The sequence below is a fragment of the Streptomyces sp. NPDC058678 genome (assembly GCF_042714835.1).
Lineage (GTDB): Bacteria > Actinomycetota > Actinomycetes > Streptomycetales > Streptomycetaceae > Streptomyces.
Genome location: NZ_JBHXSG010000027.1, coordinates 56955 through 114112, shown reverse-complemented (window position 1 = coordinate 114112; position 57158 = coordinate 56955). Strand labels below are relative to the sequence as shown.

At 71.4% G+C, this 57158-nt stretch carries 49 protein-coding genes and 1 pseudogene (2 of these 50 cut by a window edge); 23 read left to right on the top strand and 27 right to left on the bottom strand.

Annotated features, from left to right (window positions below; all coding sequences use genetic code 11):
• A protein-coding gene (gene allB, locus ACFWWR_RS24285; RefSeq protein ID WP_383861823.1) for an allantoinase AllB crosses the window boundary here: on the bottom strand, positions 1-1127 show its 5' portion. Its footprint begins 211 nt before the window's first position; only the first 1127 of its 1338 coding nucleotides appear in the window; the start codon lies at positions 1125-1127; its stop codon lies off the left edge, out of view.
• Positions 1128-1407: 280 nt separating this feature from the next.
• On the opposite strand from allB, the gene ACFWWR_RS24280 reads away from it, so the two are divergent.
• Complete coding sequence (locus ACFWWR_RS24280; RefSeq protein ID WP_384305256.1) at positions 1408-2208, top strand: IclR family transcriptional regulator; 801 nt, start codon at positions 1408-1410, stop codon at positions 2206-2208.
• A 572-nt stretch (positions 2209-2780) separates the two neighbouring features.
• On the opposite strand, the gene ACFWWR_RS24275 is transcribed toward ACFWWR_RS24280, so the two are convergent.
• Complete coding sequence (locus tag ACFWWR_RS24275) at positions 2781-3068, bottom strand: DUF5955 family protein (protein ID WP_383861817.1); 288 nt, start codon at positions 3066-3068, stop codon at positions 2781-2783.
• A 216-nt stretch (positions 3069-3284) separates the two neighbouring features.
• Here ACFWWR_RS24275 and ACFWWR_RS24270 point away from each other — a divergent pair, with 216 nt between their 5' ends.
• Positions 3285-3884: an NTP transferase domain-containing protein gene (locus ACFWWR_RS24270; RefSeq protein WP_384305254.1), complete on the top strand. Its 600-nt coding sequence runs from the start codon at positions 3285-3287 to the stop codon at positions 3882-3884.
• Positions 3885-4071: 187 nt separating this feature from the next.
• Entirely contained in the window at positions 4072-5706 is a 1635-nt protein-coding gene (aceB, locus tag ACFWWR_RS24265; RefSeq protein WP_383861812.1) for a malate synthase A, read from the top strand.
• 4 nt (positions 5707-5710) lie between these two features.
• On the opposite strand, the gene ACFWWR_RS24260 is transcribed toward aceB, so the two are convergent.
• The 3 genes from ACFWWR_RS24260 to ACFWWR_RS24250 are packed head-to-tail and all read right to left on the bottom strand — an operon-like array spanning position 5711 to position 8449.
• Positions 5711-5986, bottom strand: a complete 276-nt coding sequence (locus tag ACFWWR_RS24260; RefSeq protein ID WP_383861810.1) for a SelT/SelW/SelH family protein — start codon at positions 5984-5986, stop codon at positions 5711-5713.
• The gene (locus ACFWWR_RS24255) at positions 5983-6897 is read right to left on the bottom strand and encodes a HipA family kinase (RefSeq protein ID WP_384305252.1); all 915 of its coding nucleotides are present in this window, start codon (positions 6895-6897) and stop codon (positions 5983-5985) included. Before ACFWWR_RS24255 ends, ACFWWR_RS24260 begins: the two co-directional genes overlap by 4 nt.
• Before the next feature lie 22 nt (positions 6898-6919).
• A complete protein-coding gene (locus ACFWWR_RS24250; RefSeq protein ID WP_384305249.1) occupies positions 6920-8449 on the bottom strand; it encodes an IucA/IucC family protein in 1530 nt (509 codons plus the stop codon).
• Positions 8450-8541: 92 nt separating this feature from the next.
• Here ACFWWR_RS24250 and ACFWWR_RS24245 point away from each other — a divergent pair, with 92 nt between their 5' ends.
• The 3 genes from ACFWWR_RS24245 to ACFWWR_RS24235 are packed head-to-tail and all read left to right on the top strand — an operon-like array spanning position 8542 to position 12173.
• Positions 8542-10098 (top strand): IucA/IucC family protein, encoded by a 1557-nt coding sequence (locus ACFWWR_RS24245; RefSeq protein WP_384305245.1) that lies wholly within the window; start codon positions 8542-8544, stop codon positions 10096-10098.
• A gap of 9 nt (positions 10099-10107) precedes the next feature.
• Positions 10108-11370 carry a VWA domain-containing protein gene (locus ACFWWR_RS24240; RefSeq protein ID WP_383861798.1) on the top strand — a complete coding sequence of 421 codons (1263 nt, stop codon included), beginning with the start codon at positions 10108-10110 and terminating at the stop codon, positions 11368-11370.
• Positions 11370-12173, top strand: a complete 804-nt coding sequence (locus tag ACFWWR_RS24235) for a hypothetical protein (RefSeq protein ID WP_384305242.1) — start codon at positions 11370-11372, stop codon at positions 12171-12173. Before ACFWWR_RS24240 ends, ACFWWR_RS24235 begins: the two co-directional genes overlap by 1 nt.
• Positions 12174-12222: 49 nt before the next feature.
• On the opposite strand, the gene ACFWWR_RS24230 is transcribed toward ACFWWR_RS24235, so the two are convergent.
• The gene (locus tag ACFWWR_RS24230; protein WP_383861792.1) at positions 12223-12849 is read right to left on the bottom strand and encodes a winged helix-turn-helix transcriptional regulator; all 627 of its coding nucleotides are present in this window, start codon (positions 12847-12849) and stop codon (positions 12223-12225) included.
• Positions 12850-12935: 86 nt separating this feature from the next.
• On the opposite strand from ACFWWR_RS24230, the gene ACFWWR_RS24225 reads away from it, so the two are divergent.
• The 6 genes from ACFWWR_RS24225 (at position 12936) to ACFWWR_RS24200 (ending at position 19768) form a co-directional block, all read left to right on the top strand.
• The gene (locus ACFWWR_RS24225; protein ID WP_383861789.1) at positions 12936-14144 is read left to right on the top strand and encodes a pyridoxal phosphate-dependent aminotransferase; all 1209 of its coding nucleotides are present in this window, start codon (positions 12936-12938) and stop codon (positions 14142-14144) included.
• 184 nt (positions 14145-14328) lie between these two features.
• Complete coding sequence (locus ACFWWR_RS24220) at positions 14329-15516, top strand: glycosyltransferase (protein WP_384305239.1); 1188 nt, start codon at positions 14329-14331, stop codon at positions 15514-15516.
• Positions 15517-15704: 188 nt separating this feature from the next.
• Positions 15705-17855: an RNA polymerase recycling motor ATPase HelR gene (helR, locus tag ACFWWR_RS24215; RefSeq protein WP_384305236.1), complete on the top strand. Its 2151-nt coding sequence runs from the start codon at positions 15705-15707 to the stop codon at positions 17853-17855.
• Between the two features lie 95 nt (positions 17856-17950).
• Positions 17951-18550 carry a histidine phosphatase family protein gene (locus ACFWWR_RS24210; RefSeq protein WP_384305233.1) on the top strand — a complete coding sequence of 200 codons (600 nt, stop codon included), beginning with the start codon at positions 17951-17953 and terminating at the stop codon, positions 18548-18550.
• An 82-nt stretch (positions 18551-18632) separates the two neighbouring features.
• A complete protein-coding gene (locus ACFWWR_RS24205) occupies positions 18633-19265 on the top strand; it encodes a hypothetical protein (RefSeq protein WP_383861777.1) in 633 nt (210 codons plus the stop codon).
• Positions 19266-19345: 80 nt separating this feature from the next.
• A complete protein-coding gene (locus ACFWWR_RS24200; RefSeq protein ID WP_384305230.1) occupies positions 19346-19768 on the top strand; it encodes an acyl-CoA thioesterase in 423 nt (140 codons plus the stop codon).
• A gap of 207 nt (positions 19769-19975) precedes the next feature.
• Here the strand turns inward: ACFWWR_RS24200 and ACFWWR_RS24195 are convergent, their stop codons facing one another.
• Positions 19976-20830, bottom strand: a complete 855-nt coding sequence (locus ACFWWR_RS24195) for an NAD(P)H-binding protein (RefSeq protein WP_384305227.1) — start codon at positions 20828-20830, stop codon at positions 19976-19978.
• Positions 20831-20926: 96 nt separating this feature from the next.
• Between ACFWWR_RS24195 and ACFWWR_RS24190 the strand changes: the two genes are divergently transcribed.
• Positions 20927-21724: a helix-turn-helix domain-containing protein gene (locus ACFWWR_RS24190; protein WP_384305224.1), complete on the top strand. Its 798-nt coding sequence runs from the start codon at positions 20927-20929 to the stop codon at positions 21722-21724.
• A gap of 348 nt (positions 21725-22072) precedes the next feature.
• Here the strand turns inward: ACFWWR_RS24190 and ACFWWR_RS24185 are convergent, their stop codons facing one another.
• The 6 genes from ACFWWR_RS24185 to ACFWWR_RS24160 form a co-directional block, all read right to left on the bottom strand.
• Positions 22073-23452, bottom strand: coding sequence for an 8-oxoguanine deaminase (locus ACFWWR_RS24185; RefSeq protein WP_384305221.1), 1380 nt, complete (start codon positions 23450-23452; stop codon positions 22073-22075).
• Positions 23453-23552: 100 nt separating this feature from the next.
• Positions 23553-24482 carry a factor-independent urate hydroxylase gene (pucL, locus tag ACFWWR_RS24180; RefSeq protein ID WP_383861763.1) on the bottom strand — a complete coding sequence of 310 codons (930 nt, stop codon included), beginning with the start codon at positions 24480-24482 and terminating at the stop codon, positions 23553-23555.
• 6 nt (positions 24483-24488) lie between these two features.
• A complete protein-coding gene (gene uraH / locus ACFWWR_RS24175) occupies positions 24489-24896 on the bottom strand; it encodes a hydroxyisourate hydrolase (RefSeq protein ID WP_383861760.1) in 408 nt (135 codons plus the stop codon).
• A gap of 26 nt (positions 24897-24922) precedes the next feature.
• Complete coding sequence (uraD, locus tag ACFWWR_RS24170; protein WP_384305219.1) at positions 24923-25432, bottom strand: 2-oxo-4-hydroxy-4-carboxy-5-ureidoimidazoline decarboxylase; 510 nt, start codon at positions 25430-25432, stop codon at positions 24923-24925.
• Between the two features lie 154 nt (positions 25433-25586).
• Positions 25587-25955, bottom strand: a complete 369-nt coding sequence (locus tag ACFWWR_RS24165; protein WP_217238936.1) for a helix-turn-helix domain-containing protein — start codon at positions 25953-25955, stop codon at positions 25587-25589.
• On the bottom strand, positions 25952-26233 hold the full coding sequence (locus ACFWWR_RS24160) for a hypothetical protein (protein ID WP_384305216.1): 282 nt from the start codon (positions 26231-26233) through the stop codon (positions 25952-25954). Before ACFWWR_RS24160 ends, ACFWWR_RS24165 begins: the two co-directional genes overlap by 4 nt.
• A gap of 311 nt (positions 26234-26544) precedes the next feature.
• Here ACFWWR_RS24160 and ACFWWR_RS24155 point away from each other — a divergent pair, with 311 nt between their 5' ends.
• From ACFWWR_RS24155 to ACFWWR_RS24145, 3 genes are all read left to right on the top strand, one after another.
• The gene (locus tag ACFWWR_RS24155) at positions 26545-27384 is read left to right on the top strand and encodes a TIM barrel protein (RefSeq protein ID WP_383861751.1); all 840 of its coding nucleotides are present in this window, start codon (positions 26545-26547) and stop codon (positions 27382-27384) included.
• 43 nt (positions 27385-27427) lie between these two features.
• The gene (locus tag ACFWWR_RS24150; RefSeq protein ID WP_383861748.1) at positions 27428-28321 is read left to right on the top strand and encodes a 2-hydroxy-3-oxopropionate reductase; all 894 of its coding nucleotides are present in this window, start codon (positions 27428-27430) and stop codon (positions 28319-28321) included.
• A 402-nt stretch (positions 28322-28723) separates the two neighbouring features.
• On the top strand, positions 28724-28969 hold the full coding sequence (locus ACFWWR_RS24145) for a hypothetical protein (RefSeq protein ID WP_217238932.1): 246 nt from the start codon (positions 28724-28726) through the stop codon (positions 28967-28969).
• 74 nt (positions 28970-29043) lie between these two features.
• On the opposite strand, the gene ACFWWR_RS24140 is transcribed toward ACFWWR_RS24145, so the two are convergent.
• The gene (locus tag ACFWWR_RS24140; RefSeq protein ID WP_383878439.1) at positions 29044-31881 is read right to left on the bottom strand and encodes a helix-turn-helix transcriptional regulator; all 2838 of its coding nucleotides are present in this window, start codon (positions 31879-31881) and stop codon (positions 29044-29046) included.
• A gap of 455 nt (positions 31882-32336) precedes the next feature.
• On the opposite strand from ACFWWR_RS24140, the gene ACFWWR_RS24135 reads away from it, so the two are divergent.
• On the top strand, positions 32337-32822 hold the full coding sequence (locus tag ACFWWR_RS24135) for a MarR family winged helix-turn-helix transcriptional regulator (RefSeq protein WP_384305213.1): 486 nt from the start codon (positions 32337-32339) through the stop codon (positions 32820-32822).
• A gap of 232 nt (positions 32823-33054) precedes the next feature.
• On the opposite strand, the pseudogene ACFWWR_RS24130 reads toward ACFWWR_RS24135, so the two are convergent.
• From ACFWWR_RS24130 to gcl, 4 genes and pseudogenes are all read right to left on the bottom strand, one after another.
• Positions 33055-34275 (bottom strand): annotated as a pseudogene (locus ACFWWR_RS24130) (RNA-guided endonuclease InsQ/TnpB family protein).
• Positions 34276-34703: 428 nt separating this feature from the next.
• Positions 34704-35129, bottom strand: coding sequence for a hypothetical protein (locus ACFWWR_RS24125; protein WP_383871940.1), 426 nt, complete (start codon positions 35127-35129; stop codon positions 34704-34706).
• A gap of 161 nt (positions 35130-35290) precedes the next feature.
• Positions 35291-36208 (bottom strand): hypothetical protein, encoded by a 918-nt coding sequence (locus tag ACFWWR_RS24120; RefSeq protein WP_384305211.1) that lies wholly within the window; start codon positions 36206-36208, stop codon positions 35291-35293.
• A 211-nt stretch (positions 36209-36419) separates the two neighbouring features.
• A complete protein-coding gene (gene gcl / locus ACFWWR_RS24115) occupies positions 36420-38204 on the bottom strand; it encodes a glyoxylate carboligase (protein ID WP_384305209.1) in 1785 nt (594 codons plus the stop codon).
• Between the two features lie 172 nt (positions 38205-38376).
• Between gcl and ACFWWR_RS24110 the strand changes: the two genes are divergently transcribed.
• Together ACFWWR_RS24110 and ACFWWR_RS24105 are read left to right on the top strand one after the other, a co-directional pair.
• The gene (locus ACFWWR_RS24110) at positions 38377-39066 is read left to right on the top strand and encodes a hypothetical protein (RefSeq protein ID WP_383871932.1); all 690 of its coding nucleotides are present in this window, start codon (positions 38377-38379) and stop codon (positions 39064-39066) included.
• Between the two features lie 66 nt (positions 39067-39132).
• Positions 39133-39648, top strand: a complete 516-nt coding sequence (locus ACFWWR_RS24105) for a GNAT family N-acetyltransferase (RefSeq protein WP_384305206.1) — start codon at positions 39133-39135, stop codon at positions 39646-39648.
• Here ACFWWR_RS24105 and ACFWWR_RS24100 read toward each other — a convergent pair.
• The 3 genes from ACFWWR_RS24100 to ACFWWR_RS24090 are packed head-to-tail and all read right to left on the bottom strand — an operon-like array spanning position 39645 to position 44053.
• Positions 39645-40772: an NADAR family protein gene (locus tag ACFWWR_RS24100; RefSeq protein ID WP_384305204.1), complete on the bottom strand. Its 1128-nt coding sequence runs from the start codon at positions 40770-40772 to the stop codon at positions 39645-39647. The genes ACFWWR_RS24105 and ACFWWR_RS24100 overlap by 4 nt on opposite strands.
• A 21-nt stretch (positions 40773-40793) precedes the next feature.
• Positions 40794-42386, bottom strand: a complete 1593-nt coding sequence (locus ACFWWR_RS24095; protein ID WP_384305202.1) for an AMP-binding protein — start codon at positions 42384-42386, stop codon at positions 40794-40796.
• On the bottom strand, positions 42383-44053 hold the full coding sequence (locus ACFWWR_RS24090; RefSeq protein WP_383871920.1) for an AMP-binding protein: 1671 nt from the start codon (positions 44051-44053) through the stop codon (positions 42383-42385). Before ACFWWR_RS24090 ends, ACFWWR_RS24095 begins: the two co-directional genes overlap by 4 nt.
• A 115-nt stretch (positions 44054-44168) precedes the next feature.
• On the opposite strand from ACFWWR_RS24090, the gene ACFWWR_RS24085 reads away from it, so the two are divergent.
• The 3 genes from ACFWWR_RS24085 (at position 44169) to ACFWWR_RS24075 (ending at position 49007) form a co-directional block, all read left to right on the top strand.
• Positions 44169-45005, top strand: a complete 837-nt coding sequence (locus ACFWWR_RS24085; protein WP_383871919.1) for a response regulator transcription factor — start codon at positions 44169-44171, stop codon at positions 45003-45005.
• A gap of 141 nt (positions 45006-45146) precedes the next feature.
• Positions 45147-47957: an AAA family ATPase gene (locus ACFWWR_RS24080; RefSeq protein WP_384305199.1), complete on the top strand. Its 2811-nt coding sequence runs from the start codon at positions 45147-45149 to the stop codon at positions 47955-47957.
• A gap of 261 nt (positions 47958-48218) precedes the next feature.
• Complete coding sequence (locus tag ACFWWR_RS24075; RefSeq protein ID WP_384305196.1) at positions 48219-49007, top strand: S1 family peptidase; 789 nt, start codon at positions 48219-48221, stop codon at positions 49005-49007.
• 117 nt (positions 49008-49124) lie between these two features.
• Here ACFWWR_RS24075 and ACFWWR_RS24070 read toward each other — a convergent pair whose 3' ends face one another.
• From ACFWWR_RS24070 to ACFWWR_RS24050, 5 genes are all read right to left on the bottom strand, one after another.
• Positions 49125-50231, bottom strand: coding sequence for a winged helix DNA-binding domain-containing protein (locus ACFWWR_RS24070; protein WP_383871910.1), 1107 nt, complete (start codon positions 50229-50231; stop codon positions 49125-49127).
• Positions 50232-50452: 221 nt separating this feature from the next.
• Positions 50453-52132, bottom strand: a complete 1680-nt coding sequence (locus ACFWWR_RS24065; RefSeq protein ID WP_384305193.1) for a CocE/NonD family hydrolase — start codon at positions 52130-52132, stop codon at positions 50453-50455.
• A 185-nt stretch (positions 52133-52317) separates the two neighbouring features.
• Entirely contained in the window at positions 52318-53517 is a 1200-nt protein-coding gene (locus ACFWWR_RS24060; protein WP_384305191.1) for a hypothetical protein, read from the bottom strand.
• The gene (locus tag ACFWWR_RS24055; protein ID WP_383871902.1) at positions 53510-53998 is read right to left on the bottom strand and encodes a DUF6114 domain-containing protein; all 489 of its coding nucleotides are present in this window, start codon (positions 53996-53998) and stop codon (positions 53510-53512) included. The genes ACFWWR_RS24060 and ACFWWR_RS24055 overlap by 8 nt, the downstream gene beginning before the upstream one ends.
• A 116-nt stretch (positions 53999-54114) precedes the next feature.
• Positions 54115-54729 carry a DUF6230 family protein gene (locus ACFWWR_RS24050; protein WP_383871899.1) on the bottom strand — a complete coding sequence of 205 codons (615 nt, stop codon included), beginning with the start codon at positions 54727-54729 and terminating at the stop codon, positions 54115-54117.
• A 310-nt stretch (positions 54730-55039) separates the two neighbouring features.
• On the opposite strand from ACFWWR_RS24050, the gene ACFWWR_RS24045 reads away from it, so the two are divergent.
• Positions 55040-55750: a MerR family transcriptional regulator gene (locus ACFWWR_RS24045; protein WP_384305189.1), complete on the top strand. Its 711-nt coding sequence runs from the start codon at positions 55040-55042 to the stop codon at positions 55748-55750.
• A gap of 60 nt (positions 55751-55810) precedes the next feature.
• On the opposite strand, the gene ACFWWR_RS24040 is transcribed toward ACFWWR_RS24045, so the two are convergent.
• Positions 55811-57158: the 3' portion of an MMPL family transporter gene (locus tag ACFWWR_RS24040; protein ID WP_384305186.1), read on the bottom strand. The gene runs 827 nt beyond the window's last position; the window shows 1348 of its 2175 coding nt (coding positions 828-2175); its start codon lies beyond the right edge, outside the window; the stop codon is at positions 55811-55813.

Genomic DNA, 57158 nt, shown 5'->3' with positions numbered 1-57158 from the left:
TCGATGGCGCCTTTCCGATCGAGGCCGACCAGAGCGGCCGTCCTCGTCGACATCCAGCGGACCACGTCCTCCAGGCCGTGGCCGCGCCTGCGCGCCTCCGTCCACACCGCGGCCAGGCTCAGCTGGAGACCGGAGATGCCGCCCCACGCCGTCGCGAAGTCGTCCGTCTTCAGGTCCGCCGTCGACGGCGAGTGGTCGGTGACCACGCAGTCGATGGTGCCGTCCGCCAGCGCCTGCCAGAGCAGGTCCTGGTTGGCGGACTCGCGGATCGGCGGGCAGCACTTGAACTCGCTGGCGCCGTCCGGGACTTCCTCGGCGGTGAGGGTGAGGTAGTGCGGGCAGGTCTCGACCGTGACGCGGACGCCCTCCGCCTTGGCCGCCGCGATCAGCGGCAGCGCGTCGGACGAGGACAGGTGGAGCACGTGCACGCGCGCGTCGAGACGCTTCGCCTGGGCGATGAGCTGGGCGATCGCGGTGTCCTCCGCGTCCCGCGGGCGGGAGGCCAGGAAGTCGGCGTACTTGGGCCCGCCCCGCTGCGGGGCGGCGCCCAGGTGGTGCGGGTCCTCGGCGTGCACGATCAGCAGGCCGCCGAAGGAGGCGATCTCGGCGAGGGACCGGGCGAGCCGGTCCTGGTCGAGGTGCGGGAACTCGTCCACGCCGGAGGGCGACAGGAATGCCTTGAAGCCGAAGACGCCGGCCTCGTGCAGCGGGCGCAGGTCCTTGACGTTGTCGGGCAGGGCGCCGCCCCAGAAGCCGACGTCGATGTGGGCCTTGTCGGCGGCGACGTCCTTCTTCGTACGGAGGTGGTCGACGGTCGTGGTGGGCGGGAGGGAGTTGAGCGGCATGTCGACGAGGGTGGTGATGCCACCGGCGGCTGCGGCGCGGGTGGCGGTCCAGAAGCCCTCCCACTCGGTGCGGCCGGGGTCGTTGACGTGCACGTGGGTGTCGACCAGACCGGGCAGCAGGACGTGGTCGCCGACGTCCTCCAGGCGGGCACCGGCCGGCACCTCGGCGTCGTACGGCAGGACGGCCGTGATCGTTCCGGCGGAGACCGCGACCGAGGCGGCGCGGATCCCTTCCGGGGTGATGACGCGCGTCGAGCGCAGCACCAGTTCTACGTCGGACACGCGGACCCCTCTCACGCTGCCTGGGTGCCGTTTTACTTCCGGGAAACGGGATTTACTTCCACGTAACGGAATTCAACGTTCTGTTGAAGGAGTCTTCACTCCCGCCCTCATGCCGTCAAGGGCGCACTTCCCCAGGGGACCACAAAGGCGCATACTCTGGACGTTTCCACAAGACGGAATTATCCTTCCGACAGGCAGAACGTAGCTACGCATCAACAGGGAGTCAACCGACCGACGGGTAGGCTTCTGCTCTTCCCGCCTGTCCCGAAAGGAACGCGCCGTGCCGACGTCCAGCGCCAGCACCACCGACTCCGCGAAGTCCGCCAGCGGCGGAGTCCAGTCCCTCGAGCGCGCCTTCGATCTGCTGGAACGAATGGCGGACGCGGGCGGCGAAGTCGGTCTCAGCGAGCTCTCCGCGAGCAGCGGGCTGCCCCTGCCCACCATCCACCGCCTGATGCGCACCCTGGTGGTCTGCGGCTACGTACGCCAGCAGGCCAACCGCCGCTATGCGCTCGGCCCGCGGCTGATCCGCCTCGGCGAGTCCGCCTCCCGTCTGCTCGGCACCTGGGCGCGCCCCCATCTCGCCCGGCTGGTCGAGGAGACCGGCGAGACGGCGAACATGGCACTGCTGGACGGCGACGAGATCGTCTACGTGGCGCAGGTGCCGTCGAAGCACACGATGCGCATGTTCACCGAGGTCGGCCGGCGCGTCCTGCCGCACTCGACGGGCGTCGGCAAGGCCCTGCTCGCCAACACCCCGGACGGCGAGGTGCGCGCCCTGCTGGCCCGCACCGGCATGCCGGCCGCGACGGAGAAGACGATCACCACACCGGAGGGCTTCCTCGCGGCACTGGAGGACGTGCGGCGCCGGGGCTACGCGGTCGACGACAACGAACAGGAGATCGGCGTCCGCTGCCTCGCGGTGTCCGTCCCCAACTCCCCCACCCTGGCGGCCATTTCCATCTCGGGTCCGGCGGGCCGGGTCACGGAGGCGGCGACGGAGAAGATCGTGCCGGTGCTCCAGCAGGTGGCGGCGGAGCTGTCGGAGGTGCTGGCGAGTTCGGGCGGCCCGGCTGCCTGACCGTCCACCGGCTGCCTGACGCTCCACCGGCGGCATCGGCCGGGCGACGCGGCTGCCGCGCCCGATGGGCCGGGCCCCCGGGGCGTCGAGCGGCGGGCGCCCATCAGCGCTTCGAGGACCTGACCGTCGACCCGCTCCTGACCTCGGCACTCGGGCGGAGGCCGGAGCGACACTCCTACCCCACGTGGCCGGCCCTCGCGAACGGCGGCCGGGCGCGGCCGACACACGGCTGTACGAAATTGCCGCCGGAGCGGGCTCGCACCGAAGACGGGCACCGTCCGCAGGACGGCGGCCGGGTCCGGCCACAGGTCCACGACCAAGTCCGCGACCGCTCCCGCACCCACACCCGCACCCGCAGGGGATGCGCGGACACGGTCCCGCCCCTGCTCGACCGCGGACTTCCCGCGGCCCGCGCTGCTCGCACTCCCGCTCGGGAAGAGCACGGCGAGGGCGATGCAGCCGCGCCTCGTCGGGGGACGCGCCGCCCCATGACCGCGGCCGACGGAGGCACCCGCTCCGCCCGAGGTCCACCGCGACCTCGACGCACATCCCACCCGGCCGCCCGAGGGCCCTCAGCGCCGCGGCGGTTCCCCGAACCCCTCCACCGCGTCGCGCACCTCCGACAGCCCCCGGGACAGTGCGCTCACCGACCCGATCGCCCCCGCGATCACCAGCAGGGACCGCCGCAGCCGCGGAATCTCGGGCGCCCCCTCGATCGTCATCGCGGCCAACGCGGCGAGTTCGTCCTCGGCGATGCCACGGTCGGGGAACTCGGCGGGGTGCGCTGCGAGTTGGCGGCGCAGCCGGGACACCGCGGTCCGCAGCTCCGCCACTCTCAGGTCCTCGTCGCTGCCGCTCACCGGTCTCTGCCCCAAGCTCCGCAACACAGCTCTCCCCCTCGCACGCCGTCGCGCGCCCGCACGTTCTCCGATCCCGCCGCGCCTCCCCGCGCGCTGGTCGGGCGCCGGGGGACGCGGGTCAGTAAACGCCACCCCGCACCGGATGCGCCACTGCGCGGACCGAAATTCAGCCCATGGGAACCGGGCGCCTGCCGGAGCGTCAGGTATGCAGGACACATGACTGACAACGCACAGCAGGTGGCCGGGCTGCTCCTCGCCGCGGGTGGCGGGCGCCGGCTCGGCGGACGCCCCAAGGCGCTGCTCGAACACCGAGGGCGGCCGCTGGTCGAGTACGCGGTCGGCGTGCTGCGCGCGGCCGGCTGTACCCGGGTCCACGTGGTCCTGGGGGCCGGGGCCGCCGCCGTCCGGGAGCGGGCGGAGCTCGGTGACTGCGTGCTCGTGGAGAACCCCGACTGGGCCGACGGCATGGGTTCGTCCCTGCGCGCCGGGCTCGACTCGCTCACGGGTACGGGCGCGGGGGCCGCGCTCGTCTCGCTCGTCGACCAGCCCGGCATCGGGGCGGAGGCGGTCGGCCGCGTGCTCGCCGCGTACGAGTCCCGGGAGTCGCTGGTCTCCGCCGCCTACGACGGCGTACGCGGCCACCCGGTCCTCTTCGGTGTCTCGCACTGGGCGGGCATCACGGCGACTGCGACCGGCGACCGGGGGGCACGCGCCTACCTGAGGGCGCACGAGGAGGCGATCACGCTCGTCGAGTGCGGGGACGTGGCTCAGCCGTACGACATCGACACCGCCGCGGACCTGAAGCACCTTGAGTGAGCGTGGTGGCACCGAGCGCCACCTTGCCTCGACCCGGAGAATCTCGACATCAACAAACCATTGAAGTTCCACGATGAGGAAACTAGTATCCACTGTTCAGAAGCGCCCGCCCTGCTCCCGGGCGTCCACCGCCGTACCGTGGTCGACTGGCACCCGGTGCCACGCTCGCTGAAGGAAGTGACCGCTCATGTCCGCACCAGCGCCGTCCCCGCTGGCCATCGTCGACGCCGAGCCCCTGCCCCGGCAGGAGGAGGTCCTCACCGGCGCGGCCCTCGCCTTCGTGGCCGAGCTGCACCGCCGGTTCACGCCCCGGCGTGACGAGCTCCTCGCCCGCCGTGCGGAGCGCCGCGCCGATATCGCCCGCACCTCCACGCTCGACTTCCTGCCGGAGACCGCCGCGATCCGCGCGGACGACTCCTGGAAGGTGGCCCCCTCCCCCGCGGCCCTGGACGACCGCCGGGTCGAGATCACCGGCCCCACCGACCGCAAGATGACCATCAACGCCCTCAACTCGGGCGCCAAGGTCTGGCTCGCGGACTTCGAGGACGCCTCGGCGCCGACCTGGGAGAACGTCGTCCTCGGTCAGATCAACCTGACCGACGCCTACACCCGGAACATCGACTTCACCGACCCGAGGTCCGGCAAGTCGTACGCCCTCAAGGACGACGCCGAACTCGCCACCGTCGTCATGCGCCCGCGCGGCTGGCACCTGAGCGAGCGGCACCTCGTCGCCGCCGACGGCAGCCAGGTCCCCGGCGCCCTCGTCGACTTCGGCCTGTACTTCTTCCACAACGCCCAGCGGCTGCTCGACCTCGGCAAGGGCCCGTACTTCTACCTCCCGAAGACCGAGTCCCATCTCGAAGCCCGCCTCTGGAACGACGTGTTCGTCTTCGCGCAGGACTACGTCGGCATCCCGCAGGGCACCGTCCGCGCCACCGTGCTCATCGAGACGATCACGGCCGCGTACGAGATGGAGGAGATCCTCTACGAACTCCGGGACCACGCCTCCGGGTTGAACGCCGGCCGCTGGGACTACCTGTTCTCCATCGTCAAGAACTTCCGTGACGGCGGCGCCAAGTTCGTCCTGCCGGACCGCAACGCCGTGACGATGACGGCCCCGTTCATGCGCGCGTACACCGAACTCCTCGTCCGTACCTGCCACAAGCGTGGCGCGCACGCGATCGGCGGCATGGCGGCGTTCATCCCCTCCCGCCGCGACGAGGAGGTCAACAAGGTCGCGTTCGAGAAGGTGAAGGCCGACAAGGACCGCGAGGCGCACGACGGTTTCGACGGGTCGTGGGTGGCCCACCCGGACCTGGTGCCGATCGCCATGGCCTCCTTCGACGCGGTCCTCGGCGACAAGCCGAACCAGAAGGACCGGCTGCGCGAGGACGTCGACGTCAAGGCGGCCGACCTGATCGCCGTCGACTCCCTCGACGCCAGGCCGACGTACGACGGTCTCGTCAACGCCGTCCAGGTCGGCATCCGTTACATCGAGGCCTGGCTGCGCGGTCTCGGCGCGGTCGCCATCTTCAACCTGATGGAGGACGCGGCGACCGCAGAGATCTCCCGCTCCCAGATCTGGCAGTGGATCAACGCGGGCGTCGAGTTCGAGCACGCGGGGAACACCGTGAAGGCGACGCCGGAGCTGGCCCGCGAGGTCGCCGCCGAGGAACTCCGGAACATCAGGAGCGAACTCGGCGAGGAGGCCTTCGCCGCCGGTCACTGGCAGCAGGCCCACGACCTGCTCCTGGAGGTCGCCCTCGACGAGGACTACGCGGACTTCCTGACACTGCCGGCGTACGAGCAGCTGCGAGGCTAGAGCCTCACTTGTCCGAGTGGCCCAGGGACTTTCCCGGGGCCACTCGGTCGCGTACGGCCTGCTTCACGGCGGTCGGCTCGGGGAAGCCCTGCTCACGGCGGTCCCAGACGACCTCGTCGTTGACCCTGACCACGAAGATCCCGCCCTTGCCGGGCTTCAGGGACAGCTCCGTGAGCTCGGTCTCGAAGGTCGTCAGCAGCTCCTGCGCCAGCCAGGCGGCACGCGGCAGCCAGCGGCACTGGGTGCAGTACTCGATCTCGACCCGCTGAACATCCGTCATCCGAGGTGCACCGACCAATCCTGTTCCGCCGCCGGTTTGCCGTGCAGGTCGGGGACCCGCTTGAGCCAGTTCGGCCGGCCTCGCTGTGTCTTCGCCGCCCGGAGGGCCTCCTCGGCGGCGAGTTCCTCCCGGGTGGGAAAGTGAGTGGGGAGCCAGGCCGCGGACGCCCGCACGCGCGCGTGGAGGTAGTCGACGTACGCCTCGCGGACGTCGTCCGGGGTCGCGAAACCCTCCTCGGCGGCCAGCCAGGCGTCCGGGACCGCCTTAGTGACCGCGCGCAGCAGGTCGAGCGTCACCCGGGGTGCCAGCTCGGCGTCGGCCGCCCGCACGTCCGGCGCGTAGTGGCCGAGCGCGTGGTGCCGGAAGTCGTACGCCTTCTCGGGATCCGACCCGTCCCAGCGGTGGTGGAAGACGAGCGCGGCCCCGTGATCGATGAGCCACAGGCGCGGCGGTACGGTCCCGAAGGTGGGCCAGATCATGAGGTTGGAGCTGTGGACCGTGCGGTCCACGTTGACCGTCAGGGCGTCCAGCCAGACGACCTTGCCGGCCTCCAGCGGGTCGACGGGGAAGGTCTTGGCGATCTCCGGCGTGAAGTCCTTCGCACCCGGCAGGTAGTCCATGCCGAGATTGAGTCCCGCGCTCGAGCCGTGGAGCTCTCGCACCTCCTGGTGCGGCTCGTGGTCGGCGATCGCGGGGTCGAAGTGGACGAGGACCAGCTCGGGGAAGCGCAGTCCGAGGGCGCGGGCCAGCTCGCCCACGATCACCTCGGCGACCAGCGCCTTGCGGCCCTGAGCGGAGCCGGTGAACTTGACGACGTACGTCCCCAGGTCGTCGGCCTCGACGACTCCGGGCACGGAGCCGCCGGACCGCAACGGGTTCACGTATCGAACAGCAGTCACATCGCGCAGCACACCGGCCAGGGTATGCCAGCTCTCACCCCGCCAGGGGGTTGGGCAGCGGCAGGTAGCGGGCGTCGGCGCCGTCCGCGCCGGTCCAGCGCAGCAGGAGGTTGGTCTTGCCGGGCAGGGTGGGCGAGGCGAGCAGGGCGGCGATCTCGGGGAGGTCGTGCCGGGACAGTTCGCGGCGGGCGGCGGGCCAGGGGTCGAGGCCGGGGTGGTGTTCGGCCAGCGCCCGGGCGACCTCGCAGAGGTGGTTGACGACCAGGCAGTACACCAGCCGCTCCCAGCCGACCGCCCGGGACACCTCCGGCAGCAGCTTCACGCCCTCGGAGTCCCGGAACAGCGCCTGCACGGGTGTTCCGTCGGCGTCGACGGCGACCAGCGTGTTCTGCAGGTGCGCTTCGAGTACGACGCCGTGGTCGGCGAAGGCCGCCAGGGCCGGGGGCACGACATGGGCGAGATAGGCCTGCCACCAGGCCGCCGGGTCCGCGGCGGCGACGAGCGGGTTGCCGTCGAAGCCCTCCACCAGCGCGGCGGCCAGCAGCGGGGTCGCGCCGGGCACCACCCGGTCGCGCAGTCCGTCGCGGACCAGGACGGCGAGTTCCTCGAAGGCGAAGTCCGCGGTGCGGTAGCCGTTGTCGCCGAGCCAGGCCGCCGGGCCGTCGACCGCCGCGAACGCCTCGCGCGCCGCCGTGTCGGTGCGGCGCATTCTCCGCAGGTCGTGGCACCACAGCCGGCGGATGTCGTTCGTGATGCGCACATCGAGGCTGAACTTCAGGAAGAGGTCGCGTTCGGGCGCGTACAGCGTGCGGATCGCGGCAGTCGGCCAAACCGTGAAGGCGGTCGTGCCCAGGTGGACCAGGCGGCCGTCGGCGAAGGCCGGGGCGAGGTCGCGGGCGACGAGGTCGAGCTGCCAGGGGTGGGCCGGCAGCAGCCGGTAGCCGGGCGGGGCCTCGCCGAGCGCGTCGAGGGGCGAGGTGTCGCCCTCCTCGACGACCGTGTCCGCGCGCAGCCCGAGCAGCGTCAGCGGGAAGCGGGCGTGTGCCTCGGGGGCGTACGGCAGCCAGCCTGCGGCGGGGCCGCCGCCGCGGGCCTTGGGCGCCGGGTGGTGGGGGTGGCCGGTGATGAGGGCCTGCTCGGAGAGCAGGTACGGGTCCTCGGGTGCCGTCGCCCGGGCGCGGGCGGTGAGGAGCGCGGCCACCGCGTCCCGACTGTCGATCATCTCGGCGGGCAGTTCGTGGTTGGACAGGCCGGTGTGACGGACCAGTTCCTCGGCGACGAGTTTGACGAGTTCGGGGTGGCTGACGGGCTGCCAGCCGTCCGCCGTGCACACCTCGGGTGCGGCGGGGCGCCGCTCCCCGCGTACGCGCAGCAGTCTGCCCCCCGGCAGTCGGTGCACCCGGTGTTCGCCGGGTTCGCAGGTTCGCGGGAGGGGTTCGGCCACCTCCCGCAGCAGGCAGTTCAGAAGGGGCGCCGCCGCGTACGCGTCGGCGCGGTCCGCCAGGTCGTCGCGCGGTGCGGCGTCGTCGGCGGCGGGCGGGGGGATGAGATCCACGCGTTCCACTCGTTCTCTACGGTCCGTTCGGGCGGAGACGATCAGTATGTCTGTCGTCACCGCCTGTCGTGACATCCCTTTCGTACCCGAGGAGCTGGCCCGTGCACCGTCCCTTCACCGCCGAGGCCGAGGTCGCCGGCGAGCTGGCCGCCGTACGTCCCGACCTCGTGCCGCGGTACGCGGCCGAGCTGCCGGGCGCCCGGGCGGCCGTGCTGACCCGGCTGTGGCGGGCGCTCGCCCATGAGCCGCTGCCGTGGGTCGCGGGCCGCGCGGCCGGCCGGCAGGGGCTCGCCGTGCGCCTCTGTGACGGCCGCCGGCTGCGCGGCCCGCACCCGGACCCGTACGCCACCGCCGCGTACGTCACCGAGGTGCGGCTCGGCGACCTGTCGTACGACGATCCTGCGCGGCTGATGAGCGACCTCGCCGTGGCGCACGGCGGGGAGTTCGCCGCCGAACTCGGCCACAGCGTGGCGTCGTTGGCGCTGTCGCGGGCCGGTCGGCCGGCCCACTCGGAAGAGTGGCCGGCGCGCGACTGGGAGTGGGAGCAGCGGGTGGTCGACGGGCATCCGTTCCATCCGGGCTGCCGTTCCCGGCCCGGCTTCTCGGTGGCCGAGCAGCTCGCCTACGGACCCGAACACGGGCCGGTGGTCCGGCTGGGGCTGGTGCCCGTTCCGGCGGGCGAGTGCCTGGTGACGGGTGACTGGCCGGACGACATGCGGGACGGGGTGCGGCTGCTGGTGCCGGTGCATCCGTGGCAGGCGGAGCATGTGCTCAAGCGTCCGTGCGAGGAGGGGCTCTCGGCTCACCCCCTGATGGCCCTGCGCACCCTCGCGCTGCCGGACGGGCCGCACGTCAAGACCGCGCTGAGCGCCCGGCTGACCTCCTCGGTGCGGGACATCTCCGTCTACTCGATCACCCTGTCGGCGACCTTGTCGGCGTTCGCGCAGGCGCTGGCGGCGCGCATGGACGGCCTGTTGCACGTCACCCGCACCCTGGGCGCGGTCACGGCCAACACCCCTGACCTGGCGGCGGTGCTGCGCGAGTCGCCGCAGGATTACGCGGCGACGGACCTCGGCGAGCGAGTCCTGCCGGTGGCCGCTCTCGCCACCACCCGACTGCCCGACTCCCCCGCCTGGCTGGCCGACTTCACCCGCCTCGCCCTCACGGTGGGCCTGCGCCTCCTCGAGCTGGGCGTGGCCCTGGAGGCGCACGGGCAGAACCTCCTCGTGGTCCTGTCCGCGACCGGCGCCCCGCTGCGCCTGGTCTACCGCGACCTCGCCGACATCCGCGTCAGCCCGGCCCGGCTGGCCCGGCACGGCATCCCGGTCCCCGAACTGACCGGACGGATCGTCACGGACGACGAAACGGCCCTGCGCCGCAAGCTGTTCGGTTCACTGGTGGCCGGGGCACTGGCCGGTACGGCGGGCTCGGGTGCGGCGTTGCGGGGCGCACTGGAGACGGCCGTACGCGACCTTCCGCGCACGCCCGATCTCGCCGCACTGCTCGAAGAGCCGCTGCCGGCCAAGGCGTTGACGCTGATGCGGCTGTCCCCCGGCACGCCCGGCGATCAGTGGACCGGTCTGCCGAACCCCTGCTCCGAGGTGCCGGATCCCCTTCTCCGAGCGGCCGTTTTGGAGCGCGGCACCCCTGATCAATAGGATCCGCCGATGATCACAAGTAAACGGCTGGCGGCAGGAGTGTGCGCCCTGCTCGCCGCCCTGACGGCCGGGATCGCCTTCCCGGTCGCGGCCCTCGCCGGCGAACCGACCGGCGAGACCACGCCCCAGGTCGACCTCGTCCTCGACGTCAGCGGCTCCATGCGGACCCGGGACATCGACGGCGGGACGCGGATGGCGGCCGCGAAGCAGGCGTTCAACGAGGTGCTGGACGCCACGCCCGAGGACGTCGACCTGGGCATCCGGACCCTCGGCGCCAACTACCCCGGCGACAACCAGAAGACGGGCTGCAAGGACACCGCGCAGCTCTACCCGGTCGGTCCGCTGGACCGTACCGAGGCCAAGACCGCGGTGGCGACCCTCGCCCCCACCGGCTGGACGCCGATCGGCCCCGCCCTCCTCAAGGCGGCCGGCGACTTCGACGGCGACGGCTCCAAGCGGATCGTGCTGATCAGTGACGGCGAGGACACCTGCGCCCCGCTCGACCCGTGCGAGGTGGCCCGCGAGATCGCCGCCAAGGGCATCGGGCTGACCATCGACACCCTCGGTCTGGTCCCGAACGCCAAGATGCGGCAGCAGCTCAGCTGCATCGCGGAGGCGACCGGCGGGACGTACACCTCGGTGGAGCACACCGACGAACTCACCGACCGTGTCAACCAGTTGGTGGACCGCGCCGCCGATCCGGTGGTGACGCCGGTGGCGGTGGACGGTGCCGCCGAGTGCGCCGAGGCACCGACCGTGAAGTCCGGCCTGTACACCGACCGCGAGGAGTTCGGGCAGCAGCGCTGGTACCGGGTGGACGTCGAGCCCGGCCAGGAGCTGCGCGCCTCGGTGAGCGTGGGGGCCGACCGGGCCGTGAACCCCTCCTACGGGGTGCTGTTGCGGGCGGTCACGGTGCACGGCCGGGAGATCGTGCGCGGCGAGGCCGCGGGCGACGGCCGCACCGACGTGGTCTCGACGGGGCTGCGGTACCCCGAGGCGGAGAGCGACGACGAGGACGCGCCGGCCGAGACGGTGTGCCTCCAGGTCACCAACTCCTTCTCCGCCGCCTCCGGTGTGAAGACCACGCCGGGTCTGCCGCTGGAGCTGACCGTGGACGTGGTGGACGGGCCGTCGTCGGCGAGCGACGTGGCCTCGTTCGGCCTCGGGCGCGGCTGGTGGCTGCTCGGCGCGCTGATCCTCACCGGCTTCCTCGCCGGTCTGGTCTGGGGCTGGCTGTCACGCTGGCGGCTCGCGGTCTGGAGGACCAACTGATGCGCATCACCCGCGCGTTGAGCGCTTCCCTGCTGATGCTCGGCCTCGCGGTCGCCCCGGCCGCGGCCGACTCCTCACCGTCTCCCTCGGCTTCTACGGACGGCGGGGCGCCCACCGAGGCGGGCACCTCCTTCCGGACGGCCACCGAGATCGAGCAGGGGCAGACGGCCACCGCGAACGGTTCCGCGGGCGACTACCTGTACTGGTCGTTCCCCGCGGACGCCGGACAGCGCCCCACCGTCAAGGCGACGGTGAAGCTGCCCGAGACGCACGCCGCCGAGACCTGGCAGATCGACGTGTACGACGGTCTGCGGCGCCGCCAGGCCTGCCAGTACGGGGCGCAGACGCGTACCGCGGCGGCGGACACGGCCTCCGTGGAGCTGGCCTGCGTCCTGCGCACGGTCCGCGCCTGGTCGGAGCCGTGGGCGAACGACCCGCTGCCCGGGACGTACTACGTGCGCCTCACGGCCGTCGGCCTGACGACGGCCGACCTGGGCCTGCCGGTCGAGACCGAGCTCCGGGTCGACTCCAAGGACATCGGCGGTTCGGCCGCGGTGGACGGCTCGCTCGCCGAGCCCCTGGTGCCGGGAGTCGCGGTCACCTCCGAGGCCGGCGAGGACGGCGCGTCCGGCTCCGCCGTGCTGTCCAGCATCGAGCCGGACGACGGCTGGTCCTCCGGCTGGTGGTCCGACCGGTGGGTGTGGACCGCACTCGGCGGCGTGCTGGCCGCGCTCGCGGGGGTCGGCGGGTACTCGCTGACGCGCGGGTCGGGGCGGCCGTCGCGGGTTCCGCCAGGCGCCTGACGGACGTCAAGAGGCCCGTTGTGCTTCGGCACGGCGGGTCTCTTCGCGTTCAGGCCTCGCGCAGTGCCTTCGCGAGAGTGCTCTCGCCCGTCACCTCGATACGACCGGCGCGCACCGCGTCCGGCACGCTCACCTCGCCGCGGCCGACCGCCAGGCAGGTGCCGGTGTCCAGGACCAGCCGCGCGTCGGGCTCCGCGGGAGCGGGCCCGTCGCCGTACACGGGACCGTCCTCGGCACCGACGTACAGATGGAACTCACCCTCCTCGAGCCGCACTTCGACGAGACCTTCGCCGTCCAGCGCCCGGAGAAGCGGCAGCGCGAACCAGTGCGCCCGTACGGCGTCCGTGGACCGCCGCTCGCCCAGCTCGGCCTGCCCCCAGCGGCCCAGGGCCTGGAGCACCGGCAGCAACTCGCGGCCCCGTCCGGTCAGTTCGTACACGTACGCCGCACCGGGCGGCGGCAGCCTGCGCCGGGTCGTGAGGCCGTCCCGTTCCATGTCCTTCAGCCGCGAGGCGAGTACGTCCGTGCTGACGCCCGGCAGGTCGGCGTGCAGGTCGGTGTAGCGGCGCGGACCGGCGAGCAGCTCCCGGACGATCAGGAGCGTCCAGCGGTCGCCGACGACATCGAGCGCCCGGGCGGCGGAACAGTACTGGTCGTAGCTGCGGCGAGGTGACATGCGACGCAGTGTAGACATGTTGTTGGACTTTCCAAGCTCGAACTTGGTAAAACCAAGCAACACCACAACCGGAGGGGCGTAAGCGCATGGAGTTCCGGCAGTCGAGCAAGCTGAGCGAGGTCTGTTACGAGATCCGCGGTCCGGTGATCGAGCACGCCGACGCGCTGGAGGAGGCGGGCCACAGCGTGCTGCGGCTGAACACCGGCAACCCCGCGCTGTTCGGCTTCGAGGCGCCGGAGGAGATCGTCCAGGACATGATCCGGATGCTGCCCCAGGCGCACGGCTACACCGACTCGCGCGGTGTCCTCTCCGCCCGCCGGGCGGTCGCCCAGCGCTACCAGACGCTCGGCCTGGAGGTCGGCGTCGACGACGTCTTCCTCGGCAACGGCGTCTCCGAGCTGGTCTCGATGGCCGTACAGGCGCTGCTCGAGGACGGCGACGAAGTCCTCATCCCCGCCCCGGACTTCCCCCTGTGGACGGCGGTGACCACCCTCGCCGGCGGCAAGGCCGTCCACTACCTGTGCGACGAACAGGCCGACTGGTACCCGGACCTGGCCGACATGGCGTCGAAGATCACGGACCGCACCAAGGCCGTGGTCATCATCAACCCGAACAACCCGACCGGCGCGGTCTACCCGAAGGAGATCGTCGAGGGCATCCTCGACCTGGCCCGCCGGCACGGCCTGCTGGTCTTCGCCGACGAGATCTACGACCAGATCCTGTACGACGACGCCGTGCACCACTCGGCCGCGGCCCTCGCCCCCGACCTCGTCGTCCTGACCTTCTGCGGCCTGTCGAAGACGTACCGGGTGGCCGGCTTCCGCTCGGGCTGGATGGTCGTCACCGGTCCCCGGCAGCACGCCCGCGACTACCTGGAGGGCCTGACGATGCTGGCCTCCATGCGGCTGTGCGCCAACGCTCCCGCGCAGTACGCCATCCAGGCCGCGCTCGGCGGCCGGCAGTCCATCCGCGAGCTGACCACGCCGGGCGGGCGCCTGCACGAGCAGCGGACCGTGGCCTGGGAGAAGCTCAACGAGATCCCCGGTGTGTCGTGCGTGAAGCCGAAGGGCGCGCTGTACGCCTTCCCGCGTCTCGACCCCAAGGTGCACAAGATCCACGACGACGAGAGGTTCGTCCTCGACCTGCTGCTGCGGGAGAAGATCCAGGTGGTGCAGGGCACCGGCTTCAACTGGCCGACCCCCGACCACTTCCGCATCCTGACCCTCCCCTACGCGGACGACCTGGAGGCGGCCATCGGGCGGATCGGGCGGTTCCTGAGTGGGTACCGGCAGTAGCGCTGAGGGCGGTGGCGTCACGCACTCCCCACCACTCTCAACGTATAGCGCACCGGGGGGCTTGCGGCAAGGCCCCGGTCATGCCGCAGAATCGCCGACCTGAGCTGGAAATCCACGGAGAACTGGGAGCCGCGAAGTGCGCGTGTTGTTGTCGACGTACGGGTCGCGCGGGGACGTCCAACCGATGGCGGGACTCGCGGTGCGGTTGCGGGAACTCGGCGCGGAGGTTCGGGTGTGCGCGCCGGCGGACGAGGAGTTCGCGAAGCTGCTGGCCGGTGTCGGCGTGCCGCTGCTGCCCGTCGGTCCGTCGGCGCGCGCGCTGACGAAGGCGGCGCCGCCGCCGTCGTCCCTCCCTCAGCGCGCCGCCGAAGTGATCGCCGCCCAGTTGGACGCGGTCACCGCGGCGGCCGAGGGATGCGACGTGCTGGTGTCGACCGGCATGATCTCGGCGGCGGCCGGAGCGCGGTCGGTGGCCGAGAAACTGGGCATCCCCTCCGTGTCCGTGACCTTCCAGCAGCTCACCCTGCCGTCGCCACGGCGCCGGCCGCTGGCGTATCCGGGCCGGCCGCTCCCGCCGGAGGTGACCGACACCAGGGTGCTGTGGGACCTGGACGCCCGGAGCATCAACACCCTGTTCGGTGAGGCGCTCAACACCAACCGGGCGTCGATCGGCCTGCCCCCGGTGGCCGACGTCCGCGACTACGTCATCGGGGACCGGCCGTGGCTGGCGACGGACCCGACCCTGGACCCCTGGCAGGAGACGCCCGACCTCGACGTCGTACAGACCGGCGCGTGGACTCTGCCGGACGAGCGCCCGCTCCCGACCGAGGTGACGGCGTTCCTGGACGCCGGCACACCACCGGTGTACGTGGGCTTCGGCAGCATGCCCATGGGCGCGTCACCGGACGCCGCCCGGGTGGCCATCGAGGCGGTCCGTGCGCAGGGCCGCCGCGCCCTCGTCTCCCAGGGCTGGGCCGACCTGGGTCTGATCGACGACCTCGCCGACTGCCTCCCCGTCGGCGAGGTCAACCATCAGGCACTGTTCGGCCGGGTGGCCGCGGTCGTGCACCACGGCGGCGCGGGGACGACGACGACGGCCGCCGGGGCCGGCGCGCCCCAGGTCGTGGTTCCCCAGATCGCGGACCAGCCGTACTGGGCCGGCCGGGTGGCCGAGCTGGGCATCGGTGCCGCACACGACGGTCCGGCTCCGACGTTCGAGTCCCTGTCGGCAGCCCTCGAAGCGGCCCTGGCTCCCGAGACCGGCGCACGGGCGAGGGCCGTGGCCGGCACCATCCGTACCGACGGGGCGACAGTGGCCGCCAAGCTGCTGCTCGACGCGGTCGGCCGGGAAAGGCATCCCATGTCCGGGTGAACCAAGCGGGATCGTCGAGCCAGGACCCGGAACACGAGAACCTGCGCACCCTGGCGACCTGATCCGGCAACGGCCATGGAGTCCACGTCAGGCGTAGCGTCGCTCGTCGTGCCACCAGAATCGTCAGTCCGGTCCGGACGCCCTGCGGTGCGCACTGGTCGCAAGCGACCTCATAGCGGAGTGATGACATGAACCCCCTGACCACCAGCGCGTTCGACCTTCCCGACCGCCTCTCCTCCAAGGCGGACCCGGCGCTGATCGGCCGCGACGAGCAGCACTTCGCGGCCGTCGCGGAGTGCCTGGAGCAGTCGATCGCCGAAGTGTCCGACCACCTCGACGCCGAGCGCAGGGCGCCCGGCGGCCTGGGCCGGCAGGCGATGGACCGGGACACGGAGATCCACCGGCTGACCGCTCGCCTGCGCGCCCTGCGCCGCTTCGGTCTGGACCTGTGCCTCGGACACATGGTCGGCGCGGACGACCCCGAGCCCGTGTACGTCGGCCGTCTCGGCCTCACCGACAGCGAGGGCCGACGGCTGCTGCTCGACTGGCGCTCCCCCGCGGCGGAGCCGTTCTTCGGAGCCACCCACGCCAACCCGATGGGTCTGGCGAGCCGCCGCAGGTACCGCTGGACCGGCGGCCGGATCAGCGACTACTGGGACGAGGTGTTCACCCCGGACGGGCTCGTCGGGCACGCCGCGCTCGACGACCAGTCCGCCTTCATCGCCAGCCTGGGCAGCAACCGGTCGTCACGGATGCGAGACGTGCTCGGCACCATCCAGGCCGACCAGGACGCCATCATCCGAGCGGGATCCCGCGGCGCCCTCGTCGTCGACGGCGGTCCGGGTACGGGAAAGACCGTCGTCGCCCTGCACCGCTCCGCCTACCTCCTCTACGCCGACCCCCGCCTCGGTCACCGCCGGGGCGGGGTGCTGTTCGTCGGCCCGCACCGGCCCTACCTCGCCTACGTCGCCGACGTCCTCCCCAGCCTCGGAGAGGAGGGCGTGCAGACCTGCACCCTGCGGGACCTCGTCGCCGAGGGAGCCGCGGCGGCGGTCGAGGCCGACCCGGAGGTGGCCCGCCTGAAGTCGTCCGCGGACCTGGTGGAGGCGATCGAGGCGGCCGTCAGGTTCTACGAGGAGCCGCCCGCCAAGGGGATGACCGTCACGACCCACTGGTCCGACATCCCGCTGAGCGCCGACGACTGGGCCGTGGCCTTCGAAGGGGCGGAACCCGGCACTCCGCACAACGACGCGCGTGACCAGGTCCTGGAGGAACTGCTCACGATCCTGGTGGACAAGCACGACGGCGACGACGTCCCACCCGAACTGCTGCGCAAGTCGCTGCGGCGGAACAGGGAACTGCTCACGGCCTTCAACCGCGCGTGGCCACTGCTCGAAGCGGCCGACCTCGTCGGAGACCTGTGGTCGGTACCCGCCTACCTGCGCAAGTGCGCTCCCTGGCTCGGCCCCGACGAAGTACGGCTGCTGCAGCGTGCGGACGCCCAGGCCTGGACGGTGTCCGACCTGCCGCTCCTGGACGCGGCACGGCAGCGGCTCGGCGACCCGGAGGCGGCACTGCGTGAGCGTCGGCGCAAGGCTTCCGTCGCCGCCGAACGCGAGCAGATGGCCAAGGTCGTCGACACCCTGCTCGCGGCCGACGACGACGGCGAAGGCGCCGTGACGATGCTGCACGGACAGGACCTGCAGGACGCCCTGGTCGACGAGACCGGACTGCCCGGCACCGACCCTGACCTGCTCGCCGGCCCGTTCGCGCACATCGTCGTGGACGAGGCCCAGGAACTGACCGACGCCCAGTGGCAGATGCTGCTGCTGCGCTGCCCGTCCCGGAGCTTCACCATCGTCGGGGACCGGGCCCAGGCCAGGCACGGGTTCACGGAGTCGTGGCAGGAACGGCTCGAGCGGGTCGGGTTCGACCGGATCAACCTGTCCTCCCTGAGCGTCAACTACCGGACACCGGAAGAGATCATGGCGGAAGCCGAGCCGGTCATCAGGGCCGCGCTCCCGGACGCCAACGTGCCGACCTCCATCCGCAGCAGCGGCGTCCCCGTCGTCCACGGATCCGCTGCGGACCTGAACGCGGTCCTCGACACCTGGCTGGCCGCGCATGCCGAGGGGATCGCCTGCGTCATCGGCGATCCCACCTTCCGGACGACCTCGCGCGTCCGGTCGCTGACCCCGGAGCTGTCGAAGGGGCTCGAGTTCGACCTGGTCGTCCTCGTCGACCCGGAGAAGTTCGGCGAGGGCATCGAGGGAGCGGTCGACCACTATGTGGCGATGACCCGGGCGACCCAGCAACTCGTCGTCCTCACGAGCTCCTGACGCCGGCTCCGGGAGGCACTGCCGGCGGGCCCCTTGCAGGGCCGGTCGAGCGGGCATCGGCGGAGCCGGAGCGGTGGGCTCGTAACCTGTGACGCATGGGTGATCTCCTCCTCGTCCGGCACGGTGAGACCGAGTGGTCGCGATCCGGGCGGCACACCGGCTCGACGGACGTCCCACTGACCGAGCGCGGTCGGCAGGAGGCACGGGGCCTGGTGCCGCTGATCTGCTCGCACCGGATCGGGGCCGCGTTCGTCAGCCCGCTGCAACGGGCCAGGGAGACCGCCGAGCTCATCGGACTGCACGACGTACGGGTCGACCCGGACCTGCGCGAATGGGACTACGGCGGCTACGAGGGCGTCACCACCGTCGAGATCAGGCGCACCCGGCCGGACTGGTTCCTCTTCACGGACGGGGTCGCGCCCGGACCGCCCGACCACCCCGGGGAGAGTCCGGACCAGGTGGGCGAGCGGGCGGACCGGATGCTGGCCAAGGTGGACGCGGCGTCGGCCAACACCGAAGGGGTCGTGGTGCTGGTGGCGCACGGTCACTTCCTGCGGGTGCTCACCGCCCGGCGGCTGGGGCTGCCGCCGTCGGGCGGGGCCCTGTTCCAGCTGGCGACCGGAACACTGTGCCGACTGAGCACCGAGCACGGGCGGCACGTGATCGCCGGGTGGAATGTCAGACCCGGGTCGTAGTCTTCGAACGGGCTGATCGTGCTGCTGGTCGCGGCAGTGCGGGAGCCCTTCGACCAGGCCGTTCGCCGGGGAGGAGCACGCCGTGACAAGACCGCCCACCGCCGCGCAGCGGCGTGTCGTCGACGCCGCCGATCCGGTCACCGGCCGGCTGAAGGGCACCGAGACGCAGCTTGCCGCGCTGGTGAAGCGAGGGCTCGCCTTCCGCCATCCGAGGCCGCCGCACGACCACTTCCTCACGCCGGCGGGGCACCGGATCCGGGAGGCGCCCCCGGAGACCGCCGCTGCCGAGCCCTTGGCCGAGCCGGCCCCGGCAGCCGGTGTCTTCACCGCCCGCATCGGCTGTGACGAGGAGCCGGACACCGGTCCCACCCGCGTCCGCGAGGTGCACAGCGCCTGGCAGGGGCTGCTGGAACTGCGCCGGATGACCAACCAGCACGGCGCGACGGACCGGCCCTGCGGCTGGGAGCGCGCGCATCTGGTGCAGGCCGCCGCGCTCGCCCTGGAGGCGGCGGGTCACCGTCCGGCCGGGCGGGAGGCGGAGGGCTACCGGGTGCGGGCGACCCCGCAGCCGGAGGCCGTCGCCGTGCACGCGCCGGACACCGACCTGCTGCGGGCCTGCGCCGCCACGCTGGAGGGGGCGGGCTGGCAGGTCGGCGAGCACACGGAGCCGCGGACGAGAGACCGGTACCTGCTGGCGTCCCCACGCCGGACGTGATGGGCCTGCCAAGACGTGATGGGCATGCCAAGATCGACGGATCAGGTCGTCCATGACAAGCACGACGAGAAGGGGGAGCCGTGACCGAACCGTTTTCCGTCCCGGTGACCGTCCGCGGATACGAGACGGACGTGCAGGGTCACCTCAACCAGAGCGTGTACCTCAACTACGCGGAGCACGCCCGATGGTCGCTGCTCCGGGCCGCCGGGATCAGCCAGGCCGGCCTCATCGGCAAGGGCGTGGGCCCGGTGGCCCTGGAGACCACGATCCGCTACCGGCGGGAGTTACTGGCGGGCGACGAGGTCGAGGTGACCTGCGCCTTCTACTGGAGCGAGGGCAAGACGTTCCGCATCGAGCAGACGATCCGGAAGGCCGACGGCACGGTGGCGGCCGAGATCACGGCGGTGGGCGGGCTGATGGACCTCAAGCAGCGCAAGCTGGTGGCGGATCCGCGGGAGCACTTCAAGGAGCTGGCGTCCGATCCGAGCCTGTTCGGGCTCTGAGGAACAAGGACGCCCACGCGTCCGCCGACTCCGGCTCGTGCTCGGTGTCGCAGGACGCACGCGACTCGGCGATGTGCACCCGGGTGATCGCGGTGGCCGCCGCGGCCCTGTCGACGGCGGTGCCGCGGCCGGGGGGCGGGGCGCGGACCTGACGGACGGCCCAGGCGGCGGGGTCCCTCTCGCCGCCTGGGCCGCCCGTTCCGCCTGTCAGGCCCCCGCGAAGACGGCCTTGTGGTCCTCGACCCACTCCCGGTAGGACCGTGCCGGCCGCCCCAACGCCTCCCGTACGTCGTCCGTGACGTGCGCATTGCCGCCCTCGCGGGCGAACAGGAGGCCGCCCAGGACGCTCTCCACGGCCGCAGCGTCCATCCCCGAGGCCGCCAGCTGTTCGCGGATCTGGTCCGGCGAGAGGTCCAGCGTCTCCACCGGCCGTCCCACGACGGCGGCGATCTCGGCGGCCTGGTCGGACACGGTGATCGCCTCGGGCCCGGTCAGCGTGTACGTCCGGCCGGAGTGCCGGGAGGTGGTCAGCGCCTCGACGGCCGCCTCGGATACGTCACGCGGGTCGACCACCCCCTGGCGGCCGTCTCCGGTCATGTCGGGTACGGGCCGGCCCGCCCGGACCGCTTCCGCCCAGCCCAAGGTGTTCGAGGCGAAGGACGAGGGACGCAGGATCGTCCACTCCGAGCCGCCGGCGCGGAGCGCCTGCTCGCCCGGAAGATGCCAGGTGCCGAAGGGACCGTAGTCGGGATCACCGGTACCGATGGAGGAGAGCTTCACGATCCGGCGGACGCCCACCGTCCGCGCTCGCCCGACCAGCCGGGCGTCCCGCCCACTGTCGGCCGGTCCGAGTACGGCCACCAGGAACACGGCCGTCGCCCCGGCCAGCGCCGCGTCCACGGACTCCGGGTCGAGGAAGTCCCCGCGCACCACCTCCACGCCCGCCGGCACCTGGGCCTTCGCCGGGTCACGGGTCATGGCGCGCACCTTCTCGCCACGCGCCGCGAGCTGTCGTACCACTTCACTGCCGATGGTGCCCGTGGCACCGGTCACTAGGATCATGGGCTCAACGCTGACGGGCGGCCGCCCCCGGTCGCTAGGAAATTCCGGCACGGTTGTGACGCCCGCGCGAGTGCGGCGTGCGCCTACCGTGGGAGCGTGACGAATGCCCTCGCCGAGCGCGCCCCGACCGTTCCCGCCGCCCTGCGTCCCTGGATCAGCGGTATCGAGGCGGTGGGCGTCGGGGAGGAGCTGCCGGCGTCGTTCGCCCATGTGCCGGACACGGCGACGAAGTTGGTCGTACGGGTCGAGGCGGGCGGCCGTCATGACGCCCTGGTCATCGGACCTCGCACCCGTGCCTCCTACTACGCGGACGCCGACCGGCGGGTGGCATCCTGCGTCCAGATCAGCCTGGGGCCGGGCACAGTGCGCCCGTTGCTCGGCACACCGGCGGTCGACCTCGTCGGGCGAGCCGTGCCGCTGGGCGCGATGCCGACCGGAACGGCACGGCAACTCGCCGAGGAGCTCGTCGGGTTGGCACCGGAGGAGGTGGTGTCGTACCTGACGGAGCTGCTGCCGGACCTGTCGGTGGCCGACCGCTCGCGCACCCGCCTGCTGCGGTCCGCCGTCGACGCCCTGTCGACGCGGCCGGGCCGCGCCCCCGCACAGGTCAAGGACGTGGCCCGCGAACTCGCCGTCAGCGAGCGGCAGTTGCGCAACCTCTTCTCGGAGGGCGTCGGTCTCTCCCCGAAGCACTACGCCCGAATCGACCGCGTGCGTCAGGTGCTGACCGAGGCACCCCGGGCCGACTGGGCGGAACTTGCCGCCGCCACCGGCTACTACGACCAGTCGCACATGACGTCCGACTTCCGCACGCTGATGGGGGTGCCGCCGAGGTCGTACTTCACCGGACGGCTGCCGGACCCCCAGCCCTGCCAGGCGTTCAGGCGGGGGTGACGCTCGCGATCTCCTCTCCCGCCTCCATCGGATGGGTCACGTCCTGGGCGTCCCGGTCCCTGCCGCTTTGGCTGAGACCAGGTTGAGCAGGACCGCGGCCAGGCGTCGGTGGAGACGCCCGAGCCGGGGACGATCTTCGCGGTCGCCGGGAAGGCATGGCGGAACTCCGGCGCGTGAAAAGGGCAGCGGAGGCCGTTCCGGGGCGCACACGTCCATGCGCGCCCCGGAGACGGCCGCCATGGACCCCGCTCGGGTCCACGGCCACCGGTCGAGGGCCGTCCCCCTCGACCGGAGATCTTCAACTGGTCAGCCCGGCGTGGTGACGGGCCGGTCCTGCGTGGTGACGGGTCAGTCCTGCGCGGCGATCCGCGCCAGGCGCTGGGCCTCGGCCCGCGTGGAGCGGGCGATCGCATCCTCGTCGGCGGTGAGCAGCCGGTTGTCCTCGACGATCTGGCGGCCGTTCACGAAGGAGGCGGTGACCGGGGCAGCCGCGCCGAAGACCAGCGCGGTCACCGGGTCGGCGATCGAGGCGTGGGCCAGTGTGTCCAGGTTCCACAGCACCAGGTCGGCGAGCTTGCCGGGTTCCAGGGAGCCGATCTCGCCCGCGCGGCCCAGGACCTGGGCGCCGCCGTACGTCCCGAGGCGCAGCGCCTGACGGGCGTTCAGGGCGGCCTCGCGGTGGGCGCCGAGGCGGTTGATGAGCAGGGCGTTGCGCAGTTCGGTGTGGAGTTCGCCGGACTCGTTGGACGCCGTGCCGTCGACGCCGAGGCCGATTGGGACGCCGGCGGCGAGCATGTCCGGGACCCTCGCGATCCCCGCCGCCAGACGGGCGTTGGACGAAGGACAGTGGGCGACACCCGTCTTCGTACGGGCGAAGGCGGCGATGTCGGAGTCGTTCATGTGGACGCAGTGCGCCATCCACACGTCCTCGCCGAGCCAGCCGGTGGACTCGAAGTAGTCGGTCGGGCCCATGCCGAACAGTTCCTTGCAGAACTGCTCCTCCTCCACGGTCTCCGAGCCGTGGGTGTGCAGCCGTACACCGAGGCGACGCGCCAGCTCGGCGCCCTGCTTGAGGAGTTCGGTGGACACGGAGAAGGGCGAGCAGGGCGCCACGGCGACCTGGGTCATCGCGTCGAAGGAGGCGTCGTGGTGCTGCCTCACGGTCTCCTCGGTCGCGGCGAGGGCACCCTCCAGGGTCTCGACGGCGAAGTCCGGGGGCAGACCGCCGTTCTTCTCGCTGCGGTCCATGGAACCGCGCGCGAGGGTGAAGCGGACACCCATGTCGCGGGCGGCGCCGATGATCGCGCCGGACAGGTCGCCGGAACCGTGCGGGAAGACGTAGTGGTGATCCATGGCGGTGGTGACACCGCCCCGGGCCATCATCGCGAGCGAGCCCTCGGCGGCCGCGCGGACCATCTGCTCGTCGATGCGCGCCCAGGTCGGGTACAGCGCGACGAGCCAGTCGAAGAGGTTGTGGTCGGTGGCCAGGCCCCGGGTGATCCACTGGTAGTAGTGGTGGTGGGTGTTGACCAGGCCGGGGGTCACGAGGTGACCGGTGGCGTCGATCCTGCGTACGACGTTCTCCAGGCCCTCGGGCGCCTTGCCCGCGCCCAGCGCCTCGATGCGGTTGCCGGCGACGACCACGTACCCGTTCGCGTACTCGGTGTCGTCGGCGTCCACCGTCGCGATCGAACAGTTCTCGATGACGATGCGCCGGTCTGCTGCCATGATGCGTCCTTTTCGCTGTGTGGAGTGGGCACGGCAGGACCCTGGGATTTGAGTGCCGCGGCCCGCACAGGCGGGCCGCGGGTGCCGCATGGGGAGTTGCTCAGAGGTTGGTGAGGTCCACCGGGATCTTCGCCTCGCAGCCGTCCCGCAGGACGGTCGCCTCTATCAGGCCGTACGGGCGGTCGGCCGCGAAGTACACAGCACCGTCCTCGGTGGCGTTCTTCAGCCCGAAGGGTTCGAGGTCCACGAGGAAGTGGTGCTTGTTCGGCAGCGAGAAGCGGACCTCGTCGATCTCGCTGCGGCTGTCGATGATCCGCGAGCCCATCTGGTAGAGGGTCTGCTGGAGCGACAGCGAGTACGTCTCGGCGAAGGCCTGCAGCATGTGCTTCTTGACCTGCTCGTAGGAGTTCTCCCAGTGGGGCATCTCCTGCTCGTCGTCGGACCAGTTGAAGCGCCAGCGGGCGGCGACCTCGGTGGCCAGGATGCGGTCGTACGCCTCGGGAAGCGTCGTGTACTTGTCCTTGACGTAGCCCCAGAACTCGGAGTCGGTCGAGTTCATCACGACGAGGTCCTTGAGGCCCGAGACGACCTCCCAGGACTCGCCGTCGTACGTGACCTGGGTCAGCCGGGTCTCCTGGCCCTTGCGGACGAAGGAGTGCGCTCCGTTCCCGGAGTGCTCGATCCGCTCCCAGGCGTACTCCTCGACGCGGATGCGCGCCGTCTTGATCGGCTCCTGGCTCGTGACGAAGTGCCGGGCCAGGTGGATGCCGAACTGCTCGGCGGACTCGATGCCGTGTTCCTTGGCGAACGCGTACACCGTGTTCTTGGTGGTGTCGGTCGGCAGCACGTTGGCGTTCGAGCCGGAGTAGTGGACCTCGTCCATGTCGCCGGAGAGCGCCACGGAGACGTTCAGGTCCTTGATGTGGTGGGTGGCGCCGTCCCGCGTGATCTTCACGACTCGGTTCTCGGCCTTGCCGTACTGGTTCTGTCCCAGGAGCACAGGGCGGTCAGGGCGGGAAACGTCTGTCATCTTCTGCTAGCTCCCTCGGTAAACGGAGTAGCCGAACGGGTTGAGCAGCAGCGGTACGTGGTAGTGCTCGCCGGGCTTGACGGCGAAGGTGATCGCCACTTCCGGGAAGAACACCCCAGGGCCGCTGTCCCGATTCGCGGGGGCGTCCTGCTGCGCATCGGCTTGCTTGTTCTCGACATTGTTTTCGAAGTACGGCTCCACGGAGAAGTCGAGCCGTACGTGTGTGGTGTCCTCCGGCAGCGTCGGCAGGTCCTTGCACCGCCCGTCCGCGTCGGTCGCGGAGCCGCCGAGCGCCTGCCAGTCCGCCTCGCGCCCCTGCCGAGCGGAGAGCTGGACGGCGACTCCCCGGGCGGGGCGGCCGATGCTGGTGTCGAGGATGTGCGTCGACACCGAGGCGGTGGTGCTGGTGCTCATGCTGCGTCAGTCCTCTTCGGTCTTCGTCAGTCTTCTTCGACGATGCGGGCCAGCCGGATACGGTTGATCTTGCCCAGCTCGGTGCGGACGATCTCCCGCTCCTGCTCCGGCGGGTTGCCGATCCGCTCCTCGACCGCGTCGCGCATCTGCTCGCCGGTCCGGCCGGTGGCGCAGATCAGGAAGACGTGGCCGAACTTCTCCTGGTACGCCAGGTTCAGCTCCAGCATCTGCGCCTTGAGCTCCTCGGAGGCGCCGGCCATGCCACGCTGTTCCCGCGCCGAGGTCGGGTCGCCCGGCTTCGGACGGCCGATCGGCGGGTGCCCGGCCATGGCCTCGGCGAGGTCCTGGGCGCTCAGCTCGGCCATCGCGGCGTCACTGGCGGTGTAGAGGTCTTCGGCGGTGGCGTAGGGGCGGGCTGCGAGCAGCCGCTCGGCCCATGCCGTGGAGGCGCACGCCTCGTGGAGGGCGGCGGAGGCCGCGTGTTTCTCCAGGGCGTTGAACCGGGCCAGGCCCGGGGGCGTGGAAGTCGACGTCACGGGAGCCTCCGTGGCCGCGAACGGCCTTCGTACTGATCGGGCTGCCGCCAGCTAACGCCCTCCGGAAGAGCGCGTCAACACTTTGTTGAAAATTCCGGGTTACAAGGCCGGTCCGGGGCCGGCGATCCGACCCTGTTGCCCAGCGAGCCCGACCTCAGCTCCCTTTCTCACGGTTGAGGTAGTTGTAGACCGTGAAGCGGCTCACGCCGAGCGCGCTCGCCACAGTCTCCACGCCGTGCCGTACGGAGAAGGCGCCGCGCGCCTCCAGTATGCGTACGACCTCCTGCTTGGCCTTGCGGTCCAGGTCGGCGAGGGGCTTGCCCTTCTTGCGCTCCATGGCGGCCAGGATGTGGTCGAGGGAGTCGGCGAGCTGCGGCAGGCGCACGGCGACGACGTCGGCACCCTCCCAGGCGAGCACGACGTCGTCGGGGCCGGCCTCGTCCGGCGGGACCAGCTCGCCGCCCATCGCATCGACCAGCGGCTTCACGGCCGTGATGAAGGGCTCGTCCCCGGTACCGGTCACTTCTCGCCCCCTCTGGTGACGCCCTCGCCGGCCTCGTGCTCGCCGATCACGTTGAGCTGGAGCGAGATCCGGGTGGCGCCGGACTCCAGGGTCCGGCGCAGCAGGGCGTCCACGGCGCTCAGCACGGCGTCGGCGCCACCCTCAGCCGTGTTGCCGAACGGTCCGACGTCCACCGCGTCCAGTTCGGCCGCCTCGACGACCTCGCGGGCCACCAGTGCGTGCGCGGGCGCCTCGTCGAGGTCGAAGGGCTCGGTCGTGAACTCGACTCTCAATCGCACTGTGCCCCCATAGCGGCTCTGACCTGCATGTTCTCCCACCCTTCCAAGAGAGCGGGCACCTGCGGGGCACATCCGGGACACCTTGCGCATCGCGCCGTCCCGGTCGCCCCGAGACGACCTTAACGGACGCACCTGCGGCGATCGGCGGGGCGCCGACAAGCACTCGGACGGAGAGCCAAGAAGGCTCAGGCAGCGGGCGCGTTTTCGTGGGCGGCCCTTGACAGCCCTCAGCGACTCCAGGCAATCTTCCATTAAGCAGAAACAAACTTCCGCAATACGAAATTACAAGTGAGCAAGGGGGCGCCACCCCGATGGGCTTCGCAGACCAGCGCTTCAACGTCAACCTGTCGATCCTCTTCACGGAACTCCCGCTCCTGGAGCGCCCCGCGGCCGCCGCCGCGGCCGGCTTCACCGCGGTCGAGCTGTGGTGGCCCTGGATCGACTCCCCCACCCCCGAGCGGTCCGAACTCGACGCCCTCAAGAAGGCGATCGAGGACGCGGGCGTCCAGCTCACCGGGCTGAACTTCTACGCCGGACAGCTGCCCGGCCCGGACCGGGGTGCCCTGTCGGTCCCGGGCGAGGAGTCGGAACGGTTCCGCGCCAACATCGACGTGGCGGCCGGTTTCGCCGAGTCTCTGGGCTGCAGGGCCCTCAACGCGCTGTACGGCAACCGTGTCGCGGGCGTGGACCCGGCCGAGCAGGACGCGCTCGCCCTGGAGAACCTGGTGCTCGCGGCCCGGGCGGCCGACCAAATCGGCGCGATCCTGCTGATCGAGGCGCTGAACAAGCCCGAGTCACCGCTGTACCCGCTGGTGAGCGCACCCGCCGCCGTGGGGATCGTCGACAAGGTCGACCAGGCGTCCGGGCTCGGCAACGCACGCTTCCTGATGGACCTCTACCACCTGTCGAGGAACGGCGAGGACCTGCCGTCGGTGATCGAGCGGTACGCCGCGAGGACCGGCCATGTGCAGATCGCCGACAACCCCGGTCGCGGTGCACCGGGTACGGGCTCACTCCCCCTCGAAGACCTCCTCGACCAGCTCGGGAAGGCCGGTTACGAGGGCTGGGTCGGCCTGGAGTACAAGCCGGGCGACCGTCCGAGCGCGGAGGCGTTCGACTGGCTGCCGGCCGGGGCCCGAGCCGCCCGCTGAGCGGCAGTTCACAGACGCAGAAAGCAGTGAGAGAGGCATCCTCATGACCACGAACCTCCCCAAGATCGCCTGGATTGGCCTCGGGATCATGGGCTCCCCCATGTCCGAGAACCTGATCAAGGCGGGTTACGACGTCACCGGCTTCACGCTGGAGCAGGACAAGCTCGACCGGCTGGCCGCCGCCGGCGGCACCGCGGCCGGCTCGATCGCCGAGGCCGTCCGGGACGCCGACGTCGTGATCACGATGGTGCCCGCCTCTCCTCAGGTCGAGGCCATCGCCTACGGCCCGGACGGCATCCTGGAGAACGCGCGGTCCGGCGCGCTGCTGATCGACATGTCCTCGATCACCCCGCAGACGTCCGTGGACCTCGCGAAGGCGGCCGGGGACAAGGGCATCCGGGTCCTGGACGCGCCCGTGTCCGGCGGCGAGGCCGGTGCCGTCGAGGCCGTGCTGTCCATCATGGTCGGCGGCGAGCAGGCCGACTTCGACGAGGCGGAGCCGGTCTTCGAGGTGCTCGGCAAGACGATCGTGCTGTGCGGTCCGCACGGCTCCGGTCAGACCGTGAAGGCCGCGAACCAGCTGATCGTCGCCGTGAACATCCAGGCGTGCGCCGAGGCCGTGGTCTTCCTGGAGAAGTCGGGCGTGGACCTGAAGGCCGCCCTCGACGTCCTCAACGGCGGACTGGCCGGCTCCACCGTGCTGACGCGCAAGAAGGACAACTTCCTGAACCGCGACTTCAAGCCGGGCTTCCGTATCGACCTGCACCACAAGGACATGGGCATCGTCACGGACGCCGCCCGCAACGTCGGCGCGGCACTGCCCGTCGGTGCCGTGGTCGCCCAGCTGGTCGCCAGTCTGCGTACGCAGGGCGACGGCGGCCTCGACCACTCGGCGCTGCTCCGGTCGGTGGAGCGCCTGTCCGGCGCCCAGGTCTGAAGCCCCTCCCTCAAGCTCCGGGCGGCGTCGGCGCTGACAACTGTCCTGTCGCGCCCAGGCGTCGGCGCCGCCCGGAATCCATTTCGACAGCCCGGGACGACCGAACTCCCTGACCGCGCCCGGCCATCGGCGACCCGGATGAGGGGTGGCCGACCGGTCATAGGGGCGCGGGCAGGGCCGGGACCGCGGCGGCGTGCGAGCCAGTGCGGTGGTGAAGGACCGGGGACCCTCTTCCCGACCTGAGGGAAGGGCGTCCCGGGCTCCGTCGCAACCGCCGCGGTCCCAGGATCCCCGGCGAGCGCCGGATGCGGACGACCCCGCATCCGGCGCTCACCGGCGCTACCGGGACGTGCGGGGGCACTCCGGGGTGCGGATCCGCCCCGCCCGCAGGAGCCTGAAGGCATGGCACCTCCGGCACACCCCACGCAGCATCCGCACATCGTGGTCCACGCCCCCGCCCTGGACGGCTCGCGGCGCGTGACCTGGGACGACGAGAACCTCGGCGTAGCCTCGCACCTGGACGACGTGGTCGAGTTCCTACGTCTCGCGGACCTCGACCAGGTCGAGGTCGAGGAGAGCGACATCATCGAGTGGCAGGGCGGCGGCCCCGACGACTGGCCGGGCCTCTCCGAGCACCACGAGCAGTGAGCCCGCGCGCCCCGTACCATCCACGTACGCCACCGGTCGTAGGCGGGCTATGGAACCGTGCGTGGCTCATCCTCTCAGGAAGGCCTCGGCGTGCGCCCCGCCATCAGGCCCGCCAGCGCTGCCCGCGATGAGACTCCCGTCTTGCGGTAGACCCGGGAGATGTGGGTCTCGACCGTGCGGCGGCTCAGGCAGAGTCGTTCGGCGATCGCCGGGCTGGTAAGGCCGTCGGCGACGAGGTCGGCGATCTCCCGTTCGCGGGCGGTCAGTTCGGCGAGGCGGCGCTCGGGCCCGTCAGCGGCAGCGGCCACCGCCGGGCCGACCGCCTCGGCAAGACCGGTCAGCATCCCGCAGCCCCCGGCCATGGCGAGCCGCCGCCCCCGGTGCCAGGCCGCCTGCCCGCGCCGCGAGCCGCCCGGGTCCGCCGCCATCAGGGAGGCGCCGAAGAGCAGGGAGAACGCCTCCCAGAACACCCCTCCGCTGCGGGCGCTCTCGTCGGCCGCCGCCACGAACAGGTTGGCCGCCGCCTTGTCGTCACCGAGACCGAGGCGTATCTGCGCGGCGCTGCGCATGGCAGAGGCGCGCTGCACGGGCAGATCGAGCCGCTCGGCCTCCTCGTGGGCCCGCTCGGCCCAGTCCTTCGCCGCGTCCAGGTCACCCATGGTGACGGCGGCGGTCACCAGGACCTCCAGGAACAGCGGACGCATGGAGGGCTGCATGCGCCGCAGGCCGGGGCCGCCGGCACGCAGGACCGCCTCCCGGGCACGAGCCGGGTCGCCGGCAGTGAGCGCCGCGTAGCCGAGTACACACCAAGCGATGGACGCCCACCAGTTGACGCCCAGACCCGCCGCGGCCACCGCCTCCTCGGCGGTGGCCAGTGGCCGCGGATCGCCCGGTGGGCAGGCGTCGACCAGGGCGTGGGCCCTGGTGGCGAGGACGAAGGCGAGCAGTTCGTCACTGCCGATGCCGCGGGCGATGTCCTCGGCCTCCTCGGACAGTTCCACCGCCGACGCGAGCCGGCAGGTCTGGGTGCGCACGTGTGTCTTGCACAGGAGAAGGTGGGGCAGGAGGTAGATCTGGCCGGTGCGGCGGGCAATGGCCAGGCCGCGATCGGCGTGCCGCTCGGCGTCGGCGAAGCGCTCCAGGAACGCCTCCGCCCAGGCCAGCCGTACCAGCGGCTCGCACAGGCCGGTCAGATCGCCGTCCGGCAGCGAGTCCACGAGGGCCGCCGCCCGGCGGGTGAAGTCGTCCGCCGCGGCCGTCTCCCCCTCGTACGCCTCCCCCAGCGCCGCGACGCTCAGCGCACCCGCCACCCCCGTCTCGTCCCCGAGGGAGCGGGCCACCTCCAGGGTGTGTGCCACCTCGGAGCGCACCGCCTGGTACGAGGTGTCGTGCGGGGCCGAGGAGCCCAGCTCCAGGCCCAGCGCCACCTGGTCGGCGAGCGACGGCGCGGGATCAGTGCGGTGCAACTCGCGGCGGAGCAGGGCGACCGCCTCCGAGTAACGCCCCAGATGGCGCTCCATGACGGCGCACAGCACGACAGCAGACGCCCGCGACCCCGTCCCGTCGCCCGGGTCGGGCAGGGCGATCACCTGGTGCAACAGGTCCCGGCTCTCCCGGAGCCGGCCGCCGACGCCCAGCGCCCGGGCCCGCCGCAGCATCAACTCGCGCCGTCTGGCCGCGTGTTCCGGCGTGTGCGGCAGATGCCGCAGCACCACCTCAAGCCAGTGCGCGCTGCTCGCGGGCGCCGTCTGCGCGGCCTGCTCGGCGGCCTCGTCCAGCACCGCCGCCGCCCGCGGGTCCCAGCCGGACAGCGACTGCTCGGCGTGGTGCGCCCGCCCGGCCAACGGGGCGCCGGTACTGGCGAGTTCGGCGCCGACGAGCCGGTGGATCTCCGTGCGCTGCCAGGGGTCGGTGCCGTCGCGGACGAGGCTGCGCAGCACGGGGTGACGCAGCGCGATCCGCCCGTGCGTGCCGGTGCGCAGCAGGTCGCGCCGGGTCAGTACGGCGAGATCGTCGGCCAGTTGCCCCGGCTCGTGGCCGGTCACCGGGCCGAGCAGCGCGGGCGTGGCGTGGTCGCCCAGAGCTGCCACCACTTGGACGAGCCGGCCCTGCGACGGCGTCAGCGGGGTCAGCTCGTCGAGCAGCAGCGCCCCGAGGCCGGTCGTGGACAGTCGGCTCACCGACGCGCCCTCGCGGTGCGCCTGGAGCAGGGTCAGCAGGTACAGCGGGTTGCCCTCGCTCGCGGTGAAGAGCCGTACGGCCTGGTCGCGGGCCAGGGCAGGGGTGAGCAGTTCGACGCAGTCCCGCTCGCCGAGCGGGCCGAGGACCGTCCGCCGTACCGTGCCGGTCTCCGTGCCGCGGGTGAGGGTCGCGGCAAGCGGCGCGGGGCTCTGCCGGTCGCGGCGGGCGAGGACCAGCAGGACGCGGGCGCGCACGGGGTGCCGTACGAGATGGTCGAGGAGTTCCAGCGACGCGGCGTCCGCCCAGTGCATGTCGTCCAGGACCACGACCAGCCCGGACGCCGCGGCGTGGGTCAGCAGGGCGGCGGTGGCCCGGTGCAGGTGGAAGCGGTCCGTGCTGCGGGGAGCGCCGCTCAGCACCGGGGCGACCTCGGCAGCCTCCGGGAAGGATTCGACGGCCTCCGGGGCGAGGTCGGAGAAGGCGTCGGTGAACGGCTGGAACGGGATGTGACGTTCGTACTCCGTCGCCCGGCCGCGCAGCACCGCCGCCCCGCGCCGCGTCGCGGCCAGGCACAGCTCGTGGACCAGCCGGCTCTTGCCGATGCCCGCCTCACCGCCGACGTCCAGCACCGCCGGGCGGCCGGGCACGTCCCCCACCAGTTCCGCCAGGAGCCGGTCGAGCCGCGCGAGTTCCGCTTCTCTGCCGACCAGCGGTGTCCGTTCCGTCGTCATACCCTCACGCCCCCGCGACAGTTGGTGCCCCCGCACATCCTGTCGTACGCCACTGACAACCTGTGGCCTGGTGTCCTCGATCTCACACCGCGTCGACGGCTACGCGTCGACGGCGAGCCGCCGGCCCGAGCGGGTGGGCGTCGATCAGCGCGGGACGGGCAACCCTCGTCCGGGTGGGACGGGTGGGCCGAACGGATACGGCAACTACGTAACCGATCTACGTAACAACACGATCGTCCCGGCCCGACGGGGAGGGCGGATGTTGATCGCCGGCGTAGTGGCGGGGATCGTCCTGATCGGGCACGAGGACTCCTTCGTTCAGCGCGCAGGGACGTGAGCGGGGCATGTGCTCCATCACGGCATCAGGTCCAAGCTGTCGGACCCTGTGACCAGCGATTACATTAAGGTCTCTTCTGGATAATCCGTCTCGGATCGATTTGCTCTACGCTGGCGGGATGACCGCCATGTCGCCCGCGCGCACCGAACCGGACCTGTCGTTCCTCCTCGACCACACCAGTCACGTCCTGCGGAGCAAGATGTCCGCCGCCCTCGCCGAGATCGGCCTGACCGCCCGGATGCACTGCGTGCTCGTCCACGCCCTGGAGGAGGAGCGCACCCAGATCCAGCTCGCCGAGATCGGCGACATGGACAAGACCACGATGGTGGTGACGGTGGACGCCCTGGAGGAGGCAGGTCTGGCCGAGCGCCGCCCTTCCAGCAGGGACCGGCGGGCCCGGATCATCGCCGTCACCGACGAGGGCGCTCGCGTCGCCGAGCAGAGTCAGAAGATCGTCGAACGCGTACATCGCGACGCCCTGGCCACGCTTCCCGGCGGAGACAGGGAGGCCCTCCTGCGGGCCCTGAAACACCTGGTCGGCGACGGCCTGGCGAACCCCGTGGAGGCCCCGCGCACCGCCCGCCGGGCACGCCAGTCCAGGTAAGCGGGGAAGCCGGACCAAAAGTAAGAACCGCCCCGAGCCAGTGCATCAGCGGGAAGTGCATGGATGCGGAATGCCGCAGTCGATGTCCCCAGCCACCACGTCAGACTGCCGGTCGACCGGTCCGCGTCGCCCGTCTCCGCTACCTGCCAGGGCTCAGGAGGAATGAGGGCGGGCCGCCCCGCATGCGTGATGAATTGAATCCTCCCCTCCCTGAAGGGAGGGGATTCCTGGCTCAGGCAGCCTCTTGGAGCAGCGCTCCAGGAGGTCTTGCGCCATCAGCACCAGCCGGGTTGAGACCAGCCCGGACGAGCATCACGCGTGCGGAGTTCTTGTCCCGTGGGGACACCGCTCCGCACGCGGCGCAGGTGTAGGTGCGCATTCCCAGCGGCAGTGCGTGCTTGGCTCTCGCATCGCAGTGCGCGCAGTCCATCGTGGTGTGCGCGGGGTGTACCAGGCGGATGTCCCGCCCGTGCTTGCGGCCCATCTCGATCAGAGCGGCCTTGGTGGCGCCGATGGCGGCGTCAGCGGCCTTGCGGGCCATGCTGGTCCGAGCGAGGAACTTCGGGCGGAAGTCCTCGACAGCGACGGCGTCGTGGTCGCGGACAACTTTCTTGGCCCACTTGCGGCCGGTGTCCTGACGCTGCCTGGCGACCTTCTTGTAGGCCTTCGCCCGCAGTTACTTCGCCTCGCGGTAGCCCTTCGATCCGGGCCGGCCCTTCTCCGGCCTGCGGCGGGCCATCATCCGGTCATACCGGGTCAGCTTCGTCCGGGCCTTCCTGCCGTACCCGGCGTGCGGCAGGTCGTGCGCGTCGGGCGTGGTGGTCGCGGTCTCCTTCACACCCCAGTCGACGCCAAGTACGCGACCGGTTTCCGGCAGCGGCTGGACCTGGGCGGGGACGACGAAGGAGCAGTACCAGTGCCCGAGGCTGTCCTGGTACACGCGCACCGAGGACGGCTCACCCGGCAGTTCCCGCGACCACACCACCGTCACCACGATGCCGCCCGCCAGGTGCAGCCGGCCCTCCTTCAACCGGAACCCGCGCTTCGTGTAGTTGAGGGTCGGCAGCGCCTCGCGCTTGGTCTTCCACTTCGGCATCCCGGTCCGGCGCGCCATGGGCAGGCGCTCCGTGATGTCCTTGTGCGCCTTGGCGCGGGAGCGGCCGAAGTCGCGGATGATCTGCTGCTGGGGAACCGACGATCCCTCACGCAGCCACGGCGTCGTCTTCCGGGCTTGGGTCAGCATCCTGTCGAGCTGAGCAGGACCGCACGTGGCCTGCTGGCCGGTGGACTTGTTGTGCAGGTTTACGGCCTGAGACTTGGCGACGCATTCGTTCCACACCCAGCGGCACCGGTCCCACTCCGCCGCCAGGGCGGTGCGAGCGGTCAACGACACGCGCAACCGGTACGTGTAGCGGGCATGCCCGACCCCCGCCGCCACTCCCGCATGTGTCATCTCGCCCCCACAGCCCCGGCCAGGACATGCGCCGCCCCGAACCCTTTGAAGGACCGTATGTACGACAGCCGCACAAACGCACCCCGATCCCACGGCAACCACCCCGACCAGCGATCACAGGAACACGCGTTCGCATCACCTCGGCGATACCGGCAGCAGTACGGGCGCTCCGCGCCCTGAACCGGATGCGGCGACGCTCCGCCTCGCGACCCCCGGATGCGATTCCTCCCCGGCGTGAACGCCAGGGCCTCCTCGCAAGGAACAGGTGAAGCCACTGATGAATGGGCTGTTGTGTACCCACCGAAACCGATCTGGACAGTCAGGCCCTGCGGTTCCTGTCCGGCCTGCTGCGGACTCGACGCCGCGGGCTTGCACCCGGTGGCGCCGCCTCTCGGCGGACCGGCGGGCCATCTCGCCAGGGGGTCGCGCTAGCTGGGCGGCCACCGGAGAACGTGCCCACCGAACGACATCAGCGGCGAGCCGGGCCCGCGCACCCCATCCTCGTACCGCCAGTAGCTCAGGCCGACGGTCCCGGAAAGGAACCCGGCGAGAAAGCCCAGCGCCAGCGGGCCCACCGGGTTGGGGGCCCCCTCCTCGGCCACTTGCCCGCCGACCTCGAAGATCGCCACCCCGAACCCGAGCGCCGCCGCTACCCCGGCCAGGCCCAGCACCAGCCACGCCCACCGGCGGCTCCTGGTCGCCGCGACACTGAGCACCTTGAACTTCAGCGGCTTCTGGCAGCTCCCGCATTCCAGCGCCTCCACCCGCCGGCCCTTCTCCGGCCGCTCGATGTCGATCGGATAGAGAGCAAACTGGCGAACGACATGGCTGCTGTGGATGTCCTTGGACACCATGTGCGCATATCTCAGACCTGGATACGGCCCCAATTCCCGCTTACCCATAGCAGCCTCCCTGTATCAGATACCTGTCGGACCGTCCCGAAAATCGGTCAATCCTTCCGCCACCAGCTCTTCCGTGAACCCACGGCCCCGTCGGTCGCCGGGCCCCCACATGCTCAATCTCCTAAACTCGGGGAGCGCAGGACGTCGTTCACGTCGAAGCTGAACGTCGGCGTCGGGTACAGCGGGTCGGGCACACCCGTGGCGTCGGGCACGTCGTACGGGTCGGCGGTGGGCTTGCCCTCGGGGCTGCAGACGTTCGGCGCCGCTGGAGGCGACAGCTCGTACTTGGCCACCCGCTCGGTCCTGAATTTCACGTCCCCGCCGGAGATGTTGAGGCCCCCGGACTCGGTGCTGATCTGCTCGGGCAGTTCCTTGCTCTTGAGGGGCCTGCCGACGTACACCGCGACCAGAGCCCCCGCGCAGACGCTGCGGTCGCCGACGTAGAGCCTCTCCGGCGGTTTCACGAGGTGCTCCTTGCGTCCGTCGACGCGCAGCTCGGTCCGCTTCACGGAGTCCATGTCGAAGTAGTAGTCCGGCGGGGCCCCCGTGGCACTGGTCGTGTACTCTCCGGCGCCCGCCGAGCCGTAGGTGAGCTTCCAGAACTCCACCTGAACGGTGATCGTTTCGCACAGCGGGCCGGAGTAGCCCTCCACGCTCTCGTCGATCGTGACCGGGTCCTTGGAGGTGTCGACGCCTGCGGCGGGGGCATCGGCATGTAGTCGCACCCAGTCCACGGCCTGTTCCGTCGTCCACTCCCCGTTGGGGTGGCAGCCCTTGGCGTTGGTCGGGTAGGGCGGGGAGGGCGTGGCCGACGGGGTGGTCGGGGCAGTGGTGGCAGTGCCGGTCGCGGAGGGCGTGGCGGCCGATGCGTCGGTGCCGCCTCCGTCGCCCGAGCAGCCGGCCGTCAGCAGCGCGACGGCCGCCAGCAGGGCGGTGACCGGAGCGGCGGCATACCGAGCCGGCCGGTTACGTCCCGTCGGGGTGGTGGCGCGGACCAGCCACCGTACCCGGTCTCCTGCAGACTCCAGCAACGTCATCATCCCGACCTGTGCTCAGTGGCTCTACCGGTCGCGCACGGTTCATCCTCGATCAAGACCCTTCCCTAAGCGGACGCTGAAGAGATCAGTAGAAATACGCAATCGGCTACGTATGTTCGCCGGCCGCGGAGCTGCCGCAGTGGCATCCTCCCGGGCGCGGACTGAACCGCATCCGGTCGCGGGAAGGCAGTGCTGCCGCTCGGCGTCAGACCTTCAGTGTTCTGATCGAGGTCGGGGCGTGCCCCGGTTCGGTCGCGATCTCCTCGAACTCGACGACGTTGCTGATGTCGTTGGTGGTGGACATGGAGATGTTGGTGACGCGCTCCAGGATGGCCTCGACGACGACCGGCACCTGGAACTCGACGGCGAGCTTCTTCGCCTGCTCGAAGGCGGCGCCGAGTTCGGCCGGGTCGGTCACCCGGATCGCCTTGCAGCCGAGGCCCTCGACGACCTTGACGTGGTCGACGCCGTAGACGCCCAGTTCCGGAGAGTTGATGTTCTCGAACTCCAGGTTGACCTGGAAGTCGATGTCGAACGCCCGCTGCGCCTGGCGGATCAGGCCCAGGTAGGAGTTGTTGACGAGGACGTGGACGTACGGGATCTTGTGCTGCGCCCCGACCGCCAGCTCCTCGATCATGAACTGGAAGTCGTAGTCGCCGGAGAGGGCGACAACCTGCGCCTCGGGGTCGGCCCTGGCGACGCCCAGCGCGGCCGGGACGGTCCAGCCGAGGGGGCCGGCCTGGCCGCAGTTGATCCAGTGGCGCGGCCGGTAGACGTGCAGCATCTGGGCGCCGGCGATCTGTGAGAGGCCGATGGTGGAGACGTACCGGGCCTCCGGGCCGAAGGCCTTGTTCATCTCCTCGTAGACCCGCTGGGGCTTGATCGGGATGTCGTCGAAATGCGTACGGCGCTGGAGCGTGGCCTTCTTCTCCTGTGCGGCGGCCGCCCACGCGGAGCGGTCGGGCAGCCGGCCCGCGGCCTTCAACTCCCTTGCCGCCTGCACGAACAGCTCAAGTGCGGCCTTCGCGTCGGAGGCGATGCCGTAGTCCGGGGCGAAAATCCTGCCGATCTGGGTGGGCTCGACGTCGACGTGGACGAACTTCCGGCCGGCCGTGTAGACGTCGAGCTTGCCGGTGTGGCGGTTGGCCCAGCGGTTGCCGATGCCGAGGACGAAGTCGGACTCCAGGAAGGTCGCGTTGCCGTAGCGGTGGGAGGTCTGCAGGCCGACCATGCCGGCGTTCAGCTCGTGGTCGTCGGGGAGCACTCCCCAGCCCATGAGGGTGGGGACGACCGGCACTCCGGTCAACTCGGCGAATTCCACCAGCAGTCCGGCGGCGTCGGCGTTGATGACACCACCGCCGGCGACGATCAGCGGGCGCTCGGACGCGTTCAGCATCCCGATCGCCTTCTCGACCTGGGCGCGGGTGGCGGCCGGCTTGTAGACCGGCAGGGGCTCGTAGGTGTCCGGGTCGAACTCGATCTCCGTCAGCTGGACGTCGATCGGCAGGTCGATCAGGACCGGGCCCGGGCGTCCGGAGCGCATGAGGTGGAATGCCTGCTGGAAGACGCCGGGGACCTGCGCGGCCTCCAGCACCGTGACCGCCATCTTCGTCACCGGTCTGGCGATGGAGGCGATGTCGACGGCCTGGAAGTCCTCCTTGTGGATCACGGCGGTCGGGGCCTGTCCCGTGACGCACAGGATCGGGACGGAGTCGCCGAGGGCCGAGTACAGACCGGTGATCATGTCGGTGCCGGCCGGCCCGGAGGTGCCGATGCAGACGCCGATGTTGCCCGCGCGGGTGCGGGTGTAGCCCTCGGCCATGTGCGAGGCGCCCTCCACGTGCCGGGCGAGGGTGTGGTGGATGCCGCCGGAGGCCTTGAGCGCTGCGTAGAAGGGATTGATCGCCGCGCCGGGCACACCGAACGCGTCGGTGATTCCCTCACGCCTGAGAATCTCAACTGCCGCGCGGACAGCGGTCATTCGAGCCATCGAGTACTCCTGCTTCGGCTGTCGGATCCGCACTCCCGTCGCGCCCCGCGGTGAGCACTTCCCGTGGCTTCTTTTCCGTATTGCGGAAAATTACTTCTACTATCTGGAAGTAATGTAGGTGGGTGGGCGAAGGCCGTCAAGAGACGGACAAGCAGGGGGTGCCTGGAGGACCATGAGTGCCATGCCCGAGAGCGTGCCGGTGCGCTGCCCGGCCTGCAGACGTGAGCACTTCTACGAGGCGCCGTCGTACCCGTGTGTGTGCGGGGCGCCCGTCGCCCCCGCGCTCGACGAGCACGGGACGGCCACCGCGGTCGCCCACCGTGCCTGGGACGAGGACTGGGTCGTCGTGCCGTGCGAGGCCTGCGGCCGCCGGAACCAGTGGCCGTATCCGGAGCTGGGCTGCGTATGCGGAACGGTGCTGCGCATCCCGGTGGCCGGGGCGCCCGCCACGGCGAGCCCCCGAGCCGCCGCCCCGGCCGGGCGCCGCGTCTTCCAGCCCGTCACGATCCGCACCGCCCGCGACGCGATCACCGCCGCGGCCCTGTATCTGCGCTGGCTCGGCTACCGGGACATCCGCCGCGCCGACCAGCGGCCCCCGACCGGCGTCGGCCTCGCCGCGCGCGGCCTGCTGGCCCAGGTCGACCCGACCGTCCGCCCGGCGTCCCTGCGGGACGTGGAGTGCCTGTGGCTGACGGCCATGACGGAGTCCACGGCCTGCGTGTACTTCTCCCTCGCCGGGTTCTCGGCCGAGGCCCGCACCCGCGCCGACGAACTGCAGGTTCCCCTGTTCGTCCTCGACCTCACGGGCACTCCGCAGGCCGTGAACAGCCACGCCGACGAGCTGGATGCGGCGGGGGCATGACCCGGGGGTTTCGTGCGGGTTTTATCTCGCGCGCGTCGGGCCCCGGCGGCGCCCGACACTCGGCGGATGCGCCCCCCCCCCGCCACCGCCGCCGAACTCCCGCTCCTCCAGGACGTCGAACGCGCCGCCGGCGCCCTCTTCCACACTCTCGGCATGGCGGCGATCGCCGAGGACGAGCCACCCGCCCTGGGTGATCTCGAGCGGTACCGCCGGGCGGGCCGCGCCTGGGTCGCCGTCGACGAAGGTGACACGCCGGTCGCCTACCTCCTGTGCGAGCCGGTGGACGGCGCCCTCCACGTCGAGCAGGTCTCCGTCCACCCCGACGCCGCCCGCCGGGGCGTGGGCCGGGTCCTCCTCGCGTACGCCGCCGACCGCGCCCGCGAGGAAGGCCTGACCGGGCTCACGCTCACCACCTTCACGGACGTCCCGTGGAACGCGCCGTACTACACCCGCCTCGGCTTCCGCGTGCTGGACGAGGCCGGACTCACCCCCGGCCTGCGGAGGATCCGCGCCCACGAGCGGGAGCTGGGCCTGGACCGCTGGCCACGGGTGTGCATGCGTCGGCCGGACGACAGGGCCTAGGCCAGGCCGATCCCCTCGCGCTCGGCGTGCAGTTCGGAGCGGACGAGTTCGAGGAGGCGGCCGGTCCAGTTGCGGCCGCGGCCGCCGTTGTCGCCCCAGTAGGCGGAGTCGCCGTCGTCGTAGACGATCGTCGCGTCGTCCGTGTCCATGAGCACCCGGGCCAGGTGCGGGTGCTGGGCGAACTTGGCACGCAGCAGGCGGGTCATGACCGCGGTACGCGCCTGCTCCCAGCCCTCGCGGCGGGGTGCTGCGGCTGCCAGCTTCTGGGCGGCGTAAGCCTGGTCCGCGGCGGCGATCGAGGCCCGGGCGTCGGCGTCGGGGGTCGACAGCGCCCAGTAGGCGTGGGCGACGGAGGGGTAGGTGACCCCGTCGACGTCGACGGGTGCCGGGTAGTTGTTGCGCAGGGCCCGCGTGTCCGGGTCGTCGGACGACTTCAGCGGGTAGCTCTCGTAGAGCTGGATCGCGGGGGCGACAGGGGTCACCGGTCCGTCCGCCGGGACCCGGGCGGAGCTCTCGGCGATCCACCGCGCCCGGTCCTCGAAGTAGTCGACCGCCTCGTCGTACTCCTCCTGCGTGACCGGGTCTTCGTCGCCGTCCGGCCGGGTCTCCACGCGCCCGCCCGGTCCGGCCACCAGGACCTGGAGCGGCCAGTCCTGGCGGTCCATGTCGCCGAGCGCGTAGTGCCGCTGCGTCCTGGGGATGGCGAGGTAGGCGGCGCGTGCCACGGCCCGCTTCTCCTCGGTGCGGTCGGCGAGGAACGCGTCGACGGCGTCCAGGCACCGGTCCGTCGAGTCCGGGCGCCCGTTCAGCTGGTCCACGGTGTCGCGCACCTCGGCGAGCAGCAGCTCGGGGGTGAGCCAGGTGTGCGGCTCGCTGAACTTCCATGCGGCGAGCTCGTGTCCGGACACCCTGGCGCCCTCCGGGAGGTCGGTGGCGACCCATCCGCAGCGCAGCTTCTCCTCGAACTCCGCCAGCGTGACCAGACCCCAGCAGTCGATCAGCCCGTCCGCGTAGATGAACAGGTCGGTCAGGTGGTAGTCGCCGTTGCGGATGAAGACGTGCCGCCAGGTCCCGGGTACTCGTATGCCGTCCGCCGTGCGGAAGGTGTTGCGTCTGCCGATCATCGCGACAGTCTGGCGGACCCGTCAGTTGCCCGCCGCGTGTTTTTCCCTCAGTTCGATCTTGCGCACCTTCCCGGACACCGTCATCGGGAAGGAGTCCATGACCTGGAGCCGGCTGGGGATCTTGTAGTGCGCCAACCGCCCGTCGCAGAAGGCACGCAGCTCCTCCAGCGTCGGAGGGTCGGCCGGGTCCCGCGCGATGACACAGGCGAGGACCTCCTCGCCGTAGCGCTCGTGGGGTACGCCGACGACCTGGACGTCCGCGATCTTCGGGTGGGCGTGGAGGAACTCCTCGATCTCGCGGGGGTAGATGTTCTCGCCACCCCGGATGATCATGTCCTTGATACGGCCGACGATCTCGACGTACCCGTCCTCGCGCATCACGGCCAGGTCGCCGGTGTGCATCCAGCGGCCGGGGTCGATGGCCTCGGCGGTCTTCGCGGCCTCGTTCCAGTAGCCGAGCATCACGCTGTACCCGCGGGTGCACAACTCGCCTGCCGTGCCCCGGGGTCGGGTGACACCGTCGGCCGGGTCGACGACCTTGACCTCAATGTGCGGCAGGACGCGCCCGACCGTGGCCGTGCGGTGTTCCAGGTCGTCGTCCGTCCGCGTCTGGAGCGACACCGGCGAGGTCTCGGTCATGCCGTAGCAGATGGAGACCTGCGCCATGTGCATCTCGGCGACGACCCGTTTCATGACCTCCACCGGGCAGGGCGAGCCGGCCATGATGCCGGTGCGCAGGGAGGTCAGGTCGTACGTCGCGAAGTCGGGGAGGTTCAGCTCCGCGATGAACATGGTCGGGACGCCGTACAAGGAGGTGCAGCGCTCCTGCTGGACCGCGCGCAGGGTCGCCGCCGGGTCGAAGGACGGGGCCGGGATGACCATGCAGGCGCCGTGTGAGGTCGCGGCGAGGTTGCCCATCACCATGCCGAAGCAGTGGTAGAAGGGCACCGGGATGCAGATCCGGTCCTGCTCGGTGTAGTCGAGCAGCTCGCCCACGAAGTAGCCGTTGTTGAGGATGTTGTGGTGCGAGAGCGTGGCCCCTTTGGGGAAGCCCGTCGTGCCCGACGTGTACTGGATGTTGATCGGGTCGTCGCAGGACAGGTCCTCGTACGGAACAGGGGCACCGCGGCCGATCAGCGCGTCCCAGCTCGGGTCGCCGATGTAGACGACTTCGCGCAACTCCCGGCAGCTGCCCCGCACTTGCTCGACCATCGCCCGGTAGTCGCTGGTCTTGTGCCCGAGGGAGGCGAAGAGCAGGCAGATCCCGGCCTGCTTGAGGACGTACTCGACCTCGTGCGTGCGGTACGCCGGGTTGACGTTCACCATGATCGCGCCGATGCGGGCGGTGGCGTACTGGACGAGCACCCACTCGGGGCAGTTGACGGCCCAGATGCCCACCCGGTCACCCTTGGCGACGCCGGCGGCGAGCAGTGCGTACGCCAACTCCTCGACGTCCGAAGCGAATCGGGCGTACGTCCAGCGCCGCCCGGAGGGCACGTCGACGAGCGCCTCGCGGTCCGGCCAGGCGGCCACCGCCCGGTCCAGGTTGGCCCCGATGGTGTCGCCGAGCAGGGCCGTGCCGCTCGTTCCGTGCGTGTACGACAGCTCGCTCACCGGAAGTCCTCCTCGCGGTACTCGGCGTCCGAGCCGGCCGCCGTCGCCTCGCGCAGTTCGACGCGGCGGATCTTGCCGGAGACGGTCTTGGGCAGGGGGGCGAACTCCAGGCGGCGGATGCGCTTGTAGGGCGCGAGCGTCTGCCGGGCGTGCTCGAAGAGGACCTTCGCGGTGTCGGCGCCGGGCTCCCAGCCCTCCGCCAGCACCACATAGGCCTTGGGGACGGCGAGCCGCAGCTCGTCGGGCGCGGGCACGACGGCCGCCTCCGCGACCGCCTCGTGCTCCAGCAGCGCGCTCTCCAGCTCGAAGGGGCTGATCTTGTAGTCGGACGCCTTGAAGACGTCGTCGGCCCGCCCGACGTAGGTGATGTAGCCGTCGGCGTCGCGCGCGCCGATGTCCCCGGTCCGGTAGTAGCCGCCGGCCATCGCCTCCGCCGTACGGTCGGGGTCGCCGTGGTAGCCGGTCATCAGGCCGACCGGGTGGGTCGACAGGTCGAGCGCGATCTCGCCCTCGGCCGCGCCCGGCGCCCCCGACACGGGGTCGAGGAGTTCGACGCGGTAGCCGGGGCCGGGGCGGCCCATGGAGCCGGTCTTGAGGGGCTGGCCGGGGCTGTTGGCGATCTGCACCGCCGTCTCCGTCTGCCCGAAACCGTCCCGGATGGTCACGCCCCAGGCGCGGCGGACCTGCTCGATGACCTCGGGGTTGAGGGGTTCGCCGGCCGCCACGGCCTCGCGCGGCGGGATGCGCAGCTGGGTGAGGTCGGCCTGGATGAGCATGCGCCACACGGTGGGCGGGGCGCAGAACGTCGTGACGCCCGCCCGGTCCATCTCGGCCATCAGGCGGGCCGCGTCGAAGCGCGTGTAGTTGTGGAGGAAGACCGTCGCCTGCGCGTTCCACGGCGCGAACAGGTTGGACCAGGCGTGCTTGGCCCAGCCGGGCGAGGAGATGTTCAGGTGGACGTCGCCGGGCTCGAGGCCGATCCAGTACATCGTCGCCAGGTGCCCGATCGGGTAGGAGGCGTGGGTGTGTTCGACGAGCTTGGGGCGGGCCGTCGTACCGGAGGTGAAGTAGAGCATCAGCGGGTCGTCGGCGAGGGTCGGCCCGTCGGGCAGGAATTCGGCCGAGGCGGCGTACGCGTCCTCGTACGGCTGCCAGCCCTCCGGCAGGCCGCCGACCACGGTGCGCGTGTAGTCGCCGGGCACGTCGTCGAACTTGGCGGTGTCCTCGGCCCGCACCAGGACGTGGCGTACGCGCCCGCGCTCGACCCGGTCGCGCAGGTCGGCGGGGCCGAGCAGCGGGGTCGCCGGGATGACGACGGCCCGCAGCTTCATGGCGGCGAGCGCCGTCTCCCACAGCTCGGCCTGGTTGCCCAGCATGACGAGGATCCGGTCCTCGGCACCCACCCCGCGCTCGCGCAGCAGGTTGGCGACCCGGTTGGACCGCTCGGACAGCTCGGCGAAGGAGAGCCGGATCTCGGAGCCGTCCTCCTCGACGATGTGCAGAGCGGTGCGGTCGTTTCCGTCCGCGATGACGTCGAACCAGTCCAGCGCCCAGTTGAAGTGCTGCGGGCGCGGCCAGTCGAAACCCTCGTACGCCGTGGCGTAGTCCTCGCGGTGTTCCAGCAGGAAGTCCCGCGCGCTGCGGAAGAGCTCCGTCGCGGTCGTCATCTGTCCTCCTCGATACCGGCACCATTGCCGGGCGGCACTCTGCCATCGTGTAATGCGTGATGCGGGTCTCACTACCCCCGTACGGGGGTGTGTCCCGGGGCGAAGGAGCATGTTCGTGGCGGCAGACGGGACGGCGTCGGTGGAGATCCGGCGCGCGCTGGTGCGGCTGCGGCGCACGACCGGGCTTCCGGTCGCCTTCGGCGGCCTGGTGGAGCCGGGCCGGCCGTGGATACGCATCAGCGAACTGAACGGCACCGCCACCCCCGCCCTGAGCGCCCTCGCGGTGACCTCAGGCAACGGCCTCGGAGGCAAGGCGGTGGCCCTGGCCCGGCCGTGCGCCGTCGCGGACTACTCCTCCTCGCGGCAGATCAGCCACGAGTACGACGCCGCGGTCGCCGCGGAGGGACTGCGCTCGGTGGTGGCGGTGCCCGTGGTCGTACGGCGCCGGGTGCGCGGAGTGCTGTACGGCGCGCTGCGTGACGCCCGGCCGCTGGGCGACCGCATGCTGACCGCGGCGGTGGAGGCGGCACGGGACGTGGAACAGGCGCTGGTCCTGCGGGAGGAGGCGCGGGAGCTGACGGCGGCGGCGCGGGCGGAGCCGGCCCGGGCCCCGGCGGACGGCTCCGCGTGGGAGCAGGTGCGGGAGGCGCACGCGGCGTTGCGGGCGCTCGCGCCGCGGATCGCCGACGAGGCGCTGCGGGCCGAACTGCTGGCCGCGTGCGGGCTGCTGACCTCGGACGTCCCGTCGGCGGACGGGGTGACTCTGACGCCCCGTGAGGTGGATGTGCTGACGTGCGTGGCCGCGGGCGCGACGAACGCGGTGGCCGCCGAGCGGCTCGGGGTGAGAGCCGAGACGGTCAAGGGGTACCTCCGCTCGGCCATGCGCAAGCTCGGGTCCCGGACCCGCGGGGAGGCGGTCGTCGCCGCGCGCCGGTCGGGGTTCCTGCCGTGATTTCCGTCGGCGTTCCATTCACGCACCGGCCCCGTGAATTTCTCTATGCCTGCCGTTGTTATTTCCCTCACGACGTGGCCCGCCCGAATTCCAAAGCCCGTTGCCTAATATTGGCCAGGACACGACACACGGAGGGGAGCGGTGACCGTGCGACGGGACTTCGAGGAGCCTGCCAGATGCCGCCCCGACCTGGTGATCGGCAGGGAGGAGCTGTTCGCGGGAGCACGTGAGCAGCTGGCCGACGGCGGCAGCGTCCTGCTCCACGGCCCGGCCGGAATAGGAAAATCGACCGTGCTGCGGGCATTGGCCGCCGATAACGCCGCCCCGACCCGGACCGTGTTGCGCTGCTCGGCGACCGAGTCCGAATCCCATCTCCCGTTCCTGGCGCTCGCCGACCTGCTCGGCCTGGTCGTGGACGACGTGTCCGACCGGCTGCCCGCCGCCCAGCGCACCGCCCTGGAGTCGGCACTCACCGGACGCGGCGAGTCCACCCTCCAGCGCGACGGACTGGCGCTGCGGCTGGCCGTCCTGTCGGTGCTGCGCGCGCTCGCCACCGAGGGCCCCGTCCTGGTCGTCGCGGACGACCTCCAATGGCTGGACCCGGCGAGCGCGGAACTCCTCGGCTTCGCCGCCCGCCGCCTCGGCGACACCCCGGTCCAGCTGCTGTGCGCGGTGCGGACCGAAGGGCAGGAGTACGACCGCCATCTACGCGCGTTGCCCCCGGACAGCCTCGCGGTCCGCCTCAACCCGCTCACCCGCACCCAGGTGTCCACGCTCTTGGACCACCGCGGCTACACCGGCCTGCCCCGCTCCACCGTCCGGGACATCCACCGCACCAGCGGCGGCAACCCGCTCTTCGCCCTCGAACTGGGCCGCGCCCTCGCCGAGGACCCGAGCCCGCCCCGGCCGGGCGAACCCTTGCGCGTGCCCACCTCGCTGCGGGCCCTGGTGCTCAGCCGCCTGGAGATGCTCTCGGACGAGGCCCGCCGCACCCTGCTCGTGGCCAGCGCCGGCGCGCGGCCCACGCTGGCCCTGCTGCACGCGGCCGGCCGGGACAACGCCGAGTCGGAGACCGCCCAGGCGGCCGCCCTCGGACTGCTCGCCACGGAGCCCGAGGGTCCCGCCGTACGGTTCGCGCATCCGCTGATCTCGGCCGCGCTGTACGCGGAGGCACCCGCACAGGAGCGGCGGGCCGCGCACGCGGCGCTGTCCACGGCCGCCTCCGATCCCATCGAGCGGGCCCGGCACCTGGCGCTCGCGGCCTCGGGCACCGATCCGCGGGTCGCGGCGCAGCTCGCCGAGGCCGCGGCCCAGGCCCGGGACCGGGGGGCGCCCTCGGTGGCCGCCTCGCTCGGGCTGCTCGCCGCCCGGCACACCCCGGCGGACGGCGTGCCGGGCCCGGACGAGCGGCGGTTGCAGGCCGCCGAGGACGCGATCACCGCCGGGGAGGTGGACCTCGCCAGGGACATCGCCCGCGAGGTGCTGACCCGGGCCACAGTGCCCGCGGACCGGGTGCGGGCCTGGATGGTGGTGATCGAGTCGGCCGGGCACGCCCTCGGCGACGTCGACGCCGTCTTCCCGCAGGCGCTCGCCGACGCGGGCGAGGACCCCGGGCTGCTCGCCCTGGTCCACTACCAGCTGGCCTGGCGGGGCCTCGTCGTCCAGGGCGACTTCGCGCAGGGCCGGGAGGAGGCCGCGCACGCGGCCCAGCTGGCCGCCCGGGCCGGCGACCGGCGCACCGAGCTCCTCGCCCTGGCCTTCCAGGCGCAGGCCGAGACCCTGATGGGCCACCCGGATGCCCCCGCCACCATCAAACGGGCGCTCAGGGAACCCCAGGAACCGCAGGTGGCCTGCCACCACAACGGCCCGGGCCTGGCCCGGTTCCGCTGGCTCCTGATGAGCGATCAGCTGACCGAGGCCCGCACCACCGTGACCGCACTGCTGCGCGAGGTGCGGCGGCGCGGCATGGTCGAGAGCGAGGTGCACTTCCTGCGCCTGCTCGCCGAGACCGAACTGCGCTCCGGGCACTGCGGACGGGCCCTGGACCTGGCCCGCGAGAGTTTGCGGATGGCCCGGGACACCGGCATCGGCACGGTCGCCTCGGCCCTGCTCACCTCGTTCGCGGAGGCCTCGGGTGGTGACGTCGACCGGGCGCTGGCGCTGGCGCGGGAAGCGCTGGAGCACGCCGAGGAGGACGGCGACCAGATGTACGTCTCCCGCGCCCTGGCCGCTCTCGGCCACGCCCAGTTCGTGGCCGGGGACGCCCCGGGCACGGTGCGTTCGCTGCGCCGGGTGCGGGAGCTGGAGCAGGGGCTCGGCATCACCGACCCGGCGCGCGGCCGCTGGCACGGCGACCTCGCCGAGGCCCTCGTCCAGATCGGCGAACTCGCCGAGGCGCAGGACGTCGTCGACGTGACCCGGGAGCAGGCGCTGCGACTGGGCCGCGAGAGTGTGCTCGCCGTGGTGGACCGGGCGGAGGCGCTGGTACGGGCCAGGCGCGGCCAACACGAGTCCTCCCTCGGCCAGTTGACGTCCGCGCAGGACCGGCTCGGCAAGCTGGGCTACGGCCTGGAGGAGGCCCGCGCCGCCTTCGCGCTGGCCGCGCTGCGCACCCGACGGCCGGGACCGACGTCCTACGACGAGGCGGCCAGGCTGTTCAGGCGCTGCCGGGCGCTGCCCTGGCTGCGCCAGGCGGAGGCGACCGCCGTGGCGCCGCCGCCCGAGCCGGTCTCCGTCCCCGCCCCCACGCTCGACGCGCTGGACGGGCTCGCCTCGATGGAACGTCAGGTCGCCGCACTCGTCATGGAGGGCGCCACCAACCGGGAGATAGCCGGCCGGCTGTTCATCAGTGTCAAGACGGTCGAGGCGACCCTGACCCGCGTCTACCGCAAGCTCGGGATCCGATCGCGGGTCGACATCGTCAGACTCGCGGCGGGCCGTCGTACGAAGTGAGGACCGCGCCGGTGCGAGTGACAGCGACGCGGGTCGGGGCGAGAACCGCGCAGGTTCACCGGCCGAGTGGGTCCGCCGAGGGCCGACCGAGGGTTTTCCCTGCCCAACTCACCTAGGGGCTTCCCTCATTGGGAGGGGCACGTTCCGGGTTCTAGCTTAGGGGTGTGCCGCTCGCCCGGGCACACGGGGGCCGGTCCCGCGGCCCCCGTGCACACCCCCACACCCGCGCGACCCCCCACCGGCCACCCAATGAGGAGACTCATGTTCGGGCTCAACCGCGCCAAGAAGACCGCCGCCACCCTCGCGGCCACCGCCGCCGCCGCGACCGCTCTGCTCGGCGCCCCCGCCGCAGTCGCCGCCCCCCAGCCCATCGTCGGCGGTACGACGACCACGACGACCGCTTACCCGTTCATGATGCAGATCACGGACGCCTCGCAGAACCAGTTCTGCGGCGGCACCCTGGTCTCGGCCACCAAGGTCGTCACCGCGGCCCACTGCATGGTCGGCGAGACCACCAGCAGCGTCAGAGTCGTCGGCGGCCGCACCTACCTCAACGGCACCAACGGCACGGTCGCGCGGGTCAGCAAGATCTGGATCCACCCGAGCTACACGGACGCCACCAACGGCGACGACGTGGCGGTCCTGACCCTGTCGACGTCGATGCCGTACACCACGGCGTCGTACGTCACCTCCTCCCAGACGAGCGTGTACGCGGCCGGCACCACCGCCCGCATCGTCGGCTGGGGCACCACCTCCGCGGGCGGCAGCTCCTCCAACCAGCTGCGCACCGCGACCGTGCCGACCGTCTCCAACTCCAGCTGCGCCGGCTCCTACGGCTCCGACTACATCACGAGCGACATGGTCTGCGCCGGATACACCTCCGGCGGCGTCGACACCTGCCAGGGCGACAGCGGCGGTCCCCTGCTCATCGGGGGCGTCCTGGCAGGGATCACTTCCTGGGGCGAGGGCTGCGCGGAGGCCGGTTACCCGGGTGTCTACACCCGGCTGACCACCTTCTCCAGCCTGGTGACCACACAGGTCAACTCGTAACCCGGAAAGACTCCTGAGCCACCCCTCAGGTGAAATACCAGGGGGCGTTGCGGGCCTCCACGAGCGGCCCGCAGCGCCCCCTCTCCATGTCGGTGTCAGGGCGGGCCGACCGACCCGTCACCGCAGTACGGTCCCGAAGCGGATGTCGTAGGACGATCCCGGGTGCATCACCGTCAACATCCGCTCCCCCTCTACCACGACCTCGTCCCGCTGCGCCTTGGTGAGCCGGCCGAAGGGCTCGACGACCAGCGCGTCCGCCTCCAGCTTCCACACGCCCGCAAGGAAACCGTCGACCAGGAACGTGCAGTGGACCAGGTTCCCCTGCCAGGCGCTGCCCCGGTACTCGGGCGGTACGACACGGGTGCGGTCGGCGTGGGACAGGAGCAGGTTGTCGAACTCGGGGAGGAAGCGGGGCGGGGCCGGGGTGTCCGCGTCGGGGCGGGGTGCGTCCGGGAGGTCGAAGAGTTCGACGCCCTTCTCGTCCCGGAAGGTGAGCAGCCGCGGGCGGAGGCGTTCGAAGGCGTCGCGCAGCCGGGTCAGACCGGCCCAGGTCTGCATGTCCTTCACCGAGGCGGGGCCGAAGGCGGCGAGGTAGCGCAGCACGGTCGCGTCGGGGGCGGGAGTGGGCTCGGCCGCCCGGCCCAGCCAGTGCTCGGCGGTGGTGAGGACGACCTGGCCGCTCTTGCCCCACAGCCCGCGCGGGGTGACCTGGACGAGCGGGAGCTTGCAGCGGGCGGCGATGGCGAGGGCCTGCGGGTCGGCGTCCGGCCACTCGACGAGCAGCGCCTCGCGCAACTGCTTCATCGTGCGCGGCTCGGCCTCGACGAGGTCGCGGGCGAGGGCGGCGAGCCGGTCGAGGTCGACACCCTCAAGTCCCTTGCGGAAGAGGGTGAGTTCGCGGTCCCGGGCGGGCTGCACCAGCGGCCGCAGGCTGAGGCAGTCGTCGGCGGTGTGGGTGTGGATGGTCGAGCGCATGCTGACGATACGGACGACCCGGCGCTCCGCCATCAGCCCGGACAGCTCCTCCGGCGTGAAGCCGTCGAGGCGGGCGGCGAGGGCGTAGTACGGCGGCTTCACGTTCTGCGCCTGCAGCCCGACGAGGTGCTCGACGGCCGCCTCGGCGGACAGCGGCGCGGGGCGCAGGAGCAGCTGTCGGTCGAGGGTGGCGCGGTTGAGGGCGCGGTTGTCGAGCACGGGGCCCGTCGCGGTCGTCGTCTTCGTCATGCTGCGTACGGTAGCCAGGCTTGCGGACACCCGCTGTCCGCAAGTAAATCGTCGGCATCAATCGCTCCATCCACCGCTGACACCCCCGCTCGATCGCCCCCACGCACGGGCGCCCCGTCCGTTACATCGGCGGCGTGCCAGGACACGAAGAGCGCCCGGTCCGATCCAGCTGCGGAGCCCTCGGCTTCAGCGCGACAACAACTGTCTCCCGTCGCTTCTCGTCAGGTCGGAATGACGGGCAGGACGATGCGGGACGGCCGGGCGGGGTCGTGGAAGACCTGCTGGTGGGCCACCCGGGCCGTGGTCGCGGTTTCCTCGGGCTCGCCCGTGTTGAGGTTGCGGTCCCAGCGGGGGAAGTTGCTGGAGGTGACCTGGACCCGAATCCGGTGCCCCGCCCGGAAGACGATGCTGGTCGACCACAGGTCCACGACGTGCTCGGCCGCCTCGCCCGGTGCCGCCGCGCGCACCCGCACGATGCCGTCGGCCACATTGAGCGAGACACCGTTCTCGTCGACGTCACACAGCCGTGCCACCCAGTCCGTCGAGGACCCGTCCGTGGCGGCGAAGAGCACCGCCCGGACCCGGCCGGTCACCTCCAGGTCCTCGGTGAGCGGTTCGGTGGTGAAGACCAGGACGTCCTCGCGCGCCTCCACGGCCGTCTGTTCCAGCGGTCCGGGACGGAAGTCGTCGGTCATGAGGAGTGCGCCGCCGGTGGTGGGCGCCGGATCCATGGGGTCGTAACGGAACTGTTCCGGCTGCTCGACGGTGGACGGCGGCTCCTGCGTCAGGCGTCCGTCCGCGCGCAGGTGGAAGTCCGTGTCCACGGCCCGCGACAGGGGCCATTCCGTCTCCTCACGCCACTGGTTGATGCCCATGACGAACAGCAGCACCTGGCCCGTGTCCGGCTCCCCAGCTCCACCGTCGCCTGCACCGAGGGTGCGGCGGAACCAGTCGAACTGCATGTCATGCACGCGCCCGCGCATGCCCATGAAGTCGGAGTGCGCGCTGAACCCGAAGTTGACGTCGCCGACCACGTGCTGCCAGTTGGTGTGGGTCCACGGGCCCATGATCAGGGTGGCGGAGCGGCCGGCCCGGCGCATGGCGGTGAAGTTGTCGAGCGTGCCCTGGCTGAAGATGTCGTACCAACCGCCGAGCTGGAAGGTGGGCAGGTCGACCTCGTCGTGCCGGCCCGCGACAGTGCAGGACCGCGCCCACTCGGGCTCCCGCCGGGAACGCTCATATCCGACCTCGGGCAGGTCGTGCCGGGCGAACGCCGGAAACCGACCGGCGGGCAGCTCCGCGTAACCGCCGCGCGCCAAGCCATCGAAGTCCCGCACGAGCCCGGTGATGCCGCTCACGAGTCCGTCGAGGTCGGTGCGGTGACGGCGCATCAGCGTGTCGGCGCCCTGCATCAGCGACCACGGCACGGTGATGCCCAGCTCGATCGCACCGCCGCGCGAGAACAGCCCGTCGTCCGGATCGGACCACGTGATCAACGGCGCGATCGCCTTCAGCTCCGGCGGCTTCGACAGCGCCGCCATCCACTGGGTGTTGCCGAAGTAGCTGCCACCCACCATGCCGACCGAGCCGTTCGAGCCGGGCAGGGCGGCGGCCCACCGCACGGTGTCGTAACCGTCGCTCTCCTCGTACGTCCACGGCTCCCACTCCCCCTCGGAAGCGAACCGGCCGCGGGTGTCCTGCACGACGACCAGGAAACCGCGCCTGGCCGCCGCCAGCGGATCGAGTACGACGGCCATCATGGGCGTCTGCTTGCCGTACGGCAGCCGGGCCAGCAGCACCGGCCACGGTCCCGTACCACCAGGCCGGTAGACATCCGCGCGCAGCACCGTGCCGTCACGCATCTCCGCCGGAACGTCGAACTCGATCTGGATCTCCGTCATGCGCTGCTCCTTTGTGTGCCAGGACGTCGGGCGGTCACGCCACCGCGTTCAACGGGTCGGCCGGCACGTCGGGCCGTTCCCGAGCGATGAAGTGGCGTGCACGCTCGGCGTCAGTGGTTGTTCACCGCACCCGTCCCCGCCCCGGCCTGAACAGGCCGGGCTGTGGCGGGATGCGAGTCGGCCGTTCACTGCCGAGAAGGTGACCGCGGCGTTCCGTACCCGTGGATTCCCGGGACGGTGAGCCTTCCACCGGTCTGTCCGGCCTGGTCGATGTCGGCGTCGTTCAGGCTCAGTCGGAGCTTGAGGCCGAGTTTCCCGACCGTGTCGTAGAGCCACTCCGGCACGGTGTCGGGGGTGAGGTGCAGGCGGAGGAGGGGCGGTGTGGGGACGCCTTCGACGCCGGACAGGGTGCCCGTCAGGCTTTCGACGTACATGGTGATGCCGTCGCCTCGCAGCGTGGACGTCGAGCCGGGCGCTCCGTCGATGTGCTGGATCTGCGGGCCGACGGGTACCGCCATCCTCAGGTCACGGATCGTGACAGTGGCTGCGGAGAACTTGAGCACCCGCTTGGGTCCGGCGGCCGTGTCCACGGTCACCACACCGCCGAAGACGAGGTCGTGCAGTGCGAGGCGGCTTCCCTTCATCTTCCACGGCTCGGCGGCGAATCGGCCGGCACGCTTGTCCTCGGGAGCCTTGAGATCACTGATGTCGCAGGTGCGGGCGGTTGCCCTGGTGGACTCCGGTCGGGGCGACGGCTCGGCAGTCGGGCGGCTCGGCGCGGGTGATGCGGGGGGCGCGGGCAGCCGGGCGTCGGCTGGTGCCGTGGCCGTTGCCGTCGAAGAGGCCGAGCCCGGTGGGGAACTCGCGTCAGGTGCCGGACTTTGCCGCTCGGTGTCGTCACGGAAGAGAGGGCCAAGGACGTCCGCGAGGCCGGTGGTGGTGGAACTCGCGCTCGGTGAGGCGGTCGGAGTGGCGGTCGGGGTGGGGGCCCGGACGAGCCCCGATCCGTCGTCGACCACGTGCTGTGACGGCATGACGGACGCGTCGCTCGTGGGGGCAGCGGACGGAGTGGGGCTTGCGGGAGCCGCCGTGGCAGGGGCTGATGGTTCGTCGGGACGGGCGCAGTCGACACCGCTCGTTCCGGTTCCGCCCCGGCCGTCTTCGGGAACGGAGTGAGCCGCGGTGGCACTCGTGTCGGCGGCGGGCAGGCGTTGGCTTCCCAGGACGAGTGCGGTCGGCAGCGCGGTCAGCGCGAGAGCCTTGCCGATCGGCAGGCGCAGGCGCGTCAGCGCGGACGTGCGGGGAACCGCGTGGCGGCCTCTCGGCGACCGGGCGAAGCGGGGTTCTGCGGCTTCGTCGCGGATGTCGGGTGACGGGTCATTCATGTGCCGGACCTCCTGCGGAACCGGCGGCGCCCGCCGGCACCTGGGTGCCGGCGCCGGACACGTCCGCCGGGTGCCCGTCCGCCGGACCCCACGCCAGGGCCAGGAGCCCGCCCGTCGTCGCGAACAGCGTGCCGACGAGGAATCCGCCGAAATTGGAGATGGGAAGCGACAGCACACCGAGGAAGACCGCGACACAGCCGGCGAAGAACCTGATGACCGGCTGGAACCAGAGAAGTCCGCCAAGGACGATCAGAGTCAGGCCGATGACCAGGGATCCGGCACCTCCGGTGGTCGACATCGCCACGGACAAGGCGCCCAGGGAGAGGTTGAAGTACGGGAAGTAGATGATGGGCGCGGCAGCGAGGAGTACCAACAGGCCCGCCCAGAAGGGGCGGGTGCGCCGCCAGCCCCGGAAGTCCCGGCGAGCGCGGGTGAAGCCGCTGTCACTGTGGGGGTGCGCGGGTGCGCCGGCACTCGTCATGTGGCAGTTCCCAAGTCGTGAGCGAGTCATGGTGTCCGTGAGGGGGTGGGACGCCGATGCCCCGAACCGTCGCCGGTGCCGCTTCCACGCGCTGGAGACGACGGGGCGGGGCGAGGTCAGAAGCAGTCGTGGCGGCCGGCCGCGATGTTCATGTGCAGGCCCGCCAGTTCGAACGTCCCCGCAGAGGTGGCCCAGACCCTCTGGTGGGCATCGATGATCTCGACCGAGTCCGCCTGCTGGGCATAGCCGTTGGGATCGACATGGTCCTCGGGGTTGACCTGACCCTTGGTCATGGAGCCGGTGGCGACACCGATGTCGACGTTCTTGAAGGTGCCGGTCTTGGCCTGGAGGTCGGTCATGTCGATGTACAGGTTCTTGGCCTTGACCGGCGTACCCGATCCGCCGGCCTTGAGCGTCATCGTGTAGGTCCCGAGGACGGGAATGTCCACCGGGACGGACTGGCACATGTCGATGATCTTCGCGTTCTTGATGGACGAGACGGAGACGGGCACGTGCTTGCCGTTCTTGGCGACGTCCACCGTGGCGTAGTTGCCGAATCCGGTGCCGCTCAGGGAGCCGGCCGAGACCTTGAAGTCGGAACCGGAGATGCTGAACGAAGCGGCCAGCGCGCCCTGGGCCATGGAGACGGCGACGGCGGCCGTGGCGGCCACGGTCGGCACGGCGCCGACGGCGAAGCGCTTCCAGTGGGTCTTTCCGATGCGCTGGGACATGGTGTGGTTCTCCGTTGTCGAGGAGTACGAGGCGTACGAGGCGACCGGATCCAGAACTGACTGGCCTGCGCCCGGGTTGGGGGGAGGACTACGGCCGGTGCGGCCGCGGCGAACTACTACGGCCGGGTGCGGCCGCGGCGACACGAGCGGCTTCCGCAGGAGCATGTTGTCCACGCACACGGGAGAAGCGGGCACACCGAGGAGGCACTCGATAGTGTTACTACCGGGTACCTGATAGTGGCACTATCGAGATCGGGGAGCAACCCCCGGTAACGCGATACTGGAGTGACAGTTGAGCGTGAGGGAGCGCATGAGGATTTCAGAGCTCAGCCGACGGTCCGGGGTACCGGTGGCGACCATCAAGTACTACCGACGGGAAGGGCTGCTCCCGGAGGGCCGCGTCCTGAACCCGACCACGGTCGAGTACGACGAGGAGCACATCCAGCGGCTCCGCCTGATCCGTTCCCTCATCCAGCTCGGCGGACTGTCCGTCGCCCGCACCCGTGAAGTGCTCGAAGCCGTAGACCGCCCGCTTGACGCGTTCGAGACCCTCGGTGTCGTCCACCACGCACTGCCCGTTCCGTCCGCGGAGACGAACGGGAAGAACGGCGAGGTCGGCGAGGACGGCGCCGGACCGGAGAACGCCGCCGACGAATCGGTACGAGGCGGAGCCGCCGCGAGGGTCGAGGCTCTCATCGAGAGCGTGGGCTGGCAGATCTCCGACGCGTCGCCTCATCGCCCGGCACTCGCCGAAAGTCTCGCGGCGCTGAGCCGCCTCGGCACCGACTACACGGCCGACGACCTCATCCCCTACGCACGGCTCGCCACCTCCACCGCGGACCTGGACTTCGCGCAGTTCGACGGGATCGAGGACCGCATCGCCCTCGCCGAGCGAGCGGTGGTCCTCACCGTGCTCTTCGAACCGGTCGTCAGGCTTCTGCGGCGACTGGCCCAGGAGGACGCGAACCACCGTCGCCATCATCGCCGTGCGTGCGGGCGGGGGGAGCGTCCGGCGGGGTGAACCCGCGAAGGGGGCCGAAGTGCCTCCGGGGGAAGGCGCTTCGGCCCCTCTGCGCCGGGTTCAGGCCCCGACGGGAACCGGCTTGTCGGTGTCGGCCGGAACGTCGGTCTCCTTGATGCCGTACCGCGTGTAGAAGCGGGCCAGTGGGCCCGGCGCCCACCAAGCGGCCCTGCCGAGCAGTTTCATGACGGCCGACCCCAGCAGGATGCGCACCACCAGCACGTCCACCAGCACCGCGAACACCATGCCGACGCCGAAGAGCTTCATGGTCAGCACACCGCTCATCCCGATCGCCGCGAGCGGCACGCACATCAGCACCGCGGCGCTGACGACCAGGCGGCCGATGGACTGCAGCCCGGTCGCGACGGCGGCCGTGCTGTCGTTCAGCTGGTCGTACTGCTCCCGCATCCGGGACACCAGGAACACCTCGTAGTCCATGGAGAGTCCGAAGATCAGCGCGAACAGCATGATCGGCATGTTGGGTTCGATGTTGCCCGTCGGATCGAAGCCGAGCAGGTGGTGCAGATGGCCGTCCTGGAAGATCCAGACCAGGACGCCGAAGGTCGCGGACAGCGACAGCAGGTTCATCGCGATCGCCTTCAGCGGCAGCAGCACCGAGCCGAACGCGAGGAACAGCAGGATGTACGTCGTCACCGCGATGTAGAGCAGCATCCACGGCAGGGTCTCGCCGAGTGCGTCCAGGGTGTCGTCGTAGACCGCCGACTCGCCGCCGAAGTACGCCCGGGCGCCCGGCGGTTCGGGGACGTCCTTGAGGCGGTTCACGAGGTCGCGCGCATGGGTCGAGACGGCATTGCCGTCGAAGGTGACCGACACCCGGGCCGTGGTTCCCTCGGCGCCGGTGATCCCGGCGCTCGTGGCGCCCTCGGTGGCACCGAGCCGCTCGGCATAGGCCTGGAGCTCCGCGCCCTGCTCCTTCGAGGTGGCGGCGGACTTCAGCACGAGCAGCGAGTCGATGGACTTCACCGCGTCGCTGTCGAAGTCGCGCTCCATGGTGTCGAAGACCTGGCGGCCCTCGGAACTGCTCGGCAGTTGCTGCGCGTTGATGGATCCGAACTCTATCTTCGAGAACGGCATGGCGAGCGCCAGCAGCAGCCCCACCGTGCCCACCACCACGAGGACGGGACGCCGCATCAGGCCGTGCGCGAACCGGTACCAGGCACCCTCGCCCGTGGCCGTCGGGCGCGTGGCCTTGCGGCGTAGCAGCGAGAAGGCGTTGACCTTGGGACCCATGACGGCGAGCGTCGCGGGCAGTGCGATCAGCGAGAAGAGCACCGACAGCACGACCGCGGCGACACCGCCGTACGACATCGACTTCAGGAACGTCGACGGGAAGAGGGTCAGGCCGGCCAGGGCGGTCGCGACCGTGGTGCCGGAGACCACCACGGTT

Bases quoted from the DNA above. Each gene is read 5' to 3' on its own strand.
- uraH (WP_383861760.1), bottom strand. From the start codon at position 24,896: ATGAGCACCAGCACCACCGCCTCGGTGTCGACGCACATCCTCGACACC.
- ACFWWR_RS24075 (WP_384305196.1), top strand. From the start codon at position 48,219: ATGTTCGGGCTCAACCGCGCCAAGAAGACCGCCGCCACCCTCGCGGCC.
- ACFWWR_RS24155 (WP_383861751.1), top strand. From the start codon at position 26,545: ATGGGCTTCGCAGACCAGCGCTTCAACGTCAACCTGTCGATCCTCTTC.
- ACFWWR_RS24070 (WP_383871910.1), bottom strand. From the start codon at position 50,231: ATGACGAAGACGACGACCGCGACGGGCCCCGTGCTCGACAACCGCGCC.
- helR (WP_384305236.1), top strand. From the start codon at position 15,705: ATGAACCCCCTGACCACCAGCGCGTTCGACCTTCCCGACCGCCTCTCC.
- ACFWWR_RS24140 (WP_383878439.1), bottom strand. From the start codon at position 31,881: ATGACGACGGAACGGACACCGCTGGTCGGCAGAGAAGCGGAACTCGCG.
- ACFWWR_RS24235 (WP_384305242.1), top strand. From the start codon at position 11,370: ATGCGCATCACCCGCGCGTTGAGCGCTTCCCTGCTGATGCTCGGCCTC.
- ACFWWR_RS24135 (WP_384305213.1), top strand. From the start codon at position 32,337: ATGACCGCCATGTCGCCCGCGCGCACCGAACCGGACCTGTCGTTCCTC.
- ACFWWR_RS24270 (WP_384305254.1), top strand. From the start codon at position 3,285: ATGACTGACAACGCACAGCAGGTGGCCGGGCTGCTCCTCGCCGCGGGT.
- ACFWWR_RS24260 (WP_383861810.1), bottom strand. From the start codon at position 5,986: ATGACGGATGTTCAGCGGGTCGAGATCGAGTACTGCACCCAGTGCCGC.
- ACFWWR_RS24045 (WP_384305189.1), top strand. From the start codon at position 55,040: ATGAGGATTTCAGAGCTCAGCCGACGGTCCGGGGTACCGGTGGCGACC.
- ACFWWR_RS24065 (WP_384305193.1), bottom strand. From the start codon at position 52,132: ATGACGGAGATCCAGATCGAGTTCGACGTTCCGGCGGAGATGCGTGAC.
- ACFWWR_RS24060 (WP_384305191.1), bottom strand. From the start codon at position 53,517: ATGAATGACCCGTCACCCGACATCCGCGACGAAGCCGCAGAACCCCGC.
- pucL (WP_383861763.1), bottom strand. From the start codon at position 24,482: ATGACAGACGTTTCCCGCCCTGACCGCCCTGTGCTCCTGGGACAGAAC.
- ACFWWR_RS24105 (WP_384305206.1), top strand. From the start codon at position 39,133: ATGCGCCCCCCCCCCGCCACCGCCGCCGAACTCCCGCTCCTCCAGGAC.
- ACFWWR_RS24145 (WP_217238932.1), top strand. From the start codon at position 28,724: ATGGCACCTCCGGCACACCCCACGCAGCATCCGCACATCGTGGTCCAC.
- ACFWWR_RS24185 (WP_384305221.1), bottom strand. From the start codon at position 23,452: ATGGCAGCAGACCGGCGCATCGTCATCGAGAACTGTTCGATCGCGACG.
- ACFWWR_RS24150 (WP_383861748.1), top strand. From the start codon at position 27,428: ATGACCACGAACCTCCCCAAGATCGCCTGGATTGGCCTCGGGATCATG.
- ACFWWR_RS24210 (WP_384305233.1), top strand. From the start codon at position 17,951: ATGGGTGATCTCCTCCTCGTCCGGCACGGTGAGACCGAGTGGTCGCGA.
- ACFWWR_RS24110 (WP_383871932.1), top strand. From the start codon at position 38,377: ATGAGTGCCATGCCCGAGAGCGTGCCGGTGCGCTGCCCGGCCTGCAGA.
- ACFWWR_RS24055 (WP_383871902.1), bottom strand. From the start codon at position 53,998: ATGACGAGTGCCGGCGCACCCGCGCACCCCCACAGTGACAGCGGCTTC.
- gcl (WP_384305209.1), bottom strand. From the start codon at position 38,204: ATGGCTCGAATGACCGCTGTCCGCGCGGCAGTTGAGATTCTCAGGCGT.
- ACFWWR_RS24195 (WP_384305227.1), bottom strand. From the start codon at position 20,830: ATGATCCTAGTGACCGGTGCCACGGGCACCATCGGCAGTGAAGTGGTA.
- ACFWWR_RS24050 (WP_383871899.1), bottom strand. From the start codon at position 54,729: ATGTCCCAGCGCATCGGAAAGACCCACTGGAAGCGCTTCGCCGTCGGC.
- ACFWWR_RS24090 (WP_383871920.1), bottom strand. From the start codon at position 44,053: ATGACGACCGCGACGGAGCTCTTCCGCAGCGCGCGGGACTTCCTGCTG.
- ACFWWR_RS24125 (WP_383871940.1), bottom strand. From the start codon at position 35,129: ATGGTGTCCAAGGACATCCACAGCAGCCATGTCGTTCGCCAGTTTGCT.
- ACFWWR_RS24230 (WP_383861792.1), bottom strand. From the start codon at position 12,849: ATGTCACCTCGCCGCAGCTACGACCAGTACTGTTCCGCCGCCCGGGCG.
- aceB (WP_383861812.1), top strand. From the start codon at position 4,072: ATGTCCGCACCAGCGCCGTCCCCGCTGGCCATCGTCGACGCCGAGCCC.
- ACFWWR_RS24100 (WP_384305204.1), bottom strand. From the start codon at position 40,772: ATGATCGGCAGACGCAACACCTTCCGCACGGCGGACGGCATACGAGTA.
- ACFWWR_RS24225 (WP_383861789.1), top strand. From the start codon at position 12,936: ATGGAGTTCCGGCAGTCGAGCAAGCTGAGCGAGGTCTGTTACGAGATC.
- ACFWWR_RS24220 (WP_384305239.1), top strand. From the start codon at position 14,329: ATGGCGGGACTCGCGGTGCGGTTGCGGGAACTCGGCGCGGAGGTTCGG.
- ACFWWR_RS24240 (WP_383861798.1), top strand. From the start codon at position 10,108: ATGATCACAAGTAAACGGCTGGCGGCAGGAGTGTGCGCCCTGCTCGCC.